This window comes from Vibrio sp. CAU 1672, assembly GCF_029223195.1.
Classification (GTDB): Bacteria; Pseudomonadota; Gammaproteobacteria; order Enterobacterales; family Vibrionaceae; genus Vibrio.
Map to the genome: position 1 here is coordinate 109195 of NZ_JARHUF010000006.1, position 57671 is coordinate 166865.

Genomic DNA, 57671 nt, shown 5'->3' on the forward strand with positions numbered 1-57671 from the left:
GCGGAAGGTTTGCCATTCGGACTCGTTTGAGTGCGCGAGGATCATGCCGTCGAATGGAATGGCCGATAGCCCTTCGGTCCCGTTGTAGTTGCCTTCCTGGGTGGCAGTCAGCAACGGGTGCAGCACTTTGATTGGTGCTTTAAACATCTCGACAAACTCCATCAACCCCTGGTTGGCTTTACACAAAGCACCGGAGTAGCTGTAAGCGTCGGGATCGTCTTGTGAATAGTGTTCAAGCTGGCGAATATCGACTTTACCAACCAGCGATGAAATGTCTTGGTTGTTTTCGTCACCAGGCTCGGTTTTGGCAATACCAATCTGGTCCAGGATTGAAGGGCGTACTTTGAGCACTTTAAATTTGGTGATGTCGCCGCCAAATTCGTGCAGACGTTTGGCTGCCCACGGAGACATGATTGAACGCAGGTAACGTTTGTCGATCCCGTACTCGTTCTTGAGGATGTCACCGTCTTCATTGGCCTTGAACAGACAGAATGGGTGGTCATTTACCGGGCTGCGCACGCCGTTGGCAGACAAGACGTAAATTGGCATTTTTTCCATTAAGGCTTTCAGTTTTTCGGCTAAAGATGATTTACCCCCGCCGACAGGACCTAACAGGTAGAGGATCTGTTTACGTTCTTCCAAACCTTGTGCTGCATGTTTGAGGTAAGACACGATCTGCTCAATCGCATCCTCCATGCCGTAAAAGTCTTTAAAGGTTTTGTAGCGCGAAATGACGCGGTTAGAAAAAATACGGCTGAGCCTTGGGTCTTTGGCTGTATCAATGACTTCCGGCTCGCCAATAGCCATTAGAAGTCGTTCTGCTGCGTTCGCATAAGCACTCTTATCGTCTTTACACAGGGCCAAGAACTCCTGTAACGACATCTCTTCGTCTTTCGCAGCTTCATATCGTGCTTGATAGTGGTCAAAAATACTCATGTCGCATTCCCCTTAATAGTCAGTCTACCGACGAACGTTGATGCAGGTTGGCTTATCCTTTTGATGCCTCGTGTTTTATGAAGTTAGACGTCCTGTTATCGCTATTGGTTCCGGAATCCCTAAAACCACAGCTTTGCTTTATGGACCAAAATCATTTCAGCGCGAGGCGACAGATGAGCCTTTTCCTATCACTCCCTATCTTTAATTAAGCCTAGTCGGGGATTTGCAATTTTGCTTAACAATTATGAATTTATTACAAAAATGACTGCTAAATCACTTTCGAAAGCGAGGAGTATTTGTCGTTTGAATATTCAAATTGCAACTTATGCTCTTTGGCGCAATCCTCAATTTTGAGACAGTTTTTTTCCTATTCCAACCACGGTTTTTATAAAACGTGTTGCATTGTTGTTGTGCCTTTTCCGGTGAACGCCGTGGGGGAATGCGCAATCGTTTTATCAGTAATTAGTCAATATAAGAGGTGGATCATGATTTATTTTTAACCTCGAAATATAATTGGCAAAAATTATTCATAATTCTATATATAACAAAAGTGACTATTCATGCTTAAAAAGTTATCGCTTAAGAATAAGCTGGCCATCTCTGCGAGTGTGGCGATTATTGTCGGGGGCCTTCTGGTTGAAGCTTTGTCATTTCGTGCTTCGCTTGAACGGCTTGATACAGAAGTTGAACAGCGGCTTGAAAGCACGGCTGCATCTTATAATCAGTATGTGGCTGACTGGCTACTGTCTAAAGAGCGCGCGTTAACGTCACTTTCTGAAGAAGTAAAGCCTGATGCGATTGTTACCCATTTAAAACAGGTCAAGCATTCTGCCGGTTTTGATAATGTGTTCCTTGCCTACCCGGATGGTTCGCAGCGCAACGCTAATGGGGTGGTTTTACCGCCGGGCAACGATGACCCAAGAAAGTGGGGCTGGTATCAGAATGCCGTACAAAAACCTGCCAGTGTGTTTCTGGATAACCCGACCGTTGCGGCCGCGACCGGGGCGAACGTGGTTTCTATGGGTAAAGCGATCAACTTACATGGTCAGCAACTGGTGTTGGGCGCTGATGTTGAAATCACTGATATCCTGAACAGTATGGCTCACGTTATCTTGCCGGGTGAGGGGTATATGCTGATCGCCAATGAGCAGGGGAATATATTTGCCCATCAGGATACCCAGCTTCTCAATCAGCCATTGCCTGAACTGGGGCTGCAGCACAAAGATGTTCAAGCTGCAGCCCGCTCCGGAAACGGTGCATACGTGGCAGTCAAAGGCCAGGAGTCGGTGATTTATGCTCAGGCAATTCCCGGTACAGCCTTGACAACCGTGATCGTGATTGACTACGACTCGCTTGTGGATCCTCTGTTCGATGCAGTATGGGGCCAGGTGCTGGTTACCGGGCTTGTGGTTGTCATCTGTACCGTGTTGTTCAATCTGCTGTGTAACCTTCTGTTCCGTCCGTTATACAATGTTTCTAGTGCGTTGGAGCAAATTGCTAACGGCAGCGGCGATTTAACCCAGCGTATTGAGGTTGAGTCGCAGGATGAAGTGGGCAAGCTGGCGCAAAATTTTAATATCTTTGTTGCCAGCTTACAGCAACTTATTGGTCATATCCGTGAGCAGTCGCATTCGCTGACCGGCCACTCAGAGCAGAGTGCAATGGGAGCACAACGGGCAGTAAATGAGATCAATCATCAGCAGCAGGAAATTACCATGGTAGCCACTGCGGTCACGGAGCTGGCGTCCGCGACGCAGGAGATAGCTTCTCATGCTGAACAGACGGCTAAGGCGGCACAAGATTCTGCTGCCAGTACAGATAACGGCCACGAGTTGGTGCTCAACAGCAAACAGTCAATTTCTAAACTGGCCAATGAGCTTGAGAATGCCAGCGATGTTGTTCGTAAGTTGGATCACCATGCGCAAGATATTTCCACCGTGTTGTCGACCATTCAAGGTATCGCTGAGCAAACCAACTTGTTGGCTCTGAATGCCGCGATTGAAGCCGCTCGTGCCGGTGAACAAGGTCGTGGTTTTGCGGTAGTTGCCGATGAAGTACGGGTGCTGTCACAACGAACTCATGCATCTACGGAAGAAATAAAGGCAACCATTGATGTCTTGTTGAACACCACTGCAAACGCGGTTGCGATCATGGAAAGCAGTGCGGGATTAGCGGGGCACTCAGTACGCGATGCGGATAAGGCGTCGATGGCGTTAGAAGAGATTAATGCCGCGGTGGCCCTGATCAGTGATATGGCGACGCAAATTGCTACCGCAGCGGAAGAGCAGACCCACGTTACCGGTGAAGTGACGCAGAACATCACTCTGATCAAAGATGTGGCAGATCAATTGGTGGTCGGTGCTAATGAAAGTTCGGAAAAGTCTTATCAGGTTAAAGCACTGGCGGAAGGACTGAATGCCAAAGTGGCAACCTTTAAATTAACCTAACGTGCTAAAGTCAATCGCAGAAGAACAAAGTGAGGGACCCTGCGGTCCCTCACTTTATTTATGCTAAACAGGCAGCCATTTACGCGCCGAAAACTTGGGTTAGTTCGTTGGCACACAGGTGATACTGGCGAGGGCAATTGCGCCAAGTAATGAGCATACGGCGGTATTTATCCAGCATTGGCATCTGGCTGTTAAAGTGGTGATCGCCTTTGTTAAACTGAGGGTACAGGCCTTCAGAGTCGACAAGAAAACGTACGTAGTGCACTTGTTGTGCTTCACTGGCGATATCAAAGCCGAGGAACTGCAGGCGTCGCTGATCGACTTTGCTGCGCTCTTCGTCACCCAACATGTTGTTGGACTCCTGCATGGCGTGATACATCTCCATAATGTCGATGATTTCACGGCATTCGGATTCACTCAGGCAACCAAAATCTTTGTTCAGTTCCTGCATTTGCAACTCGTAACCACGTTCGACGATGGTTTGCAGGCGCTTATATTTTGCTGCATTACTTGGATCAAGTTGAGACATCAGGTTGTACTGGTTTGATAGGATTAAACGTTGAGCGTTTGACATTTCCATGGAGACCTCACTAATTTGTCTAATACATTTTTAATGTGCTTAGGTTAACGCGTCCGAAACGCATGAAACATGATCTCAACACATATTTAATATGAAAAAATATTGTTGCAGCCACGCTGGACTATGTGAAAAATTGTTGCCGCTATTTCTTGTGATGGTGGTTATAAATGTAGTCACGATCAGAGAAGACGCGTAGCCATTCCGGTTTGAACACCGTCAGTACAGCAATCGACATGCCATTTAACAGCCCTTCAGGAAAAGCAAGTAAGGGAACGAAGATAAAATAGTTATGCTGGATGGTTTCCCAGTCATAATGACCGACCGTCTGGTGGTAAATCGCGTTGTTCAGTAAATGCAGGCTGCCGGTAACGGCACCGTTGATGAAACCGGCGATGAAGATGAAAACAAAAATATTGCGTGGCAGCAGCCGGTAGCTGAGCTGGAAAACGCAGTAGCTGATCCCAATCGGAATCAATGCAGACAGCAGCAGTGAGGTAGGCAGCATCGCCAGTGAGTGGCCATGAATAAGGTGGTTAGCCAGCATCGCAGGCACTGAAATAACCAATGCCATACGCCAACCAAACATCAGGCTTAACGTGGTTAAGGCCAGAAAGTGAATCTGCAGCCCTTCTTTAACTCCTGCCTGAGCTGACCAGAGGGTGCTTAACAGGAAGACAGTCCCAAACAACAGGTGCTGAAAGTCTTTTTCTGACATCAGTTTTGGCCAGACAACCTGGCGAAAGTCCGGCCAGCAAAATGCGACCATTACCCAGACAATGATCAGGAATGCGACAAAGTTAAACCAATCCATGTGTCTTCTTCTTTCCTAAAAAAATACCAGCGTCAGTGCTGGTATTTGTTTCTGTTTTATAACCCAATGATGGTTAGTATTTCACATTTGAGTGATATTGGGAAAGAATCGCCTGAATGTTGTCCATGGTTTCTTTGCTTGGTGGATTAACGCCTTCTAACGGGTAATCCAGTCCCAGCGCTTCCCATTTATGCGCGCCGAGCTTGTGGTACGGCAGCAGTTCAACTTTTTCGACGTTGTCCATATCTTTGATGAACTCGCCCAGCATGTGTGCGGCATCTTCATCATCGGTGTAACCTGGCACAACCACATAGCGGATCCAGGTTTTTTGCCCAATTTTATGCAGGTAGCGGGCAAAGTCTAACGTGCGTTTGTTAGAAACACCGATAAAGTCTTGATGGATTTCATCTTTCATGTGTTTCAGATCGAGCATAACCAGATCCGTTGCTTCCAGTACTTCGTCGATGACCTCGGTATGTTTGCGGATGTGGCCGTTGGTATCGAGACAGGTGTGAATGCCTTCTGCCTGTGCGGCGCGGAAAAAATCACGCACAAATTCTGGCTGTAACATCGCCTCACCGCCTGAACAGGTGATGCCCCCCCCGGACGCGTTCATGAAGTGGCGGTATGATTTTGCTTCATTGATGATTTCTTCTACCGTCACTTCTTTGCCACCGTGCACATCCCAGGTATCGCGATTATGGCAATACATACAACGCATCAGGCAACCCTGCATAAATACGATAAAACGAATACCAGGACCGTCGACGGTACCACATGACTCAAATGAGTGAATACGACCAGTTGTTGACATCTGCTGTTCTCATTGCAAATTAATTCTGATTGTTATTTTATTACAAAAAGCAGGGTTAAAACAGTCTTGGTTGATCTCGCGGCAAGAGGAGCACAACCGGCACAGAAAGACCGGTTGTGGAAAGGGGTGACCTAGAAAAAAGTAAACAGAGACAAGGAGCCAGTTCCGTATACGTCGGTTTGTGACTCTTTATACTCCGGGGTTTTAACCGTAAATGTCATGCTGGCACCAAAGCGTTGGTTGTACCATGTTACCCCAGCGACAGCGCTGGCTTGCCAATGCTCTAACGTTACATCATAAGGTTTGCTAGGTTCTGGGATTCCGGAGCGATCACCTTCAATGGTGAGGTCGTTAAACCGATAGCGTCCCTCAAAACCGGTGAAGACGAACCAGCTTTCTCCATCACGGCCAAGCATGGATGCTGAGAACGGGCTTTCAACACTGATGTTAGCCGCGCCGAGACTATTGGCCAGATTCGTTCCCCAGCGGAACATCACCCCCTGAGAGATATCACTACGGAAGTTGCCGGCATTAATATCATTGATATTGGTGATTTCCCATTGCGTCTCGCGTTCCTCACTACGCATCAACTTGTTGAAGGCGCGGTAGCCCACACTGAAAGCAAAGGTATCGTCAATCTGATAGTCCCATCCCTGAGGGTCGGTAGAGCCGGTGATGCTGTGAACCAGGTTCTGTGCCTTATCGGACAGCGAACTCTCACCGGTTGCCCCCATGGTGAGGTTGTAACGCACCGCTTTATCTGCGGTGAGAGAGAGATAATTGAGTTCGGTATGCAGGAAGCCGGCATAAGGGCGGTCATTGGCGAGTGGTTCTGCTGCCGAGATGTCACTTGGCGTCCACATCTTATGGCCTAAGACAAACTCAAATTTATCAATGTTCGACTGATGCGGGTTGCTTAGGGTAAACCACGACCATTCTGCTTGCGGTATTAGCTGGCCGGTCGCGTAAGTGAAGAAAATGCCATTGGTGTAATCCTGATCGACACCAAAAATCCCGTCGTTATCCAGGGTAAAAGAGAGCGTTGAACTTGTTGATGCCAAAGCAGCAGGCGAGAGCAAAGTTAAAAAGAGTAATGGATTGATTTTCATAATTTTCGCTAACAATTTTTTTTGCATCATACGGCAGTTAGCCCGGAAAATCTCCGGCAGTATCACAAACTTTTATTGATAAAACGAAAAAGGGCTGATGCATTGCTGCATCAGCCCTTGATTGATAATTTCAGTGAAACTTATAGAGATTCAGTGAAAGTACGTGCGATAACGTCTTGTTGCTGCTCTGTAGTCAGAGAGTTGAAGCGAACTGCGTAACCAGAAACACGAATTGTCAACTGAGGGTATTTCTCAGGGTGCTTAACTGCGTCTAGTAGAGTTTCGCGGTTAAGAACGTTCACGTTCAGGTGCTGACCGCCTTCAATGCCAGCTTCGTGGTGGAAGTAACCATCCATCAGGCCTGCAAGGTTAGCACGTTGGCTCTCTTCTTCTTTACCCAGTGCGTTTGGCACGATAGAGAAGGTGTAAGAGATACCGTCTTGTGCGTCAGCGAATGGTAGTTTACCAACAGAAGTCAGTGAAGCTACCGCGCCTTTTTCGTCACGGCCGTGCATTGGGTTTGCACCCGGAGCAAACGGAGCGCCTGCACGACGACCGTCTGGCGTGTTACCTGTTTTCTTACCGTACACAACGTTTGAAGTGATAGTAAGAATAGACTGAGTAGGGATCGCGTCACGGTAAGTCTTAAGCTTACGGATCTTGTTCATGAACGTAGTAACAAGCTCACATGCGATGTCATCAACGCGTGGGTCGTTGTTACCAAATTTAGGGTATTCGCCTTCGATTTCGAAATCAGTTGCGATGCCGTCTTCGTCACGAACTGGTTTAACTGTTGCGTATTTGATTGCTGATAGTGAGTCAGCTGCAACAGACAGACCAGCGATACCACATGCCATGGTACGGCGAACGTCACGATCATGCAGAGCCATCAGAGACGCTTCGTAGCTGTACTTGTCGTGCATGAAGTGGATGCTGTTTAGTGCAGTCACGTATTGCTTCGCTAGCCAGTCCATGAAGTGATCCAGGCGATCCATTACTTTATCGTAATCAAGTACTTCATCAGCCATTGGTGCTTCTTTAGGACCAACTTGCAGTTTCAATTTCTCGTCAACACCGCCGTTGATTGCGTAAAGCATTGTTTTCGCAAGGTTAGCACGTGCGCCGAAGAACTGCATTTGTTTACCTACAACCATTGGCGATACACAACATGCGATTGCGTAGTCGTCAGATTCCAGGTCAGGACGCATTAGGTCGTCGTTTTCGTACTGGATAGAAGAAGTATCGATAGATACTTTCGCACAGAACTTCTTGAAGCCTTCAGGTAGCTGCTCAGACCAAAGTACAGTGATGTTTGGCTCTGGGCTTGGACCCATAGTGTACAGGCTGTTTAGGAAACGGAAGTTAGTACGAGTTACCAGTGTACGACCGTCAAGGCCCATACCACCCATAGATTCTGTAGCCCAGATTGGGTCACCAGAGAATAGCTCATCGTACTCTGGAGTACGTAGGAAGCGAACCATACGTAGTTTCATTACGAAGTGGTCGATCATTTCCTGAGCTTGTTCTTCAGTGATCTTGCCTGCTGCAATATCACGCTCGATAAAGATATCCAGGAACGATGATGTACGACCTAGAGACATTGCTGCGCCGTTTTGAGACTTAACAGCTGCCAGGTAACCGAAGTAAGTCCACTGGATTGCTTCTTGAGCTGTTTCTGCCGGGCGAGAAATGTCGAAACCGTATTTAGCCGCCATTTCTTTGATTTGGCCAAGAGCACGGTGCTGTTCTGCAATTTCTTCACGAAGTTGCATAGTCATTTGAAGATCTTCGCCGTTCTCAAATTTCTCTTGAAGAGAAGTGAACTGTGCGAATTTGTCTTTCATCAGGAAGTCAATACCGTATAGGGCAACGCGACGGTAGTCACCGATGATACGACCACGGCCGTATGCATCTGGAAGACCAGTCAAAACGCCAGATTTACGGCACTTCATGATGTCTGGAGTGTAGATATCGAAAACGCCTTGGTTATGCGTTTTACGGTATTCTGTGTAGATCTTCTTAACTTGTGGATCAAGTTCGCGGTCGTAAGCTTTGCAAGAACCTTCAACCATACGGATACCACCGTTAGGGATGATTGCACGCTTAAGAGGAGCTTCAGTTTGTAGACCTACGATAGTCTCAAGATCTTTTTCGATGTAGCCTGCATCGTGAGCAGTGATGGTAGAGATAACTGAAGTATCGAAATCAACAGGTGCGTGAGTCGCGTTCTCTTGTTTGATACCTTCCATTACCTTAGCCCAAAGCTTGTTTGTCGCTTCAGTACCTTCAGAAACTAGGAAAGATTCGTCGCCTTCATACGGAGCGTAGTTCTTCTGAATGAAATCACGAACGTTTACTTCGTTTTGCCAGTCGCCTGCAGCAAAACCTTCCCAAGCTTTAGCAAATTGCTCTGCCATGACATACCTACCTTTTTAGTAGAAAAAAATACGTACTGCTTCGCCGCTGAGCCAGCTATCCCCACCAGAATTAATGGGGAACAGTACACTCTTATTAATAACAATATTTATAGTCTTACTTAGTGTAGATGGAGCGAGATAAAACTATAAATATTGTTACTGCTCTGGATGACTTTCCAACCGAACACAAAGCAAGAGTAACATAAAAATTTTTTTTAATCCTTAAACTAAATCAATAAAAACTCAAAAATCCGGATAAAAATGGGGTAGCGACTCGCGCTACCCACACAATATTTGAACAATTTGGCTTATAGCCAGGCTTTAATGCCGTATTGCCCTTCTAGCATACCAACTGCCAGCATCGCTACCAGGCAGATGATGAAAACGCCTACTGGGATGATGATCTTGTCAACAAACGAAAGACGTGCTGCACGTTCTTTGTCACCGATAAGGCCGTTGTTGTCCAGGAACATGGTCAGTGCCCAGGCAAGAACCGGGTTAGTTACAACAGAGGCAAAAATACAGATACCCGCAGCTTGTGAGTCGTTGGTTTCTTTAACCATTTGCATACCCGCTTCAACCAGTGGCAGGAATACACCAACCAACAGCGCAATACGCATTACCGGAGGCCATACTGCCACATCCATTGGGAAGCCAAGGATTGCAACCGCCATAACAATCAAGCCGAGCAGGATAGCGCCCGCCGGGATTGGGCGTTTAGCGATAGCTGCCGGGATCATGTATGTACCCCAAGATGAAGTGATGTTACCACCACCAAGTGCCGTACCCACCATCTGACGAACAGAACACATGGTCATAGTGTCATCTACATCCATAAGTACTTTTTCAGTCTTACGTGGGTAGTTCAGTTCCTGGAAGATACGGTGACCCAAGAAGTCCGGCGACCACATCGCAACCGCTAGAATCGCAAATGGTAGCGATGCAATGAAGTGTTGCAGATTAGGCAGACCAAGCATCCAACCTTCTTCAGTGCTGCCCCACCAGTAAACTGGGTTCAGGTTAGGCAGACCCATTTCAGTTTCAAACTTAAGATCAAAACCGGCGCCAAGTGCTAGTGCAATGACCAATCCGGTGATAGCACAAACAGGAATGGCTAGCCAGCGCTTGTTGATTTTTGCCAGGTAAGCGTAAAGAGCAATGTTGATACCTAATACAATTAAACCAACGTAGCCCATGCTGCCTGCTTCAACGCTCGCTGACTGAAGGCCAACTGCCCAGTTCTGAACCGAGCCAATCTGACTCATGGTACCGGTGAAACCGAGGAAAATTAACAAGCCCCCGGCTGTACCCTGGGAGGTTAAGTTTACGAGTTTAGAACCGCCTTTGAAGTAGCTTAGCAACAAGCCGAATACGCCAAGAAGAATGGCAAGAGCAAGAGGGTGGGCGCCGGCAAGAGCGATAGAACCGATAAGCGGAATCATCGGGCCGTGGTTACCTGCAAGGTTGGCTCTAGGGTTAATAAAACCGGATGCAAGAACACAGAAAAGCAGCGCTGGGATCAGCATTTCAACACGGGCAACTTCGATAGCGAATTCTTTGCCAAGGTTTACGTGATCCCAAGCAGCGGTCAGACCATCTGCCCAAGACATCATTACCGCAGAATACATTGCGATGATGCCGATGGTACCGGCAAGTGCTGGGACTAAATCCTCAAGCTCAAAACGGAAATCACGACCTGGTAAGTTCAAGCCAAAACGGCGTGGCTTCATGATTTGAAGTTCGTGGTCTAGGTAGTCTGAACGGCTCTCGAACTCAGAAGCGGGACGATGAAGCTCTTGGTAGCTCTTAGTCTCAATATCTGAATCAGAGTGAGCTTTATTCACTGCGTCTGACATAGATTCCTCATATATTTAAAAGTTATGAATACTCAATTAATTGTGTAATTCCGCTTTCTGCGGCATACCCTATGCTAGCTATTATTAGGTTATTGTTACACGCACATCTTGTGCCTAAGCATAGCTAATAAACCATTGTGCTGAGGCACAATAATTTCCTCTTCTATGTGGCGGAGTCTAACAAGATAGTGGCTGAGGGTGATTGATTTAGATCACTTTAAGAAAAGATGTGAAAGAAAACTACAGAAAGTGTCCGCCATACGGTTAAGGTGGTGATTTTGCGTGTAATTTGATTACACATGATGCATAAAATTAGATTTTTCAAACGACGGTGACATGGTGGTTATCCGTTGTTTTTTATTGCATTCATAACTTTTATGAAAAGCTGGCTCTATTTTTGCTTGTTTAAGGAAATAAGACGTTTTTTTGGCTAACTATTGCCGCTCAATTTTAGGAAGAAAACATGAAACAGCGTAAATTATTGCCTATTGTAGCCGTTATTTCTGGTCTGATGGTGGGGTGTGGCGGCGGCGGCGGCGGTGGCGGCGGTGGTGCTCCGACAAAGACAAGCTTTACCTTCAAGTTTGCGATTCCTGCCGTTATGCAAAAGAGCGAAGCTGCCGCACAGAACTGTACCGTTTATGATCGTAAAAACGATGTAGGCGGCAATGAATCGGTTTTGACCTATAGTGCTGCCACAACACAGCAGGTAACGAATTATATTCTGGGGTATTACTCTGACACTGACGGTAAACGGGTCGGTGACATTATCAAACCGTCGAGTGACAGTTTCAGGTTTTACTTAGAAGATATTCCTGAAGGTGGTTACATTACTTTCCAGGCTGAAGAGTTCAATGGTAAAGAAACCCGCGTGAACTCGTTCTCTAAAGCGTTCCTGAAGGATAAAAGCTTGCGTAATGCGACATTTGCCCTTAACCGTGACTCATTAAACAAATGTTTTACGGGTGGTAACCAACTAGACCACAACTTCAGAAACTTGTCTTATCTGAATGAGGTATCTGGGGGAAGTGATTACCACTATGTTTCCCAGTTCGATACTTTTGTTTCACCTAATCCCAAAATGCTGGCGGGTGATGAATTGCCGGGTGTAAGAGGGGAGCCGACAGTGCTGTTCCAGTATGTCGATGACTCTAACCTGCAATTGCACCAATACGGCGTAGGCTCATGGGCTGGCACCGACATTCAACTGGTCGCGACAAATCTTAAGTCCAATATCCTTACATCATCGGCTTATGATTATGACAAGCTGTCGATTGGCTTTGTGGCGAATAACTACCTTTATGATGCGCTAGAGTTAGGCAAAGGGGTCGCCGATTATGCCCGACCAGCAGACACCAACGGTGAAACCTGGGTTTACATGGCTAATGATGATGCCACGGCAACACGCTGGCAGACATTGCTCACCGGTACAGTGCCAGCAGGTTGGGATATTGATCTGGATACCGATGCTTATCTGAACATTGATAATCTACCCAACACCAAACCAAGCGTGGGAGGCCAGGGTGGCGCTGAAAGCGTTATTGACCTGGCGATGGGGCTAAATGCATCAACTGAAGGCTACAGCCGTACGGCATATTTCTCGGCTTCAGATGTTTACAAAGTCACTCATCGTATTTACACCACCAGTACTAATGATGAAGTCGTGGTGCCGGAACTGTACTACTACAACTTCCCAAGTAGTGCGATTGAAGCGCTAAAAGTTTCTGACTTGAATGATTTTAACCGCACCGCGTTGATCCTGGGGGATGACCATAAGCTAAATGCGCAGATGTTTGTATCATTTTTTGCTAACGGAGATGCCTCAGAGCCAGAGCTGGATGCTGATCTTGATGGTATTTTAAGTTCTGAACTGCAAGGGCGGGAAAACGAAGTGTCGCTGCGTTCTTCAAATGGTTTGGTGGTAACCCGTTTCAACTGATATTCGTTGACAGTTGCTGTAGTTAACATTTGTTTAAATTTGCCTGCCCCTCTCATGAGGGGCTTTTTTATGGCGTGCATTCACTAATTCTAGGATTTAGTTCTGCTAAATGCATATTAATTTGCTTCTTGTGTTTATCTATGCAAATTATTTGGGTTAATAATTTGTTGCATGTTGGCGTGTGGGGTGATAATTTGATTGCAATTTAAGAGGGCGGAGCCCTCCTTTGCAGTGATAAAACACATGGAGTAGAGCGCATGAATGATGTACCCGCGCTGGATATAAAAGATCTGCACAAAACATTCGGGCAAAATGAAGTCCTCAAAGGCATATCGCTTTCTGCACACAAAGGAGATGTGATCTCCATTATCGGCTCTTCCGGCTCAGGTAAGAGTACTTTCCTCAGATGCATCAACTTACTGGAGACCCCCACCGCTGGTGAAATCTGGGTCAATGGTGAGCTTATCCAAATGAAAAATAATCGCGCGGGTGAATCTGTTCCTGCGAACGAGAAGCAGGTTCAGCGGATTCGTTCTCGTCTTGCTATGGTATTTCAGGGCTTCAACTTGTGGTCTCACCTTACGGTACTGGAAAACGTAATTGAAGCACCGGTACACGTGCTCGGGGTGCCAAAAGCGCAAGCGATAGAAAACGCTGAGCTTCTGCTAAAAAAAGTCGGTCTGTACGAACGAAAAGACTACTATCCGGGCCACTTGTCTGGTGGCCAGCAACAGCGCGCCGCTATCGCCCGTGCTTTGGCGGTCGAACCTGAGGTTATGCTGTTCGACGAGCCAACGTCGGCGTTGGATCCCGAGCTGGTTGGGGAAGTCCTTGGCGTCATGCGAGATCTTGCTGAGGAAGGCCGTACCATGCTGGTGGTCACGCACGAAATGGCTTTTGCGCGTGATGTTTCAAATCACGTAATGTTTTTACACCAGGGGCTGGTGGAAGAACAAGGAGATCCAGCTAAGCTGTTTACTGACCCTGATTCTGAGAGATTACAGCAGTTTATTTCATCTATTTATTGATACTACACCCGGTTTTTCCGCGGTCGGCAGGGTATTGCCGCCCGTAGTAAGCACAACAATCAAAAACGACACAAAAAAATAGCAATCACAGGAGTATGGAAATGAAAAAGTGGTTATTGGCGGCAACGCTTGCCGCAACAGCAGTCTCTGGTATGGCTCAAGCAAAGGAATGGAAAACCGTTCGTTTTGGTATTGAAGGCGCATATCCCCCGTTTAGCTGGACAGAAACCGACGGTTCGCTTAAAGGTTTTGATGTCGATATGGCCAATGCATTATGCGAGGAAATGCAGGTGAAGTGCAAAATCGTCGCACAAGATTGGGATGGTATTATTCCTTCGCTTTTAGCGCGTAAGTATGATGCGATCATTGCGGCAATGTCGATCACAGAAGAGCGTAAGAAGAAAGTTGACTTTACCGGCAAATACGCCCTTATCCCAAACAAATTTATTGCCAAAAAAGGGGCAAATTTAGATTTCGATAACCTCAACGGGCAAAAAATTGCGGTACAACGAGCAACCACACACGACAAATATCTGACAGATAATTATGGCGATAAAGTGCAAATCGTTCGTTACGGTTCGTTCGATGAAGCGTATCTGGATCTGGGCAATGGCCGTGTTGCAGCGGTATTAGGTGATGCATCTGCACTAGAAGAAGGAGTGCTCAACAAACCTGGCGGTGACGCTTATGAGTTTGTCGGGCCGTCGTTGACCGATCCGAAATGGTTTGGTGAAGGTTTTGGTATCGCGGTTCGTAAGCAAGACAAAGATTTGACGAAAAAGCTTGATGCAGCAATCCAATCGCTGCGTGAAAAAGGTATTTATCAGGAGATTGCAGGTAAATACTTTAGCTACGATGTTTACGGCGAGTAAGTCGTAATTCAGCGGCCGTTGGCTTGTTCCTAGAAGTAGCCAACGGCCGATTGATGAGTTTAGGGATTAGGAACTCACCTATGCTGGATTTACAAGGATACGAAGCCTCCATTTTCAAAGGGGCGTTGGTGACAATTGAAGTCGCGGTATTGTCACTGCTGCTTGCTGTTATATTGGGCATGCTGGGCGCACTAGCGAAGTTGGCGCCATATAAATGGGCGAGAGCCATTGCGACACTTTATACCACCATTATTCGCGGCATTCCCGATTTAGTATTGATGATGCTGATCTTCTTTGGTGGCCAAATTCTTCTCAATAATAGTCTTTATTCTATCAATGAAACCCTGAATGAGTGGTTTGCAGCTGGCAACCCTGAGCATGAATGGGTTGCTTATCTACCCGATTACATTGACGTCAGTCCGTTTATCGCCGGCGTATTAACGATAGGGTTTATTTTTGGCGCATACATGGCGGAAACTTTTCGTGGTGCCATCATGGCGGTAGACAAAGGGGAGCTTGAAGCTGCAAAAGCGTATGGAATGAACCCGGTACTCTCATTTCGCCGAATATTGTTACCTCAGATGATCCGCCATGCGTTGCCCGGGTTTGGTAATAACTGGCTGGTGTTACTTAAAACTACTGCTTTGGTTTCCATCATTGGTCTGGAAGATATGGTGCGGATGAGTTCACTGGCTGCAGGTTCGACTAAAATGCCATTTACCTTTTACATGGCTGTTGCAATTATCTTTCTGTTTTTCACCAGTGTTTCTACCGGCCTGTTGAAACTGGTTGAGCGCAAGTTCAGTATTCATGCGAGGTAAGAGATGGATTTTTCTTTAATTGTCGAGAGTTTCCCTACTTACCTTGAAGGACTGTGGACTACGGTGTGGCTGGTTGGTTTAGCACTGCTCATTGGTTTATGTGTGGCCATCCCGCTGGCCATCACACGAAACAGTGCAAATTACGTGTTGAGCTTACCGGCCTGGGCCTTTATTTACTTTTTTCGTGGCACGCCGTTGTTAGTCCAGCTCTACCTGATTTACTACGGCATGGATCAGTTTTTTCCGGTTAAAGATACCTTGTGGGAACACGCCTGGTTCTGTGCGTTGGTGGCTTTTGTACTCAATACCTCTGCATATACCGCTGAAATCGTCCGCGGAGCGATCAATGGTTTGCCAAAAGGCGAAGTGGAAGCCGCAAAAGCGTATGGCATGAGTAAGTTTATGACCTATAAACGCATTATTTTGCCAAGTGCGCTACGCCGAGCATTACCGGCGTATTCTAACGAAGTCATCTTCATGTTGCATGGCAGTGCTGTTGCAGGGATCGTAACTATCGTCGACCTAACTGGTGCGGCACGTTTGGTAAACTCTCGTTATTACGCGCCATTTGAGTCTTTCTTAACGGCTGGACTTTTCTATATGTCGCTAACGTTTATCATTCTTTGGTGCTTTAAACGTGCAGAAAAACGCTTCTTGGCGTATCTACGTCCGCTAAGCTAAAGCCGGAATTTAAGTAATGGTACCTCCGGGTACCATTTTATTTTTGATACCTTCATTCATACTTTTCTGCTTTATCAACAAGACTGTTTTGCTCCCTTGTTCGCTTACATTACACTTCGGCAAAACCCTCATTTAACAAGTGAAAGATGAAAAAAATAATTATATCGTTGGGTCTTGCAGTGGTAGCGGCAGGATGCGGTGGCGGAGGAGGAGGAGATTCACAGTCAAATGCTCAAGTCACACCAACTCCAGCTCCAGTTCATCAAGCCTTAACAACGGGCAATGCACTGTTAGTTTCAAACCCAAACGATTTTATTCGAGAAAGTCGTCAGGTTGTTGAAGCGCATAAGAAACAGTCGAATGCGATCAAATCTGCGATTGCGAAAAACCTTTCGGGTCTTTACTGGGATCCGACGCATGATGCCGCAATTTTTTCTCCTACCTATGGATTTAACGACACCATTCTGATGACCAACAAAGCGATGGCAAGTGGTTATACAGACCAAGCTTTGTCGATTGGTATTGCTGGCGAGCAAACTAGCGGTCAACGCTATGCGGTTCTCGGCAGTAACCCATTTCGAACCGCGCAACGTTTTCCTGATTCTTCTAATGCGGCAATGACTCAGTGGTTAAAGAACCTTATTACTTGGTTGTCAGGCGGGACGACTTCAAATGTAGTCATCGCACAAATGGATCAGTCCTATTACTTCCCTGATGAGCAAGCGACGCGTAATTGGTTAAACAGCAATATTTCACCAGATTTGACGTTTAACGAAGCTAACCTCTGTGATGGTTCGAAGCTACTGAGCTGTCTGAAAGCAGATAAGCCAAACCTCTTGATCCTGTCACAGCATTTACAATCAGAAGATACCAACCAACAGGTGTTGGATGCTCTGTCTTATGCTGAGCAAGCTGAAATTCCGGTTTTGTATCTGCATTGGGATGGCGAGCTAACTGATCTTGGCCGAGAGGTTTTGGAAAAATTCCATATTGACTATGTGGGAGACAACTACTGGCGTAGGTTGGGGCTGGTTGATTGGGCACCTGCATCGCTAGTGAACGTCGTGCCGGATTCTGTCATCACACAACAAGCGTTGTTATCTCGTTTCGAAACTCAAAACTTCAATGTAGATTTGTCCCAGTGTGATGACAAATCATGCCCTGAAGCCGCGAACATGGACAGCCAATTTTACGAAGCGGCCAACAGCATTCGTCAGTGGTTGAGAACACTTGATGAGCAGAAAATCTCTTTGTTTGAACAAGATGGTTACCAATACGAAAAGTTGATGGTGTTGTTGGCGGATCACTATCGTCAAACCGTTTCATTTCCAATGGACAAGCAATCTACACAAACGAACGAATTTCTGAAATCGTATTTTGCGGACTACGTGCAGTACAACAGTCGTAACATCAATCCAAAACAACCGAATATGGGCAACTTCAGCCGTAGTGGGTTTGGGGCAGATGTTAAGAGAATCGCTACCACGGTGAATATGGAGTCTAAACGCTACTTCCGTTCAGCGGGTGTGTATGCGCTACCTGGGGAAGCGTTTACAGTAACCCGTAATGACAACAACGATGTGACCACAAAAATCGTCATCAATAGTTTAAGAAGTGGTGCTACTCATGAGTTCAGCAAAGATGGTTATACTCGACCGAAATTGCTGACATCGTTTGCTTATGAAGTTAAAGCGGGTGAAACCATCACACTGACTTCTCCGTACGGCGGTCCTGTACAGGTTCACTTTGATAAAAATGATGTTCCGGTTGAACTCAGCTTTAGCCATGTTGCGCAGCACCCTGTGTGGAGAAGTGAGAAGGACAACGACACCTTTATTCAACAACTAGAAGCCAACTTGTTCGATTGGGCTGAGTTGATCACACCTGGGTTTGAAGTTCACTCCAAGCGCGACAAGATGCTGGAGTCGATCAACGATGAGATGTGGTCGACCCCAGCTGAAATGGCGCTTGTGACAGAAGAGTACGTTCACAACTACCCACATGTGTTGGCGGGTTTCCAAGGTCCGGGCATTGACGAAGTCCCAGAAATCATTCAATACGGCCGAAACCAAGGCTGGGAAATTGCCAATATTGATATGGTTAAACACATGAACGCTGATCAAGCCACCTGTGGCTATGGTTGCTCTGGTAACCCGTACGATGCTTATTGGGCTTTCAGTCCATTGGGGCATGGTGATTTGCATGAGCTTGGCCACGGTTTAGAGAAGGGACGATTCCGATTTGCCGGTTGGGAAGGGCACTCGACAACTAACTACTACTCTTACTACAGTAAGTCTCGTTTCTTCCAAAATACGGGTAAGGAATCAACCTGCCAAAGCTTAGATTTCAAAGGTCAGTTTGAACTGTTGCAAACCAGTCGAACACAAGCCGATCCCAATGCATACATGGCCGCTCAAAACCAAACAGGCTGGAGTTGGGGGGCTCGCGTTTATATTCAAATGATGATGGCGACGCAGCATGAAGGCGTACTTCAAAATGGCTGGCATCTATTGGCGAGATTGCATCTTATTGAACGTGAATTTAACCGTTTGAAAGCAGATGAAACACTTTGGAATAAGAGACAATCAAGCATTGGCTTCTCGATGTACAGTAAAGATGAAGCAAACGGTATTTCAAACAATGATTGGCTGTTAATTGCACTGAGTTACGTTGCTCAGCGAGATATGACCAACTATCTCGACATGTGGGGATTCTCGTTCTCAGAAAAAGCAAAACAACAAGTTGTAGCGTTGAGTCTGACACCAATGCCTCTCACTTACTTTGCAAGCAGCAATACTGGCTACTGTTTGAATGAGTTTGCTCAAACGCCGCTAAGTATTGATGGGCAAACCGCTTGGCCGCTGAACTAGATTAGCTCATACTATATTCAGTAGTATTTAAAAGTCCAAAGCCAGTCCGTTAAGCGGATTGGCTTTTTTGTTGGGACATTTTTTAGCTTTGGGATTTTTACTTTAGGACATAATGATGACGTACCAAACGGTTAAATCAACAAGGGTATGACTTTCACAACCACATATGTTCCGCAGTATTGAACGATACAATCTGGGTAAAAGTGGTCACAAAGCTACCCAAATTGCTCAGTCTTCGGTGCGTTGCAATGGTGGTTGTAAGGGCTGGAGTTAAATGCAAAATAAAGGCTCTAAGTTGGAGTGTTTAGAGCCTTGGTCATCTGGTAGATGGAGTCTTCAGTCGTTCATTGTAAAGAGCTCGGCATCAGACACGGCAACCATATTATAGTTGCTGGTGCTGAAGATTAATGTTGGATCTGGAACTCGCCTAATCGTTTTGTCTGATCTTCTGCCAAGCGAGACAAGTGGTTACTGGCTTCTGCTGTCTGGCTGATACCTGCAACGTTTTGACTAATAATATCGTTAATATTATTGATGTTCTGGGTTATCTCTACGATGGCACGACTCTGCTCGTCAACCGCAGTGGTAACATCGTTATTAACCTGGCTGATATGTTGCAGTGTCTGAGTGATAGACTCCATCTGGTTACTGGTTTGCTCTGCGATCTGACTATTTGCCTGAACTTTGTCCAGGCTATCATTGACGGCATCGACAGCTGCGGATGATTTTTGCTGCAATTGTTCAATGATTGCCTGGATCTGCTGGGTCGAATCTTGTGTTTTAGCTGCCAGCACGCGAACTTCGTCCGCGACAACGGCAAATCCTCGTCCACTTTCGCCAGCTCGAGCGGCCTCAATGGCAGCATTCAGTGCCAGTAAGTTGGTTTGCTCAGAAATGGTATCGATCACGGTTACGACTTCGCTGATCTTAATGCTTTGCTCGTTAAGATCGGTCACTTGATCTGACGTCTGGTGGAGCTGGTTAGCAAGCTCTTGAGTTAGCTGACGTGCATGGTCGGCAATTTCTGAACTTTCTGCCCCTAAGTTCAGTGCTTGCTGGGCACTTTCATCTGCATTTTTCGCATAGCTGTCAACCTGGGTCGCAGCGGCTGACAATTCAGTTACAGCCGAGGTGATCAATTCAACTTGTTGTTGTTGCTCCCTGGCATTAACTTCACTTTGGGTCATTACTGCTGCAAGCTCTGTTGATGAGGCTGCCACTTCATCTCCGACGCCACGCAAAGCTCGGATAGTTTGGCTTAGCTGAGAAATGGCATCATCGAGGCTGGCCCCTAACAGGCCAATTTCGTTTTTACCCTGAATTCCAGTTTGGTTATCGAGTTTACCTTCTGCCAGGTCCTTCACGGCCAAATATAGGGCACGCATTATTTCGCTGATAGCATTGGATAAGTAGATACTGATCACCAGTGCCAGAATAATGGCGATAACAGAGGCTGATAACTGACTGGCGGTTACTGAGTCCAATAGCTTTGAGCTTTTATCAGAAAGCTGTTCGGTTATCTTGATAGAGGTGGTGGCCAGGGTTGTGATTAACTGGGTGTTCTGATTACCCAGGTCGATCATTCGGTTGGCGGTCTGCTTTTTTTGCTTTTGCAGCTGGATGATTTCGCGTAATTGCTGTTCCCAGAGCTTGGCGTTGCTGATCAACTCGCGGGTTTCCGGCCACTGTGCAAAAGGCTTAAGCTGAGCGTTGAGTTTTTGTGCATAGGTGAGAGTCTTTTCCGTGTCAGCCTGGTTCTGCCCTTTCACGCCTACTGCCAAGTGATAAAGCATCAGGCCTGCAGTGTCAGACATTTCTGATAGCTCATTGGTCCATTGATCAACATCCTGCTCATTTCGGTTATCAGCAACCTGTAAGTCAGCCTTAGTAATATCTGTGGTTATCCAGCTGGTGGCTTCATAGAGCTTAATGATGTTCTGGCGATGGGTTCTGAGCTGTTCAGAAGCGCGCACATAGTGCTTGAAGTTACTGATAAAGCTTTCTAACGACTGTTTGACACCGGCCGTCACAGCAACGTTATTGCTTTGTGTCAGGTGATGGTAACTGCGTTGAATTTTTGCTAGGTTATCATTGTTAACACGTACCATTTTATCAACCCGTTCATAAAAACCAAGCGCGTAAATGGATTCCATTCGGCTGACATCCTGCAGGTCCTGAAATTCTTTTAGAGTGCTATTAAAGGTGATGTAATCATTTACTTTTTCGGTGTTGTTTTCTACCTCAGATAAAAGGTTTTGGCTGATTATTGTTGTAATAATGAAACAAAGAATAGCAAAGGCTGATGATAAAGAAAGAAGTATGCGTAACGGGATGTTTTTAATTGTATCTAGCATTATTAAATATGGCGCTCACTGTATTATAAAAATTACTAAATTTGGAGGCTGGTGCTTGTGTTATTTGCATATGCCTAGTTGTTGACGGGCATTAGATTATTGTTGGTGAGATTATATAAATATAATCAGTTTCTTGGTAGTGGTATAAATATTAATATTTATTTAATAAGCTAAACGGATTGTGGGTAATGTTCACTTTGACTTGTAACTTGTATTAATTTGTTTTTGTCTGTTAACTATCCTTCATAAAAATACAGTCTATTATTTAAGTCAGAGATGTAATTGATAGCGGAAAACGATGACGGGAGCTATGGAGTATTTTTGTCTTTAAATACCTATGTCAAACATAGGGAGACGCTTTTCTTTGTTATTTCTGGAGTTAATGAGCTCCATGGTATGCCACTTTCTTTGTGACGGATAAAAGAGGGAGAATAACTTTCTCCCTCTTTTTTATTTGAATGTTGACCAGATAGGCGCATGATCGGAAGGTTTTTCAATACCACGTAATTCATAATCAATCCCGGCCTCAATACATTTGCCTGCCAGTGAGGGGGTGGCCAGTATCACATCAATGCGCAGTCCACGGTTATCGTCGAAACCACGAGAGCGGTAGTCAAACCATGAAAACTGGTCATTTACGCCAGGATGCAGGTTGCGAAAAGTATCTTCAAACCCCCAGTCTAACAGGGTTTGCAGCCACTCACGCTCAATCGGTTGAAATGAGCATTTACCCGTTTTCAGCCAGCGCTTGCGGTTGGGTTCGCCAATACCGATGTCAGAGTCGAGCGGGCTGATGTTGATGTCACCCATTACAATCAGTTGTTCATTACTATTGTGGTGGTCGCCAAGGTAAGTCATCAAATCTTGGTAGAACTGGCGTTTATAAGGAAACTTGGTCTCATGGTTGACATTATCCCCTTGCGGAAAATAGCCATTTAAGATGGTCACCTTGTCACCTTGCTGATCCTCAAATGTGGCCATGATCATGCGTTTTTGGTGGTCGTCATTATCGGTCGGGAACCCCTTGCGAACGCAGATAGGTTCTTGTTTACACAACATCGCAACGCCATAGTGTGCTTTCTGACCATGAAAGTAGACTTTGTAGCCCAATGCTTCGACATCTGCGAGTGGAAAGGCCTCATCATGCACCTTGATTTCCTGTAGCCCAATTATGTCGGGTTGATGTTTTTCGATAAGGGCTTGTAACTGGTGAAGACGGGCACGCAGGCCATTAATATTAAAACTAACGACTTTCATTGTTTGTCCTTATTAAGGGAGACTTTATTTGAATAATAATCAGGGGGATAGTATAGCTTTTTTGCTACTGGCTGTGGAGGCTATGCCTGAGTATTCAACTTGCCTTCCAGATCTTGTTGAACAATCTGCAGAGCCGCGAGTGCGGTACCTGGATCGACTTCATTGCTTTCGAGCAAATAGATCAGGTCAACGGCGAGCTTTACTTCATCCGGGGCTTGATCTAATGGTGGAACTGGATGATCAGACATTACTGGTTTTTTTCCCTATACGTAATTTGGTTTTCTAGTTTTAACACGGCGGCCTCGCAACGTTCCAGCCTTTGTTCGGTAGCCAGCAGTATTTTCTGTGCTTCCGCACGTAGATAACTCGGTGCCGTGTCTAGCGCGTGTTGTTTTTCCAGTACCATTTCTCGCAGGCGACGCGCCCATTCCTGATGCTGAGCCAGTTCTTGATATAAAACGTTGATTGGTTTCCTGAAGTGGCTACTGTGCTTGATTTCACTTTTACGTATTTTCAGCGTAGAAATCTCGCGTTGAATGGCGGTGATTTGAGCGATCAGCCGCTCGGTCAGGTATTCAGCGCGAAGCGAGGTCAACACCTGTTCTTTCTGTTCCCGTAATATCGTATCCAGTGTGCCCCTGGCCTCTTTGACACAGGGGGTAAGCAGGCGAGAGCGGCAGGAAAACAGGCGCTCATCAAACAGCGGGACATGGTGTTCTCCCCGTTGACGATCCAGTTGTGCTGCTTGTTTTTCTGCTTGATCCAGTTTTTCTGAAAGTTGCGTAATATTCATGATAAACCCACAAACCAGGCCTCGTAAGCCAGTTTTATCGCCAACACACTTACAACGGTGACAAACACCGGGCGAATAAATTTCGACCCAAAGCGAATAGCGGAATGCGCACCAACGAAAGCCCCCGCCATCAGGCAAAGGCCCATGGTTAATCCGAGTACCCAGTTTATGTGTCCGAGCCAGGCAAAAGTAAGCAACGAGGTAAAGTTACTGGTAAAGTTCATTGCTTTTGCCAGTCCGGAGGCGAGCAGAATATTCAGCCGGTAGAGTGCCATAGAGCTGACTGTCCAAAATGCACCGGTACCCGGGCCGGCTAAACCATCATAAAATCCAATTGAAAAACCTTGTGCGTACTGTTTTTTATTAAGCTTAGTACATGGCTCAGGGATCGGGCTTTGATGGGTGGCAGGCGGTGCCCGGTGAAATACGGTATAAAGCGCCGCAGCTAAAATAATCAGCGGCAGCACCTTTTCCAGCCATTCGGTACTAATCGAATCGACAAATAGTGTACCCAACGTGGCACCGACAAGCGTTGCGACGAACGCTCTTCCCCAGCATTGTGGCTGGAACAGGCGTTTACGGTAATAAGTTAATGCTGCGGTGGAAGAAGCAAAGCTGGCAGCCAGCTTGTTGGTACCCAGAGCAATATGGGGAGGCAATCCAAGCGAGAGTAGTGCGGGAACGGTAAGCATTCCACCGCCTCCCGCCACAGCATCAATGAATCCAGCAACAAAAGCAACAAGCGCCAACACCAACAGCATGGTTGGCTCAATCATTTCCATAAATAATGGTTCTTCTATTATTCTATTGTTCGTTTAAACGGCGGTAGAGCGTCAATCAGTGCTTGTCCGTAACGTTTTGTTACTAAACGGCGATCTAAGATGACTACTGTACCAGAGTCTCGTTCTTTCCGCAGCAGGCGACCAACACTCTGGATGAGCTTTTTACTTGCGTCGGGAACCGTGATCTGCATAAACGGGTTACCGCCTTTCTTCTCGACATACTCGGCATGGGCCTGCTCGACAGGGGAAGTTGGTACCCCAAACGGGATTTTGGTGATCACCAGGTTTTCCAGTAGTTCACCAGGTAGATCCAGGCCTTCTGAAAAGCTGCCCGTGCCAAACAGCACACTGGTTTTGTGTTTTTCGACCAGCTTTTTATGTTTTTTTAGAATTTCGGCGCGGGAACTGTCCCCCTGTACCTGTAGTGCCCAGCCCCGTTTAACAAAGTCTTTGGCCAGCGCTTTCGCCACCTGGTTCATTTGCCAGTAAGAGGAGAATAATACTAAGTTGGCTTTATTGTCTTGCAAATACTTAGGCAAAATTTCAATAAGATATTCAGTGAACTGTGGGGCCGGTGGCTCGTACTGCATTTGCGGGATGCGCAGCTCGGCCTGATTCTGGTAATCAAAAGGCGACGCTAAGGCGAGAAATTGTGTTCCGGATTCCGGGCGCGCATCCACACCTACCTGATGGCAGAAGTACTGGAACGAGTTTAGTGCGCGAAGGGTGGCAGATACCAACACCGCACCGAGGCAGCGGCTCCAGATCTGCTGATCTAGCTGCCAGCCAATTTCCAGTGGTGAAACGCTGACAATAAAGTCGCCTTCACGATCCGGATGTGTCTCCAGCCAGCGCGCGAGTGGGGCGCCTTTATCTCTGGTTGGTTCTGCCATTAATGACCAAACTTGCGCCAGGTTTTCCAGACGTTGAATGTAAAAACCGAGTTCGGCCAATGCTGGCTCGGCTAATCTGGCGGAAAGTTCCCCATCTTTGACTCGCTCGGCGATTAAATCAGCGATTTTTGCCACACTCTGATTGGCTTTCTTACTCAGTTGTTTCAGCTCTTGCGATTGTGTTTCCAGCCAGGCAGGCAGTTCACCATGCTCAAAGCGATAGATCCCTTCATTAAAATGACTGGGATCGAACTGTTTACACAACTGGTTCAGGGATGGAACAAGCTGCTGTACCGCGTCTTGCAGATCATTTCGAAATCGCGATACGCGTTTTTCATCAGCAAGGGATGAAAATTTGCTGGTAGATTGGTTGAGTTTTTCCAGCCAGGCCGCGGCGCCTTTGAGACTTGCTGAGGCAGAGGCGTGATCGCGCGCGATATGTGGCAGGTGGTGGGCCTCATCAAACACATAAATTGAGTTTTCCGGCTCAGGCAGAATCACCCCTCCGCCCAGATCGGCGTCAGCCATGACCAAGGCGTGGTTGGCGATGATGATGTCATTTTTATCTAACTCCGAGCGTGCTTTTTGAAACGGGCAGCCGCGGTGGGCAGGCAAACTGTTGTTGCAACTATGCTTGTCACTGACAATCAGCTGCCAGATTTGATCATTAATCGGTTTTGGCCAGGAGTCACGATCGCCATCCCACTTGCCCTGTGCCAGAGCCCGATACAAGGTTTCCAGCAGTTCAATATCGGTTTTGTTTGGTTTGGTCTCAAACATGGCTAACTGCCCGCCATCGACGCCGCTGGCGGTCGCGAGTTTTTCAGCGCAGCAATAGCGTTGCCGGCCTTTTGCCAGAATAAAGGAAAACTCACGATCCGAAAGCCGGCGGTACAGAGGCAGGTCTTTATTAACCAGTTGTTCCTGTAATGCAACCGTTGCAGTGGAAATCACAATTTTGCGATTGTTGTGCAGGGCAACAGGAATTGCAGCCATCAGGTAAGACAATGACTTACCAATTCCGGTTCCGGCTTCGGCAACTAGCATTCGGTTTGTTTTGTGGTATTGGCCACAAAGCGTTTTCGCTATTTCAGCCACCAAATAATTTTGCGCTCGCCTAGGGACGAAATTTTCAAGTTGCGCCTGAAGGTTGTGATAACTGTTACGAATCGATTTTTGGATGTTAGTGGTCAGCATGCGGGCCTCAAATGCGTTGGGCGCGAATAGTAGCACACTTCACTGGATGCACAGAAGTTCACAAAATTGAATGCTTTTGAATGAAATAGCGATCTTCTTCACAAAAAAAAATTGAACCTTTCTTGGTTGAAATTAGTTTCACATGCAGAAAGATATAAAACACCAAAAAATAGATCAAAATAATAGCCTGGGTGGTGTTTTGTGTGGTGCGTCTTGGCATTGTTGGTGTTAATTGCTGTTTAACTCGTGTTGATAAATGCCTAAAAAGTAGTGTATTTAGTATAGAACTGCGTCGCAAAAATCGGTCAGAAAGCGTAAGTTGTTGTTTTTGTTGGTTTTTATTTTTTTTGATGTTTGGATTTATAAAATTTGACAGGCAGAATAATCTTTTGCAATCTAATGCCCAGATTATATAGGTGAACTGTTTGATGCCGAAAGCATTGAGAGGCACCGATAAAATAAAAAAAGGGAACCGGGCAAGGATTTCCCGAACTAAGAAAAGGCAGTGGATTAATTATGAAAAAGACTCTATTAGCTCTAGTTGTTGCTGCTACAGCAACTTCTGTTAACGCAGCTGAAGTATTCAAATCTGAAGAAGGTTCTGTAGATTTTTACGGCCAACTTCGTCCAGTTTTAGTATTTTCTGACAAGAACGACCACACAGCAGAGCTAAACACAAGCTCTTCTCGTATGGGTGTAAACGGCGTTTACGTTGTAGACGACAGCCTGAAAGTACTAGGCGAAGTTGAGATCGGTGTTGCTCTGGGTGACAACTACGGCGCAGGCGCTGACTCAAGTGAGCGTACTGATGATACAGTATTTGTACGTCGTCACATCATCGGCTTCGACATGGGCGATATGGGTACACTACGTATCGGTAAAGAAGGTACTTTCGCTGATGACGTATACGGTGCTGATTACTCTTACTTCTTCGGTGGTTCTGCGCTTCTTTACGGACACGCTTGGAACAACTCTTCTCAGTTCAAGTACGCGTTCGAAAACGATCAGTTCTGGCTAAAAGCTGGTTACGCACTGGGCGAGAAAGACCAGAACGAAGAAGTTCGCGAAGTATTCGTAGGTAAGTCTTTCGGCGACCTGTCTATGCACGCAGGTATCCTTTCTTCTGAAAACAAGATCGCTTCTAAAGGTAACAACAAAGAAAACCTATCTTTCGAAGTTACTGGTGAGTACGCTCTAAACGGCCACACTCTAGGTGCGACATACTACTACAACGAAGACGACAACAAAGCTTCTGCAGAAACTGTTGATTCTCACGGTATCTCTCTAGCAGGTATGTTCGCAGTAGCTAACAAAACTACGTTCTACACAGGTTACGAGCTGGTTCTTTCTTCTTCTGACAAAGCTGGCACTGTAGACGGTGACAAGTCTCAAGCTTACGCTGGCGTTGAGTACAAGTTCTCTAAATGGGCTCGCGTATTTGCTGAAGCGGGTTACGTATTCGAAGAAACTACAACAGCAGACGCTAAAGTAGACAGCAAGACTAACTACGGTCTAGGTGCTCGTTTCTACTGGTAATCATTTTCCAGTTTGCTATTGTAAGACCCAGCTATAGGCTGGGTCTTTTATTATTGGAGATATAAAGAGGCATTTTATGCGGTCATCATTACAACTGGCGTTGGCGCTTTCTGCTTTTATCAGTGGTCCCATTCTTGCTGCATCGACGTTGATTATTCCCGAAGATGTCAAGTTGCTTGCGGTCAACATGGAAAAACCTAAAGCCAAAGGTGGTTTGTTTTCTGACAACAAAACACTAGAGCTCCCGGACGGAACTAATCAAATTGTGTTTAAGTACCAGCCGGAGTTCGAAATTGGTGATGATATTAAAACCGCTTATAGTGATGTGGTTATTGCCAGATTTGACGTTAGCAATGAAAAACTTACTTTCGAACTGCCTGAATTTAAGTCTTATCGCCAAGCCCAACTCAATATCTCACCATTAGTATGGCAACTGCTTGACAGTAAAGGTGAGCCTATTGCGTTAGTGGAAGATACACTCGAATCTGATGGCGTTCAGATTGGGCGAAACTTCCCGCAAGAAGCACGCAATTACAATATTGCCGGTGGTATCGCGAGCGTTGCGGTAACGTACGTGACGCTGAATCAGCATCAACAGCCAGTGGCATCCGCAAATCAAACTGAAGAGCCGGTTCGCTCTGTCTCAGAGCCATCACAAGCCGACAGCCAGATGGTTGATTTGCTAAAGACAATGTACAAAAAAGCCGCTCCTGAAGAGCGTGAGGCTTTTAAAGCATGGGTAATGCAGCAACAATAGCTGCAAAGTTAAGGCATCACTTTTCAACCCAAAGCGTATAATGGGCTCTGGATTGATGGTGGTTTAAAGATTGACCAGCTTCCATTCGCCTGGCTGCAGACCATCTAAGGTAAAGTTGCCCATCGAATAGCGGATCAAGCGCAGAGTAGGAAAGCCTATGTGCGCAGTCATTCGTCTTACCTGACGATTTCTGCCTTCAATAATGGTGATGGCCAGCCACGTGGTCGGGATGTTGGCTCTAAAGCGTACCGGAGGTGTGCGTTGCCAAACCTGAGGTTCGGCGATGATTTCTACTGTCGCCGGAAGGGTGGGGCCATCTTTTAACTCTACACCGCGGCGCAGCTGGTCTAAATCTGCTTCGCTTGGTGCACCATCTACCTGTACCCAGTAGGTCTTTGCTGACTTTGATTGTGGTTGTGTTAGCCGGGCCTGTAATACTCCATCGTTGGTCAGCACCATTAAACCTTCACTGTCCCGGTCAAGACGACCTGCTGCATAAACACCTTTCACCGGGATGAAGTCGGCTAAGGTCTGGCGGCTTTCGCCGTCAGTAAACTGGCTGAGCGTGTCGTATGGCTTATTGAAAATCACCACCTTTCTCTCTTCGGGTGATACACGCGGCTTTGACTGCGATATGCGTGGTTTAGATTTGTTGCGTCTGCTCTGTTGTCCCCCGTCACGTTGTGATTTCGCTGAGCGTTTAAAATGGCCATTTTTGGCTGGCGAATGACGACGACCGTCTTGTTGGCCTGAGCGAGATGACATGTTAACTACCTTGCAAATTTGTAAATGAACTGTGGCTTAAAGTTTTAACTTTGCTTGTTGTCGGCTATCATGTGCGCGCCTAAAACCAACAAAATCGCACAGAATAATAGACTAATTTGTCGAATTTGTTTAATGATATAGCCAAGTGGCAGTTTATTGAGGTAACTTGCGCTGACAAATTGCTCAATGCCACTGGGTCAATAATGAGCACTCATGGAAAGAGAAGTTGAATACTTCGCACTAAAAGAAATCGAGTGCACACCGCATGTAACGTTAGTGAGGAGAATGCACTACTAACGGGCTGCAATGCGTTAATACACTCAACTCAGTTATTGAGTTGAACAGAAATATAGGGAAATTTCATGCCTACAGAAAAACCTACCATCATCTACACCATCACTGATGAAGCCCCGGCGCTGGCAACGTATTCTTTATTACCAATCATTCAATCGTTTACCGCTTCTTCTGGTATCAATGTAGAGACACGTGATATTTCGTTAGCAGGGCGGATCCTTGCAAACTTCCCAGAGCACTTAAAAGAAGAACAACGTATTGGGGATGCACTTGCTGAGTTAGGTGAGTTGGCAAAAACGCCGGAAGCGAACATTATTAAGTTGCCAAATATTTCGGCATCGATCCCGCAGTTAAAAGTGGCGATTAAAGAGTTGCAGGCGAAAGGCTTTGATTTGCCAGACTACCCTGAAGAGCCAAGTACATATGAAGAAGATGCCATCAAGGCGACCTACGACAAAATTAAAGGCAGTGCGGTTAACCCGGTTCTTCGTGAAGGTAACTCAGACCGCCGTGCACCTCTTTCGGTAAAAAATTACGCCAAGAAAAACCCACATTCAATGGGAGCCTGGTCTGCTGACTCTAAATCTCACGTTACCAGCATGGCAGAGAAAGACTTCTTTGGCAGTGAAAAGTCAGTGACTATCGATGGTGAGACTGACGTTACAATCGAGTTTGTCGCGACAGATGGTACCGTTAAGCAGCTTAAGGCTCCTTTCCCACTGCTGGACAAAGAAGTGATCGATAGTGCGGTGATGAATAACCGTGCCCTGGTTTCCTTCTTTGAGCAAGAAATTGCAGATGCAAAAGCACAAGACGTGCTGCTTTCTCTGCATATGAAAGCCACCATGATGAAAGTGTCTGATCCGGTTATCTTTGGCCAGGCAGTTAAAGTTTATTATAAAGACGTGTTTGAGAAGTATGGCCGGCTGTTCAATGAGCTGGGTGTTGATGTGAATAATGGTATTGGTGACGTTTACGCTAAGATTGAGGCGTTACCGGCCGAACAAAAAGCTGAAATTGAAAACGCCATTCAGGCTGTATATGAGACCCAGCCACCATTGGCGATGGTGGATTCAGATCGCGGCATTACTAACTTACATGTACCAAGTGACATAATCGTTGATGCATCTATGCCTGCGATGTTGCGTGCATCTGGTCAAATGTGGGGACCAGACGGCAAACAGAAAGACACTAAAGCGATGATCCCAGATCGTAGCTACGCCGGTATTTACCAAGCGGTAATCGATTTCTGCAAAGAACACGGTGCTTTTGACCCGACCACCATGGGTAGTGTGCCGAATGTCGGCTTGATGGCACAAAAAGCCGAAGAGTATGGCTCGCACGATAAGACCTTTGTTATGGATGCTGCTGGTACCGTACGGGTAGTCGATGCGGCAGATAAGGTGCTGCTTGAGCAACCAGTAGAGGCCGGAGATATTTTCCGCATGTGTCAGGTAAAAGATGCGCCTATCCAGGATTGGGTGAAACTTGCGGTGAGCCGCGCACGTGCTACCGGTGTGCCGGCGGTATTCTGGCTGGATGAGAACCGAGCGCATGACGCTGAACTGATTAAGAAGGTCAACACTTATCTTCCCGAACACGATACTGCGGGTTTGGAAATCAAAATCCTGGAACCTGTTGAAGCGTGTAAGTACTCACTAGAGCGTATGAAGGCTGGCCTGGACACCATTTCGGTGACGGGGAATGTACTGCGTGACTACCTGACGGATCTGTTTCCAATCCTTGAGCTGGGTACATCGGCTAAAATGCTATCTATCGTTCCTCTGATGAATGGGGGAGGGTTGTTTGAAACCGGTGCGGGCGGCTCTGCGCCAAAACATGTCCAGCAAGTTGAAAAAGAGAATCACTTACGTTGGGACTCGCTGGGTGAGTTTCTTGCGTTAGCAGCATCACTGGAACACTTAAGCCAGGTTACCAGCAATGCCAAAGCTCAGGTTCTTGCCGATGCTCTGGATAAAGCGACGGGCGAGTTTTTGGATAACAATAAGTCGCCATCGCGTAAAGTTGGTGAACTGGATAACCGGGGCAGTCACTTCTATTTGGCCATGTACTGGGCAAAAGCGTTGGCTGAGCAAACCGCAGATGCTGATTTGGCGGCTGAGTTCATGCCGATCGCTCAAGCTTTAGCGGAAAAAGAAGAGCAGATCATTACTGAACTGAACAGTGCCCAAGGCGCAAAAGGTGAGTTGGGTGGTTACTATGCATTAGACGATGCGCTAACCACCGCGCTGATGCGTCCGAGTGCAACACTTAATGCCATTATTGAACATTGATCGTTGAAGATGAGTACACCTCTGATGGTGTACTCAAGCGCAAAAACAAATAAACCCGCACTAGGCGGGTTTTATTTTGCTCTCAATGCAGCAACACGTGTCTGGTGGCATTGGGCAATAGCGGGTTTGTTAGCAGCGAGCTAACTACTTGGCTTGGTCTTCGACTGGAATGACGCAACTGGCGTGCGACCCTTTCGGACCTTTTTCAACCTCGTATGAGACTTGTTGGCCTGCTTTCAGCGTACGATAACCGTCCATCTGGATTGTTGAGAAGTGGGCAAAGATGTCTCCCTCTTCTTCGTCTGAACAGATAAACCCAAATCCTTTGGCATTGTTAAACCACTTTACTGTACCTGTAGCCATGCTTTTACATCCCTCATGCATTTTTTACTGATGTTGTTACCACTCAAGCTATACCATTAGCTTGAAAACTCATTAGCTGCTGCTAATGCATTATGAGTTGATGCTTCTTCCGCCCGCCACTTCTGTAACGGTTTATGATGGCGATCTGCTGAATTATGCATCAACACATTCCACTGTAGTCAATGAATCAAGACAGTCAACCAAAAAACACCCTAAATGGTTACATAAGTGGTAACAAATCAATTTTGAGATTAATAAATTAGTAAATATAAGCGTAGTAGTTCGGTTTATGCTAGAGATATGTTCTGTTGATATACAACCAGGTAAAAATTGCCACTACTTAAGTAGTGGCAGTTAGGTAATCATTCTAAGTGAATAAAAAGTGAAAGTAACGTAGCAAAATGATCGTTATTTCACATAAATGTGACTTTCAGCCAAATATTAATTGTAGACATACCAACGCCAAATGGACCCAGAATTGAAACAGAAATTCTTAAAATGAAGACGCCTCTTGAGAGATAAAAATCTTTTATTTGCAGCTCTTCAATAGGTGGATTAGTCTCTTAGTTAGGATAGGAAGTTATCGGTCAAAGTTCATCAACGTGCCATATCTGACTACACCAGATGACATGCTTGTGGTAGATTGTTTGTATAGGTAGAGAACATCAACCCTTTGATACGATAACTTTAGATTGCCATGAGTAAAAATTTTGAATGGGTGACTCCAGACTCTGATCTTTTGGAGCGAGAAAGTACAAAAATTCAGCCACCTAAGCTTTACAATGTTGTACTTAATAATGATGACTACACACCTATGGATTTCGTCATAGAGGTTCTTGAGCGATTCTTCTCACACGATATCGATAAAGCGACACAAATTATGCTCAAGGTTCACTATGAAGGAAAGGCAGTATGCGGTACTTACAGTGCTGAAATTGCCGAGACTAAAGTAGCGCAAGTGACTATGTACTCAAGGGAAAATGAGCACCCGCTGCTGTGTACGATGGAGCAAGCGTAACGAAAAGACTTGCTCGAGCAACCCAAGTTGTTCTTTCGGGAGGTACTTATGCTAAATAAAGAACTAGAGTCAAGCCTGAACGGTGCATTTGCTCGTGCACGTAATAAACGCCACGAGTTCATGACTGTTGAACACCTCCTACTTGCATTGTTAGAAAACGATGCAGCTAAGGAAGCCCTTTTAGCCTGCAAAGCAGATTTAGATGCCCTGCGCCACGAGCTCGATATTTTTATCGATCAAACTACTCCGCTTATTCCTGAAAGTGATGAAACTCGCGAAACACAGCCGACATTGAGCTTCCAGCGCGTACTGCAACGCGCGGTATTTCACGTGCAATCTTCCGGAAGAAATGAAGTGAACGGTGCCAATGTGCTGGTTGCTATCTTTAGCGAACAGGAATCACATGCCGCTTATTTGCTGAAGAAAAACGATATTTCTCGTCTGGATATCGTAAACTTTATCTCTCACGGCATTACCAAGGCCTCGGGAGCTAACGAGGATTCATCTTCGTCCGAATCTTTTAATCCCGAGAACAATGAAGAAACTGGTTCCGACGAACGTTTGGAAAGTTTTGCTACCAACCTCAATCAATTGGCCAAAGAAGGTAATATCGACCCCTTGATTGGCCGGGATAAGGAGCTGGAGCGTACTATCCAGGTATTGTGTCGTCGTCGCAAGAATAATCCATTGCTGGTGGGTGAAGCCGGGGTGGGGAAAACAGCCATTGCTGAAGGGCTGGCCTGGCGGATCGTCGAAGGTCAGGTTCCTGAGGTAATTGAAAACAGCGTTATTTACTCACTAGATATCGGCTCATTACTGGCAGGTACCAAGTACCGTGGTGATTTTGAAAAACGTTTCAAAACGATCCTTAAACAGTTGGAAAAAGAAGAAGACGCGATTCTGTTTATTGACGAAATCCATACGATCATTGGTGCGGGTGCGGCTTCTGGTGGCCAGGTGGATGCTGCCAACCTGATCAAACCATTATTAAGCAGTGGTAAGTTACGTTGTATTGGTTCCACAACCTACCAAGAGTACAGCAACATCTTTGAGAAAGAGCGTGCATTATCGCGTCGTTTCCAGAAGATTGATGTGGTCGAACCGTCGTTAGACGATACCACGAAGATCTTAATGGGTTTGAAGCCAAAATATGAAGCCCACCACGAGGTGCGTTATACCAACAAAGCGCTGCGCGCCGCGGTCGAGCTGTCGGCGAAATACATTAATGAACGTCACTTGCCAGACAAGGCCATTGATGTGATCGATGAAGCGGGCGCAAAAAGCCGTCTGGCCCCGGCGAGTCGCCGTAAGAAAACCGTGGGTGTTGCGGATATCGAAGCCATGGTAGCTAAAATGGCGCGTATTCCGGAGAAATCCGTTTCTTCTTCAGATAAAGACATCCTGAAGAATCTGGATAGAAAGATGAAGATGCTGGTGTTTGGCCAGGATAACGCCATCGACGCGCTCTCTGAGGCGATTAAACTGTCACGTGCCGGACTTGGTATCGACAACAAGCCTGTAGGTTCATTTTTGTTCGCCGGGCCTACCGGGGTCGGGAAAACGGAGGTAACGGTTCAGCTGTCTAAGTTACTGGGTATCGAATTGCTGCGTTTTGATATGTCTGAGTACGGTGAGCGTCATTCGGTCAGTCGGCTGATCGGTGCTCCTCCGGGCTACGTTGGTTATGATCAGGGGGGGTTGTTAACCGATGCTGTACTGAAACACCCTCACTCGGTGGTTTTGTTAGATGAGATCGAGAAAGCTCACCCTGACATCTTTAACTTGTTGCTGCAAGTGATGGATAACGGGACGCTGACGGACAATAACGGCCGTAAAGCTGATTTCCGTAACGTTATCCTGGTGATGACCACCAACGCCGGGGTTGCTGAGACTGAGAAGAAATCTATCGGCTTGATCCAGCAGGATAACAGTCACGACGCAATGGCGGAGATCAAAAAGGTATTTACGCCGGAGTTTCGTAATCGCCTGGATAATATCATCTGGTTCAATAGTCTGGATGAAACAGTTATTCATCAGGTGGTTGATAAGTTCATCGTGGAGCTGCAGGTTCAGCTGGATGCGAGAGGCGTATCTATGGAGGTGTCTCAGGATGCGCGCCACTGGCTGGCTCACAAGGGTTACGACAAGGCGATGGGGGCCCGGCCGATGGGGCGTGTTATCCAAGAGCAGCTCAAGAAGCCACTTGCCAATGAATTGTTGTTTGGCTCATTGGTCGACGGTGGTACGGTGAAAGTCACTCTGGTTAACGATGCTCTGCAGTTTGATTATCTGAGTGAACGGGAAACTGCCATTCACTAATCCATTATGTTTTTAAGAGTAAAAGCGTGCGCTCTGTCGCACGTTTTTTTATTCCTTCATAGCACGCTGACTCCGCCATTAATTTCTGATTAATTAGCCCTTAGTTTAATGACGGGGAGAGCGAAGTGGTCAAGTTGATGTTAGCCGGAGTATTGCTGGTACTTGCAGGTTGCGATAATAAACACGTTGTGGTTGAAGAAAGTGCAGCCAGGTTTGCGCCGGTTATTACTCGTATCGAACAAGGTAAAGCCTTAAGCATACACAGCTTACTAGTCTGGCAAGCGGAACGTTTAATCCTTGAGGTTTACCGAGAAGGGGGAGGGCTAGATGGGAGTTATCAAACCGCCAACGTGCCGGTGGGTAAAGACGCCATCCACAATGTCCATTCAGTAACAAAGTCATTTGTCGCTACTTTAATATTTATTGCTATTGATGAGGGGCGAATCGAAAGCCTGGATACCCCGGTTCTGGATTTTTTCCCTGAATACCAGGGCGCTGACAGGCAGCAAAAAATGGCAATCACGATTCGTGATGTGATGAACATGTCTGCCAGTTATGCTTTGGATGAGCTTAGTACGCCGTATGGCGAGGGGAACATATTTTCCCGGCATTACAATGCTAAGGACTTGCAAAAGTTGTTTCTTACCACAGATTTAGCATTTGTTCCGGGGTCGAGGTTCGCGTACAGCGGTCTCTCGACGATAGGGTTATCCAAGATTATCGAAAGTGTTTATGGCAAGTCATTTAACCAAGTGATGAAAACCAAGCTATTTGAACCACTGGGTATTTCTGATTATCAATGGCTGCCGCAGTTAGGAAGTGGTGAAGCGGGGGTTGATTGGGGGTTACGTATTATACATCGAGAGATATGGGAAAATTTGGCTTAATGTGGTTAAACCAAGGCAGCTACAACGGGCATCAGATAGTCAGTGAGCAATGGTTCGACAAACTTAAGGTAAGCCGATTTCCCGGGTATGAGATGGGGTACGGACTGCATTTTTGGCAAATACCTAATGTGCATAACGCGGTCGCCGCGGTAGGGATTGGAGAGCAGTATATTGTGATGATACCAAGTAAAGAAGTGGTGATCGTCACCACGGCTGGTAACTATAAAGCAGCGGGCCACCCGGTATTAGAGGTGGTGAAGCATGTTTCTGAACTGCTTTGAGAGTGTCTGCCAAATAAAAAACGAAGCGGAAACGCTTCGTTTTTTTCTGTCATCGAAAATCTAAGATTAACGAGCGCGGAAGACGATGCGACCTTTTGATAGATCGTATGGAGTCAACTCTACAGTCACTTTATCACCAGTAAGAATACGGATGTAATTCTTACGCATTTTGCCAGAGATATGAGCAGTCACAACGTGACCGTTTTCAAGTTCAACACGGAACATAGTGTTTGGTAGAGTGTCAAGGACAGTACCTTGCATCTCAATTACGTCTTCTTTAGCCATTTAATCCTCTTTAGAAATTAGGCAATTTATAGCGCGCATATTTTGCCGCTAAATAGTAATTATGTAAAGTTGGGCAGTATTCTACCCTTGCCAACGCTGATTTACTAGCCTTTGGTGACGTTGAAAGCGAGTTTTATAGTTCATGGCCGGGCATTCATCAATCTGATAGCCAAGGTATAACCAATGTTTCCCGGCTTTTTGACAAAAGGCAATCTGGTAGAGCACCGCCAATGTGCCCAACGAGAGCGGGTAGTCAGGTTCAAAAAAAGTGTAGAAGGCACTGGCAGATTGAGACATTACGTCGGTAACGGCAATGGCCAGCAGAGTGTTGGACTGATCATAAATATGCAGAAAGGAGCTTTCCAGCCATTTAGCATGGGCGAAACGGGAGAAATCTTGTTCTTTGGGCGGATACATGGTGCCGTGGCGATGGCGCTGACAAATATAGCGGCTGTACAAGTCAAACCACTCAGGATCCATCGCTGACTTAAACTCCCAGCTTAGGTGTTTAGCTTTAGCCATCAGTCGCTTCTGGCTTTTTGACGCGACAAAGTGCTCAACGGCAACCCGTATCGGTTGACAGGCTGAGCAGTGCTCGCAATGGGGTTTGTAAATAGTATCGCCACTGCGGCGAAAACCATTGGCTAACAGTACTTCGTAGCTGTTGGCATTATGCAGTGAAGCATCAAGCGCAACGGCTACACGCTCTTGACGCTCTGGCAGGTAACTGCACGGGTGATTATTGGTCAGCCCAATGCGAATATGCTGTAGGTCCGTACTCATGATTCAGGGTCCTGCAAAAATTGGGGATCAAACGTGCCTACGTCCGTGGACTGTTCTTTTAAAGATAGCAGCTTTTGTAAGAAGTCATCACGCTCAAGCTCAAATGCTCCCAGTGAGCGTAAGTGGGGGTTCATTACTTGACAGTCGATCAAGCGCCCGCCGCGATCTGCAAAGTGACGGCAGAAATACCACAGCGCAATTTTGGAGGCATTGTCACGCAGGCTGAACATCGATTCACCACAGAAAACCTGGCCAACACCGATACCATAAAGCCCGCCAACCAACAGGTTATCGTGCCATACTTCTACTGAGTGGCAATGCCCCGCGGCGGCCAGTTGGGTGTAGGCTGCTTGCATCTCTGCATTCAGCCAGGTTTCTTCTGCCGGGCGCAGAGCGCTGCACATATGTATCACTTGCGCTGTAGCCTGATTGATGCTGACCCGATATTCCTGTTTGCGCTGAAACTTTTTGAGACTTTTGGCTGGCTGGAAGGTCAAAGGGTCAAAGACGGCTCGCGGGGAGGGGCTCCACCATAAAATGGGTTCACCGGGCCCGTACCAGGGAAAAATCCCTTGTTGGTACCCGGCCAGGATCCGTTGTGGATTGAGGTCGCCGCCAAAGGCCAGCAGACCATTAGGCTCGGGTAAAGCGTCATACGGTGAAGGAAAGGCAAACGTATCGTCGAGTTCAGTTAAATAAAGTGTCATACAACAAGCATTCACCAAGGAGAACAAGCATGAAAAGATGGGCATGGATCATACTGTTTTTGCCACTTTTAGCCAATGCAGCGTATGAAAGAAATGTCGCAAAACCGGTAAATCAAGTGGTGTATGGTAAGGTGGATACCGTTCGTTACATCACTCACCAGGAAGTAGTGCAGTCACGTGGTAATGGCTGGAAAACGCTGTTGGGAGCCACAATTGGTGGTCTGGTTGGCAATCAATTTGGTGGTGGTAGTGGTAAAGAAGTGGCGACGGCGGTTGGAGCATTAGCGGGAGCGGCAGCCGCGCAACACCAAAACAACTATCAATACACGGTGGAATACCAGTTAGTTGAACTGCTGATTAAAGTAGATGGTGATAAGTTAATCAATGTGATTCAGGATGTCGATCGCAACATGCTTTTCAGCCGGGGGGATGATGTGCGTATTCTGTATTTCGATGATGGTGTTCGTGTGGATATTGTTTACTGAGTGGAGAATGACACGTCAGTCATTGACTAATTATTCATTAATCTGCGTGGATTAATTCTGGTTTTGTGGTTGGTTTTTGGTTAGTCTGATTTCACGAAGAATTGCTTTGCTCTGAACCATCGATAAAGTAAGAGCGAAAAAGGACTACTAACTTTAAATGGAAAGCCTAACGTTACAACCAATCAAAAAAATTCAAGGGGAAGTGAATCTTCCCGGTTCGAAAAGTGTTTCTAACCGTGCGTTGCTGCTGGCCGCGCTGGCCAAGGGCACCACGCGCCTTACTAACCTTCTTGATAGTGACGATATTCGTCATATGCTCAATGCGCTGACTCAGCTAGGGGTTCGCTACCAGTTGTCGGCTGATAAAACCGAATGTACGGTTGAAGGCCTGGGCCGCCCATTCTCTGTGGCGGAACCGGTTGAACTGTTTCTCGGCAATGCCGGTACCGCTATGCGTCCACTCGCCGCTGCACTATGTCTTGGTCAGGGAGAATATCTTCTGACCGGTGAACCACGCATGAAAGAGCGTCCAATAGGTCATCTGGTGACGGCACTGCAGCAAGCCGGCGCAGAGATTGAATATCTGGAAAATGACAACTATCCGCCGCTCAAAATTCGTGGCACGGGTTTAAAAGCCGGTGTGGTGACTATTGATGGTTCGATTTCCAGCCAGTTTTTAACCGCGTTTCTTATGTCGGCACCTCTGGCGCAAGGTGAGGTTCGCATTCAGATCGATGGCGAACTGGTGTCTAAGCCGTACATCGATATTACCTTACACATCATGAAGCAGTTTGGCGTTGAGGTTATTAACCTTGAATATCAAGAGTTTGTAATTCCAGCGGGCCAACAGTACCAGGCGCCGGGTGACTTTTTGGTTGAAGGTGACGCTTCATCGGCCTCTTATTTCCTGGCGGCTGCGGCGATCAAAGGCGGCGAGGTCAAGGTTACCGGTATCGGTAAACACAGCATTCAGGGTGATATCCAGTTTGCAGATGCCCTCGAGAAAATGGGTGCCGAGATCGAATGGGGTGACGATTATGTAATTGCCCGGGCGGGACAGTTAAAAGGCATCGATATGGACTACAACCATATTCCAGATGCGGCAATGACTATTGCTACCACTGCGCTGTTCGCCGAAGGCCCTAGCACGATTCGTAACGTTTATAATTGGCGGGTAAAAGAAACTGACCGCTTGGCGGCAATGGCGACAGAACTACGTAAAGTTGGTGCTGAGGTTGAAGAAGGCGAAGATTACATCATCGTTAATCCTGTTGCTCAGCTGAAACATGCTGCAATAGATACATACGATGACCATCGTATGGCAATGTGCTTTTCGCTGGTAGCGCTGAGTGATACGCCGGTTACGATCAATGATCCTAAGTGTACTTCTAAGACATTTCCGGACTATTTTGACCGATTAGCGTCGTTGAGCGTTTAGGCCACTGATACAAAAAGCCTTGATGGCAAATAAACCATCAAGGCTTTTTAGTTTGGTCAACAGGTTACTGTTGTAACGTGAACTCTTTGGATAAGTGGTGAGCCAGGTATTTAAACATGTTAAACACAGCTGTGGTCTGGGCTGTTGGCAAACCATTGCTATCTAAAAAATACTCACCCTTGAAGACCAGTACGTCGTCTTTTTCTTCCACGCTTGTGGCTCGCATGCCTTCAATATAATCGTCATGCTCTTGGATGATTTGGTTTGCAATTAACAGCAAATCAAACTCTTTAATTGGTTTTTTGTCGGACATGAGTTTCTCGCCAATGCTTGCTTAGATAGTCGGGGAGTATACTCACAAATATCCTGTAGCGGTATGCTGAAATCAAAAATCTCGCCGATAAGGATGAAAAGAGCACAATGTTTGGCCTGAAAACCATGCGACCTTTCATTAGGCGACCTGAGTGAGTAGCAAATGCAGCAACCGTGCTCATTTTGTGATGCGAGACAAAAATTAGCGTATTAGGGTAGCGGTGATAAAGTTTGCCTGCTTAGTATATGCGGATCAAGAGCCGTTTCCAAACCTTCACGTGTAAGTATATAGACGATGAATTGTCAACCAATCGGATCTGAATTTTAAAAAAGCAGTTGATCTTCTTTTCATCTCGCACAATAGTAAAAAAAGAAGCAATGAAATAGTACAGTATGCGGGGCACTTCATTTGAAGTTTGCACCCGCATTATTATGAAGGACGTTAGAGTCAGTTATGGGTAAATCGCTCGTTATAGTGGAGTCTCCAGCCAAGGCTAAGACAATAAACAAGTACCTTGGTAAAGATTTCGTGGTGAAGTCTAGTGTCGGTCACGTGCGTGATCTGCCTACGGCCGGTCAAAGTACTGGTGAGAAAGCCCCTGCGGTATCAACGAAAGGTATGAGCGCTGAAGAGAAAGCGCGCATCAAAAAAGAGAAAGATCGCAAAGCACTAATCAAAAAAATGGGGATTAACCCATATCATGACTGGCAAGCGAATTATCAAATCCTTCCTGGCAAAGAGAAGGTGGTCAATGAGCTGCAAAAATTAGCCAAAGACGCCGACTGCGTTTATCTCGCAACCGATTTGGACCGCGAGGGAGAAGCAATCGCATGGCACCTTCGTGAGATCATCGGTGGCGATGAAGAGCGATACAAACGTGTGGTCTTTAATGAGATCACTAAAAACGCCATCCAGCAAGCCTTCCAGACGCCAGGCGAGCTGAATATGGATGGTGTGAACGCCCAGCAGGCACGTCGTTTTATGGACCGTGTGGTGGGCTTTATGGTTTCCCCATTGCTGTGGAAAAAAGTGGCTCGTGGCCTTTCTGCCGGCCGTGTACAGTCGGTCGCGGTTAAGTTGCTGGTTGAGCGTGAGCGGGAAATTAATGCTTTCGTTCCTGAAGAGTTCTGGGATATTCACGCCAATACACAAACCAAAGACAGCAAAGCATTTAAGCTGTTGGTGGCGCAGAAAGAAGGCAAGGCGTTTAAACCGGTTAATGAAGCACAGACCCAAGCGGCTTTATCGGTGTTGGAAAAAGCCGAATACGAAGTTTGTAAACGCGAAGATCGCCCGACCAAGAGCAAACCGTCTGCACCTTATATCACGTCTACGCTCCAGCAGGCGGCAAGTACCCGTCTTGGATATGGCGTGAAGAAAACCATGATGCTTGCCCAGCGCTTGTATGAAGCGGGTTACATTACCTACATGCGTACCGATTCGACCAACTTAAGCAGCGAAGCCGTCGATGCGGTCCGCAGTTTTATTGGTACTGAGTTTGGCGACAAATACCTTCCGGCTAAGCCACTGACTTACGGCAGTAAAGAGGGGGCGCAAGAAGCACACGAAGCGATCCGACCTTCTGATGTGGCGGTTAAAGCGGATGATCTGCAGGGGGTGGACGCGGATGCGCACAAGCTGTATGCCCTGATTTGGAATCAGTTTGTCGCTTGTCAGATGACTCCGGCAGAGTATGACTCGACCACCATCAGTGTGAAAGCGGATGATTACACACTGAAAGCAAAAGGGCGCATCCTCAAGTTTGATGGCTGGACTCGCGTACAGCGTCCGATGGGTAAAAACGAAGATACGATCCTGCCAGAAGTGCAACTGGGCGAAAAACTGAACCTGGAGTCGCTTGATCCGAAGCAACACTTTACTAAACCGCCTGCACGTTACACCGAAGCGGCCTTGGTGAAAGAGTTGGAGAAGCGTGGTATTGGTCGCCCGTCGACATATGCGTCGATCATCTCTACCATTCAGGATCGTGGCTACGTAAAAGTAGACCAGCGCCGGTTCTATGCAGAAAAAATGGGTGAGATCGTTACTGACCGTCTGGACGACAGCTTTAACGATCTGATGAACTACGACTTTACTGCCCGTATGGAGCAGAAGCTTGACCAAATCGCAGAAGGTGAAGTGAAGTGGAAAGATGTTCTGGATAACTTCTTCGCAGACTTTACTGGTGATTTAGAGAAAGCCGAGCAGGACGAAAGCGAAGGCGGCATGAAGCTGAATCACATTGTGATGACAGACATCGAATGTCCTACCTGTGGTCGTCCTATGGGCATCCGTACTGCGTCAACCGGGGTATTCCTGGGCTGTTCTGGTTACGCTCTGCCACCGAAAGAGCGTTGTAAGACCACTATTAACCTTGGTGACGAAGAAGGCATTATCAATGTTCTGGAAGAAGACGTAGAAACCGCCGCACTGCGAGCGAAGAAACGTTGTCCTATCTGTGAAACGGCGATGGATGCGTATTTGATCGATGATAAGCGCAAGATGCACGTGTGTGGTAATAACCCGAATTGTGACGGTTACCTGGTTGAATACGGTGAGTTTAAGGTCAAAGGCTATGATGGCCCGGTTGTCGAGTGCGATAAGTGTGGCGCAGACATGGTGCTCAAGACCGGTCGTTTTGGCAAATATATGGGCTGCACCAATGAGGAGTGTAAAAACACACGTAAAATCCTCAAAAACGGTGAAGTCGCGCCTCCGAAAGAAGATCCGGTGCATTTCCCTGAGCTGCCGTGTGAAAACTCTGATGCTTACTTTGTGTTACGCGATGGTGCTTCCGGTTTGTTCATGGCGGCAAGTAACTTCCCGAAATCACGTGAAACGCGTGCGCCATTGGTGTCTGAACTGGCGCGTTTTGAAGAGCGCCTGCCAGAGAAGTTTAAGTACTTAGCCACGGCACCCCAGCAAGACCCGGATGGACGTCCAACGGTGGTTCGTTTCAGCCGCAAGTCTAAGGAAAACTACGTACGTTCAGAAGAAAATGGTAAACCAAGTGGTTGGACCGCGCTGTATGTTGACGGTAAATGGGAAATTACCGATAAGCGTAAAAAACCTAAAGCATAATTTTACTTTCACCAAAGGCAGCGGAAACGCTGCCTTTTTTGTATGCTCTCCCGGGGCAGACCTCCGCGTAAGCCTGCTCACGTGCCACATACCGATACTGCCTGGGTCGGCATGTCATCTGAGTGTCACGCTCTTTTCATCTCTTTTCGCTAATTTGGGTTGCTTGATACTGTTGTTGGCAACCGGTGTGTAAATTGTTTTCATTGTGTAAAAGATTGCATTTGGTAGTGTGATCTGGATATCGTCTTGGGTAAGTAACATTTGTATGCCACACAGATTGGCTTATTTGAAATTGTAATTTAATTCCAGTTCGATAACTTAAGACAAAAGACGTGCAACGGCATGCTTAATTTGCACCACAAATAATAACCCAATAGGTGCATTGCATCCATGGATCGCACGGTAGCTTTTCCCGTTCCGATTTCCTCGAAAGGGGGGAAATCGTGAACGGATTGATATAGGTATTCGCTTGCCCCCAGATCAATTCTTACAAACAAGCGAATATGAAGTTCCAAGCTATAACGATATGGAGAACAACGAATGGCTGGTGTTTTAGGAATGATTCTTGCAGGTGGAGAAGGTTCACGTTTGAGACCTTTAACTGAATCTCGTAGCAAACCTTCAGTTCCGTTCGGTGGTAGTTACCGACTAATAGACTTCGCTCTGAACAACTTTGTAAATGCCGACTTGATGCGCATTTATGTCCTGACTCAATTTAAATCACAGTCTTTATTTCATCACATGAAGAAAGGCTGGAATATCAATGGCATTACCGATCGTTTTATCGACCCTATACCAGCGCAAATGCGTACTGGTAAAAGGTGGTATGAAGGGACGGCAGACGCTATCTACCAGAACTTACGCTTTATGGAGCTGGCAGAGCCTGATCAGGTGTGTATTTTTGGCTCGGATCATATTTATAAAATGGATATCAAGCAGATGCTCGATTTCCACAAAGAAAAACAAGCGTCTTTGACCGTATCAGCCCTGCGTATGCCACTGAGTGAAGCGTCGCAGTTTGGTGTGATTGAGGTTGACAGTGAAGGCCGCATGGTTGGTTTTGAGGAAAAACCAGCCAATCCGAAGTCGATTCCCGGTGACCCTGAGCATGCTCTGGTTTCTATGGGGAACTACGTCTTTGAAGCCCCGGTTCTGTTTGCAGAACTGATTGAAGATGCGGATAACGAGGCATCCTCACATGATTTTGGTAAGGACATCATTCCTAAGATGTTCCCACGCGGTGACGTATTTGTTTATGACTTCAGTACCAACCGCATTACTGGTGAAAAAGAAGAAGTGTATTGGCGCGATGTAGGAACCATCGGTGCCTACTGGGAAGCGCATATGGATCTGCTGGAGAAAGACGCTCCGTTCTCTCTCTACAACCGTAAATGGCCATTGCATACGTACTATCCGCCATTGCCACCGGCAACATTTACTGATTCCGATAATGGCCGGGTGCAGATCATTGACAGCCTGGTATGTAACGGCAGCTATGTTCGTGGTTCTCGTATTGAAAAGTCAGTCTTGGGCTTCCGCAGTAATATCGCCTCTGCTTGTGATATCAGTGAGTCTATCCTGCTCGGCGACGTGAAAGTGGGCGAAGGTTGTGTATTGCGCCGGGTCATCGTGGATAAAGACGCCGATATCGCACCTGGAACCCAGATTGGGGTGAATCTCCAGGAAGATAAGAAGCACTTCCACGTCTCGGAGGAGGGGATTGTTGTGATTCCAAAAGGAGCGCGTGTTGGCTACTAACAACTTGTCAGTTCTGTTTGTAGCCTCTGAAGCGGAAGGGTTAATCAAAAGTGGTGGCTTGGCGGATGTCGCCAAGGCACTGCCTGAAGCGCTTCTGAATCTGCAACAAGATGTACGAATTACGATCCCAGCTTATGCTGGGATTTCACAGCTAAAGACCGCAAAAATGGTGTTGGAAACCCAGCTTGATGCATGGCCCCACACCGCCTATAAAGTCTGGCGCACGGAGCTGGAAAAGGTTCCGGTGTATTTGATCGACTGCGCCCATTACTTTGATCGCCCATCAATGTATGCGGAAAACAACCAAGCTTATGAAGACAACGGGGAGCGCTTTGCGTTTTTCAGTGCTGCGTGCCTGGATATGTTGCCAAAACTTAGCTTTCAGCCTGATATAGTGCATGCTAACGACTGGCATACCGGTTTAGTACCGTTTCTTCTTAAGCACCGTTATGCGGCTCACCCGTTTTTTGCCAATACCCGTAGTGTGCTCTCTATTCATAATGCAGTGTTTAAAGGGGTATTCCACTACGATGACGTGCAGTGCTTACCCGAGTTTCACTGCCGGAATGTCCCTGATGCTGCGGTGAGTGCCACCCACATAACCATGCTCAAAGCGGGTGTTATGAATGCGGATAAAATTAACGCAGTTAGCCCGACTTACGCCGATGAGCTGCAGACAGAGTTGGGCAGCCATGGTATGTCTTGGGAATTCCTGCAACGCAGCAATGACTTGGTCGGTATTCTGAATGGGTGTGACTATAGTGCCTGGCATCCGGAAACGGATCCTCATATACCGGCTAATTTTAGTGCTACCCAGGAAAGCATGCTCGAAGGTAAAACGGTGTGTAAAAATGCACTGCAAGAAAAGCTTGGGTTAAACGTCAGCAATGTTGCGATGTTTGGCATGGTGTGCCGTTTAACCCAGCAGAAAGGGGTGCATTATCTGTTGCCTGCGCTGGATGAGTTCTTAAAGCACGATGTTCAACTGGTTGTGGTGGGGACCGGCGACCCGGTCTTGGCGGCGCAGTTGCATGATGTTGCCACGCGCCATGCAGATAAGTTTGTTTTCGTTGAAGCTTATGATAACCAACTGGCGCATATGGTCGAGGCTGGGGCGGACTTCTTTTTGATGCCTTCTGAGTTTGAGCCGTGTGGTTTGAACCAGATCTACAGTATGGCTTACGGGACATTACCGATTGTTCGTGGTGTCGGTGGTTTAAAAGATAGTGTGTTGGATTACGATACCAACCGGGACGAGGCGACAGGATTCGTTTTCTATCAACCTACCTCTCAGGCCTTACTTGTGCTGATGTTGCGGGCTTTGTTGCTTTATGCGCAAAATCCGCAAGAAGTCAGAAGAGTGCAATTACATGCGATGCAGCAAGATTTCTGCTGGAACAAAGCTGCGCTTGAGTATCTGCAACTCTACCGAAGTGCACTAAGCAAAAACCATTAGAAATTGTTACCAAAGGTGCCAAATGCGGCACCTTTGTTACCTTGCTTTTGGCTACTGTGGTAGGATTGCCTTTCCTGTTCACAACGATCGTTTGACATACTGATACATGACTCAGTCTTTACTATTCCATAAAACTTACCTACACCCGACCAGTAATGAGTGGGTGGTGTTTGTCCATGGTGCGGGTGGCAGCTCGTCGATATGGTTTAAGCAGATCAAAGCCTATAAGCAACATTTCAATCTGTTATTAATTGATTTGCGTGGTCATGGCAAGTCTAATCAGCTGTTCAAAGATTTGATTACCAGTCGCTACACGTTTACCGCAGTAACCCAAGATATTCTCAAAGTGCTCGATCATCTCAAGATCCAATCGGCCCATTTTGTGGGGATGTCGCTGGGGACGATTATTGTCCGCAACCTGGCTGAGATGGCCTCAGAACGGGTGCGTTCTATGGTCCTTGGTGGGGCTGTGACACGATTAAACACCCGTTCACAAATACTGGTTAAATTGGGCAATATGGTTAAGCACGTTTTGCCTTATATGTGGTTGTACAGCTTATTTGCTTACATCGTTATGCCACAAAAAAATCAGAAAGAGTCGCGCCACCTGTTTATCCGCGAAGCCAAAAAATTGTGTCAGAAGGAATTTAAGCGCTGGTTTATTTTAGCCGCTGATGTGAATCCGCTAATGAAGTGTTTTAAAGACAAAGAGCTGCCGATCCCGACTTTGTATTTGATGGGAGATCGGGATTATATGTTCATTAAGCCAGTCAAAGAAATGGTCGCGGTGCACAAGCAGAGCGTGTTGCGAGAAATTCCCGATTGTGGCCATGTATGTAATGTGGAGCGGCCGGAAGACTTCAATCAATACTCTATTGCTTTTATTAAACAACAGAGTGTCATGTTTTAAATTAGGTATGGCACTGTAGGAGTCAGCGGGATTCCTTAATTTGATAACCACACTGCCAGCATGCGCCGAATTGCCCTTCGTTGTTCTCGTTGCAGTTAGGGCATATCCAGTCTTTGAACAAAATACCCGCCGTTTGATTGTGATACTCGGTGATGATTGCCATCGCTTGCTGTTGTTGCTCGGGCTGAAACAGCCATACATAAGGGTCTGTCTCGTCACCGAATGGAACCTCTCCTTTCAAGCCAAACAGGCCTTCTCCACGCACTTCACAGGCGATATTTTCCGTCTTTAACAGCCCACATAAGATATGCGCTTCGGCTGGATTTTCGGCGATATAAATCTTCATTAAGTTTTGCCTTTACTTGCCGTTTGTTTCGGGCGCAACTTGCGCATCGCCCATTTGGCGATCACCGGAAATAGGCCAAGCAATATGAATGATGCCAACACTGCCGGAGAAACGATGCCTGACAGGCTATCAATGCTCGCCAACTGGGTACCGGCGTTCAGGTAAACGGCTGTACCTGGCAACATACCGATCTGGCTGATCAGATAAAACCGGGCCGCCGTCATTGGGGTTAGTCCCATCAGTAAGTTGATTAAGAAAAACGGGAAAACAGGGATCAAGCGTAGCGAGAACAGGTAAAATGCGCCGTCTTTTTCAACACCGTTATTGAGTGTTGCCAGTTTAGTGCCAAACTGATTTTGCCCCCATTCTCTGAGCAGATAGCGACTGCTTAAAAATGCTAAGGTTGCGCCAATTGAACTGGCAAAGGAAACGAGAACTAAGCTTGTCCAGAAGCCGAATAGAGCAGCACCAAGCAAGGTGACCACGGTCGCGCCGGGGACAGAAAAAGCCGTAACGATAATATAGGCAATAAAGTAGCTGGCGAGGGCAAAAATGAAGTTTTGCTCGATGAAGCCAGTAAGTGCTGCCTGTTGTGCTTTGGCATTTTCCAACGTGAGGTCTTGACCAAAGTTGATCCAAAGTAGCACGATGGAAACTAGTAGTATCACCCCAAAAATCAGTCTCTTATTCATAGTCTTCAATCTAATCTACGGTAGTTAAATGATAAGACAGATTGAAGCAGAAATAAATTTCATTTAAAAAGCCGCAACATTAATGCTGCGGCTTAAAGTTGATGAATGTATGTCTGGGTTCAGGGAACTGAGTTAAGCCAGATTATTCATTAGTTCTTCCCGGCGGGACTGGGGGATCACACTCCAGTGTGTGCCTCGGATTGCGCCTTCCAGTGCCCATAAAAGCTCAATGTTTACCGATGCGTTGGTCTCACGAATGGCTTTGTAAGCGCTTAACGCACCTTGTTGCTCTAATTGAGAGACTGAATCTATCCCGGCTTTTTTAAGCATACGCTCTGTGGCCAGGCGTAGATTAGGTAAGTCTTTTAACCGATTAGGTTTTGCATTAGCCTGCTGTGCTTTTTCTTGCCTGGCAACTTCCAACGAGTGGAGAGCAACTTCGACTAAGCGCTGAGGAGATTCCCAAAGGTCTGCAGAAACGGCGTAGTATTTGGTTACTACAGGAAATCCGCGTTTTTTGTAAACATAAGGTTTGAAACCTTGAGCTTCGAAGTCTGAAGAAGCTTTCTGGTCTGCTCGAATATGAAGTTGGTTGTTTACTACAAGAGCGAACATTGTTTCATCGGCAAACAGGCCAAATCCGCCAAACATTGAGCGTGATTTAATTGGCCCAAGTTGCTCAAATAACTTCATTGAGTCTTTGAGTATTGGTTTATCCATGCTGTGTGATCTCGGTGTAATTAAAATTACGCCACCAAATGTCAGGTCCGAGAGATTAGCAAATGCATGTAAAAATAACGTCAGTGAAGACGTTATTGAAGGGAAAACTTATATGCATATTTGCCATCGGTAACCCCGCTACCTTTTATCTTACGATAGGTAAGGCCGGAAGCTTTGCGTCCCACCCTTTCGGATGGTTTGCCCTGTGCGTGACCCAGAGAGAATACTGCGTAAGTTGAATGAATATCACACTTCAGATTAAAATTTGTGATTTAGATCACACTAATTGCGCTGCTGAAGTGCAGGTTTATTCATATTCTGATGGCTCTTAGTTGATAGCAATCAGATGGGCAAAAAATAACTTAACAATCGTGCTTAACGGTTCGTTATTGATGTGCTTACTTGTTGTTTACATTTTACGGTAGCCATATGGCCTTAAACTATCTGTTGCTACAACCGAAAACAAAAAAAGCGCCCTGTTAAGGGCGCTATGTGTCAGTGATTTATATCTTAATTGATTTTCTTGACCGTATTACGGATGACGAGCTCTGGCTGCATTTCGAACACGCGTTTTTCGTGTTCTTTGTCTTTGATACGTTCAAGCAGGATTTCAAACGCGTTTTTACCAACACGCCGTTTTGGTTGGTGAATGGTGGTCAGCGGTGGTGAGAAATACTCCGCCAATTCAATATTATCGTAACCAATCACAGACATATCGTCAGGCACTTTGATGCCGTTTTGTTGTAATCGGCTCATCAAGCCCAGCGCCATGGTGTCGTTAAAGCAGAATACTGCTGTAGGGCGGTGTGCCATGGCGGTGATTTTATCTGCTGCCAGTACAGCGGTATCACACTCGAAATTGCCTTCCAGGATCCAATCTTCATTGACCTTCAGTCCGGCTTCCTTCATTGCGCGGCGGAAACCCGCAATGCGTTCTTTACAGGCGGCTTTTTCAAAATGACCACTGAGGCAGGCGATGTCGGTATGCCCGTTATCGATTAGATATTTGGTCGCGATGTAGCCGCCTTCTTCTGAGTTATCGATTATTTTATCCGCTTGTGAGCTCTCCGGACCCCAATCCATCACTACTTTAGGAATGTCCGCATGGCGATCGAGCATTTCTTTCAACTCTTCTGTCAAGTCTGAGCACATGACCAAGATACCGTCAACGCGTTTTTCGGCCAGCATACGAATGTAGTCGCGTTGCTTTTCGTAGATGCCACCGGTGTTACACAAGATCAGAGTATAACCCTGACGATAACAGTAGCTTTCAACGCCATCAATGACTTCAGAGAAGAACAGGTTAGTCGATTGTGTCACCAGCATGCCAATCGTGCGGGTTGAATTGCACTTCAAGCTACGGGCAACGGCACTTGGCGCGTAATTTAGTTCATCAACCGCTTTCATCACTTTTTCTTGCGTTGCTTCCGCAACAAAACGCGTTTTGTTAATTACGTGCGAGACCGTTGTTGTAGAAACGCCGGCTAAGCGTGCAACGTCTTTTATCGTGGCCATATTAATGTCCTGTATCAAGCTACATCATACCCACTAAAGGAGTTCTTCCGCATGGTTTTGGGCCTGTTTACGCAGCAGCCGTCTCAGGAGGCTGTTGGCAGGCGTATGCAGATGACGTTGGTAAGTAGGTAACGTTTTGTAGCACAAATGGCAGATGAAGAGGATTCCATGACAGTCAATTAATGGGAAACCTTCAGAAGCCGTGTTATAAACACAAAAACCGCCATATTTCAGCGGTTTTCATTAGAATCATATTTTATCGTTTGCGTTCACAGTCTAGACCGAGGCGCATCCTCTGGCAATATTTTCTGCGCGAGTTTGTGCTTGGGTGGTCACATTTTGGCGTTAAAGAGCGAAAAGCACTTAGCCTGAGTGTCAACAAACAAGGAATAGGGCGAGTAAATGGTCGTCGCCCTAAGAATAATTAGTGATTATTCCCCAATCAGGTATTGGCTGTCCAGTTTACAAAATGCAATTAATAGTTGCGCGACGCTGGCGTAAAAGCCGAACTCATCGAACTGTTGGCATTTTGCCGCAAAAGGAGGTAACCAGCTGAGCAGCTGATGTTGAATAAAGTCATGTTGCTTGCTGAACGCATCTTCCATATGTTTCTCTTGTTCAAGCTCATTTGAGCGGATAATCATATTGCCAAGAAAATCTAGTTCTACCGCCAGGTGATCTGCTGGTTCGTTGAGGTGTTCGTCAACCCGTACCCCGAAGGCTGTCATCAGCTTTTCCATTTCTGCTGCGGGTTTATCATTGAGCAAGCCGCTTTCGCCAATGTACATTGAGGCATAGGGCAGAGCGCCGTGTTTATCTGTTTTTAAAAACAGATCACAGAAGTCAGCTGCAAGTTCAAGTTGGGCATCCGGGCGGTCTTGCAGGCGATTGAGTGCATCGACAAAATTATCGACGCTAGGCTTTAGCGCTTCGTTTTCGGCTAAACCGGTTAAAAAGCTTCGAATTTCCACGCTGTGATACGTTTCGAGCTCTTTTTCGGTCAGCTCTTTAGCAAATAGGCTAGAGAGCCACCAGTAAATCTCGGCACGTTTTTCATTAAAAGCTTTTATTTCTTGCATTTTATTGCTCCTGAATGGTTCTCCCTTAAGTGTAAACAAATAAAATGAATAGCAGTAACTATAATTATGACGCTTTGTTGGTAGTTATGCGTGTTTGTGAACAGCAATTCCGTAGCTTGTCTTGAATCAATAAACGCGCAAAATCTTGCTTTCTCGCGCATCTATTACTAGATATGTTACTAGTTATGAATAGAATGGGTTGTTGGAATGAAAAGAATGATAAGACAGAAGTGGTGTAAATGAGCTATCACGTATTAGTCGTAGAAGATGATGTTGTAACGCGCAGCAAGCTTGTAGGTTATTTCCAAAACGAGGGTTACATTGTTAGCGAGGCAGAAAGCGGATCTGTGATGAGAGACGTTTTGCTGAGTGAAGATGTTGATTTAGTTATGCTGGATATTAACCTGCCGGGTGAAGACGGTTTGATGCTGACGCGTGAATTACGCAGCCAATCAGATATTGGTATCATATTAGTGACAGGACGCACGGATAGCATCGATAAAATTGTTGGCCTTGAAATGGGCGCCGATGATTATGTAACTAAGCCTTTTGAGTTAAGGGAACTGCTGGTCCGGGTTAAGAACTTACTGTGGCGTATTTCACTGGCACGCGCCGGAACTCACAAATCGGTAAACGCTAACGAAGATGAACACATTGTCCGTTTTGGTGAGTGGACATTTGATATCCAGCGCCGTGCGCTGAGTAAGAATGGTGAACCGGTTAAGCTGACCAAAGCTGAATATGAGCTTTTGGTTGCGTTATCCTCATACCCGAATCAGGTGCTTAGCCGTGAACGTATTCTCAATATGATTAGCCATCGGGTGGAAGCGCCGAATGACCGTACTATCGATGTATTGATCCGTCGTATGCGGGCGAAAATGGAGTTTGATCCGAAAAACCCACAGATTTTCGTTACCGTGCATGGCGAGGGGTATATGTTTGCCGGGGACTAAGTCTGGTAAGTGTCCTGCTTGAAGGCAGTGTTTCCTTTGTGGGCGCAGAGTTTTAAGTGGGCGCACAATAATAAACAGCATAAAAAAGGAGAGGCATGCCTCTCCTTTTTTAGTTCTGTTCGGTTTGCGTCATATCGGCAACAGGTGTTTGGCCTACGTTATCGCGCAAGCGCTGCCATAACAATCCGAGCGTTTCATGCCAGAATCGCTCGGTTTGCTCTAAGTACTGCGCCTTCGGAGCGAACTTTTGCCAAGGTTGCTTAATGGCATCAACCGCAAGAAAGTTGGTCGGTGCCGGGATTGGTTGGATGCCCGCAGCGTTAAACTCGTACATTGCACGTTTCATGTGGCTGGCAGAGGTGACCAAGACAATGTCTTTCTGTTGTACAAATGCAGCGGCCTGCCTGGCTTCTTCCCAAGTGTCTTTGGCGTCTTCCAGCAGGATTATTTCTGATTTGGCCACGCCTAGTGATAACGCCACATTGGCCATCATACGAGCCTGGCTGATCTCGGAACCACCGGCGTAGCCGGACAGGATCAGCTTGGCACCCGGGTACATACGCAAAATACGAGTGCCCTCCGCCAGACGCATCAGTGCTGTGCGACTAAGTTGTGAAGTCGGGGGAATGTCGTTGTCGACGACATGCCCATGCCCCAGCACCATGACGTAGTCAACGGAGCTGGATGTCGGCAGAAACGCTTTATATTCACGCTCCAGCGGCATGAGCAAACTGGTTGAGATTGGTTGAAACGATGCTAAAAAGATAGCCACAAAAGAGAACAGCACCACGAAGCAACCGGTTTTACGTTTGGTCGTAAAACTGATGAGTGCGAGGCCCACTAAGCCAATCAGCAACAAGGCCGGTAAGGGCATAAGTAAGGCAGATAGTACTTTTTTCAGCTCAAACATACATAAATAGTCCGAAAAAACATCAATTGAGAATAAAAATGAGGGTGACCCTCTTTATTCCTGCTTTCCTTGTGCCAGAATAGCGGCACAATCCGTTATGATAACTCAAGCAGAAGTGACAGAAGACCGTAATTTCGACGATATCGCCCACAAATTTGCAAAAAATATCTATGGCTCCGACAAAGGGGAGATCCGGCAAATTATTGTATGGGAAGATTTTCTACAGATTCTAAGTGAACTGGATGCGGAGCATCAAGTGCTGAATGTTCTGGATGCAGGGGGGGGCTTGGCACAACTGTCGCAAAAGCTTGCTAAGCTCGGACATCATATCGCGTTATGTGATCTATCTTCGGAAATGCTTCAGCTAGCGAAGCAGGATATTGAAAAAAACGGTTTGCTTGAGCAGTATCGCCTGATTCATTCACCGGTCCAATCCATTGGTGAGCACATGGAAAGCAAGGTGGACCTGGTGATGTTCCATGCGGTGATGGAGTGGCTGGTTGAACCGAAGACCGCGCTCGAAACGGTTTTAGAGCAAGTGAGGCCCGGGGGCATGGCATCGGTAATGTTTTATAACCACCATGGTCTGGTTTATAAAAACGTGGTGTGTGGCAACATTCCCCATGTTCTGGACGGTATGCCTCACCGTAAAAGATTTAAACTACAGCCACAGAAAGGTCTAAAACCCGAAGAGGTCTATCAATGGATAGAAGATTCTGGTTTTAGTATTTGTGGTAAATCTGGTATTCGTTCATTCAGTGATTACATAGGTAATATGCAATACATGGGCGATTACGAGTTTGAAGATGTGTTGGCGCTAGAAAAACAACTTTGTCGACAAGAGCCATACCTCTCATTAGGCCGCTATATCCACGTGTGGGCTAAAAAGAACGATAAACAGGAATAACAATGAGTGAGATGACTCTCAATGCTGCAGAGCAACCGATCGATGAGTTGGTTGGCTGGGTAAAGCAGCACGATTTCTCGTTGAACCTGACCACTGAGCGACTGGCGTTTCTCATCGCCATCGCTGTACTGAGTAATGAAAGGTTCGATGAAGAACTGGGTGAAGGTGAATTGCACGATGCATTTGCCATCGTCACTCGACTTTTTGAAGAGACCGGTGAAGCTTCGGCTTTCCGTGCCAACAATGCCATCAATGAGATGGTCAAGCAGCGCCTTATTAGCCGCTTTGTCAGTGAGATCACGGACGGAGCGAGCATTTACCGCCTGTCACCTTTAGCGATAGGCATCACTGACTATTACGTGCGTCATCGTGAGTTTTCGAAACTGCGTCTTTCTATCCAGCTGTCGATGGTGGCGGATGAAATGGCAAAAGCGATTGAAGCGGCACAGAAAGGTGGCACACCTGGCCACTGGAAGAAAAACGTTTATGGTGTCCTGAAATACTCGGTAGGCGAAATCTTCGACCAAATAGACCTCAACCAACGGGTGATGGATGAGCAGCAGCAGTCTGTGAAACAGCAGATTGCTGACCTGCTTAACAAAGACTGGCGTGAAGCGATCAACAACTGTGAAGCGCTACTGTCAGAAACTTCCAGCACGCTGCGTGAACTTCAAGATACGCTGCAGGCAGCCAGTGATGAACTGCAAACTCAGATCCTCGATATCCAGGAGATTGTCTACGGCGATCCTGAGCTTGAGTTTATAGAGGAAGCGTTGTTCGGCCTGCAGATGAAACTCGACCGGATCACCAGCTGGGGCCAGCAAGCGATTGACCTTTGGATTGGTTACGACCGACACGTACACAAGTTCATCCGTACCGCAATCGATATGGATAAGAACCGCGCGTTTAGCTCGCGTTTGCGTCAATCCGTCAAAGATTACTTTGATACGCCTTGGTATCTGACTTATGCAGATGCAGAAAGGCTTTCTGACCTTCGTGATGAAGCCTTGGTACTGCGTGATGACGAGGTAACAGGCCAAGTTCCGATGGAAGTGGAATACGAAGAGTTTCAACAAGTCAATGATGAACTGGCTGAGCGTATTGGTGGCATGCTGAAAGCGCATAAAGACCAAGGCCTGCCAATTGACTTGAGCGTGGTGCTGCGAGACTACCTTGCACAGCACCCTCATACTCATCACTTCGATTTAGCCCGAATCGTTATTGATCAAGCTGTTCGTCTTGGCTATTCAGAGTCAGACTACCAAGCTATTCAGCCAGACTGGCAAGCGATTAACGATTTTGGGGCAAAGGTACAAGCAAATGTCATCGACAGATACTAATGAATACATGCCAGAAAATCTGGTAAAAGCACTTTCTAACCCTCTGTTCCCAGCGCTTGATAGCATGCTGCGTGCAGGGCGTCATATCTCAAGTGAAGATCTGGATAACCACGCGCTGTTATCCGATTTTGAAGTAGAGCTCTCTTCGTTTTACCAGCGTTACAACACCGAATTGGTGAAAGCGCCGGAAGGCTTCTTCTATCTTCGTCCACGTTCAACCTCTTTGATTGGCCGTAGTGTCCTTTCAGAACTCGATATGCTGGTGGGTAAGGTTCTGTGTTTCCTTTACCTCAGTCCAGAGCGTTTAGCCCATGAAGGTATTTTCACCAACCAAGAGCTTTATGAAGAGTTGCTTGCATTGGCTGATGAAGCCAAGTTGATGAAATTAGTGACCAACCGTGCAACGGGTTCTGATCTGGATAAAGAAAAGTTGTTTGAAAAAGTACGCACGTCACTTCGTCGCCTGCGCCGTCTAGGCATGATCATCAATATCGGTGAAACCGGTAAGTTCAGCATCAGTGAAGCGGTATTCCGCTTTGGTGCTGATGTGCGTGTAGGCGATGACATGCGTGAAGCGCAGCTGCGTCTGATCCGTGACGGTGAAGCCGTAGTGCACACCAAAGAGCCAAGCCAAGGCAGCTTGTTGTCTGAAGAACAAGAAGACCAAGCCCAAGAAGAAACAACCGAAGAGGGTGAAGCATGAGCATGATTGAACGCGGTAAATATCAATCGCTGACCATGGTCAACTGGAACGGCTTCTTTGCCCGTACGTTTGACATCGATGGTCTGGTAACCACGCTATCAGGTGGTAACGGTGCAGGTAAATCAACCACCATGGCGGCATTTATCACCGCATTGATTCCTGATCAGACCCTACTGCACTTCCGTAACACCACGGAAGCGGGCAGCAGCCAATCGTCTCGCGATAAAGGTCTGTACGGTAAGCTACAGCCGGGCGCGTGTTACGCCGCGCTAGACGTAGTGAACTCACGTAACCAACGTCTATTGTTTGCGGTAAAACT

Annotated in this window: 50 protein-coding genes and 1 riboswitch (2 of these 51 only partly in view); of the genes, 25 read left to right on the forward strand and 25 right to left on the reverse strand. The window is 46.6% G+C overall.

Going from position 1 to position 57671, the window contains the following annotated elements; all coding sequences use genetic code 11:
• Positions 1-936, reverse strand: the start of a protein-coding gene (locus P2G85_RS07965) for a PrkA family serine protein kinase (RefSeq protein ID WP_275863562.1). It extends 999 nt beyond the left edge of the window; the window shows 936 of its 1935 coding nt (coding positions 1-936); the start codon lies at positions 934-936; the stop codon falls past the left edge of the window.
• 560 nt (positions 937-1496) lie between these two features.
• Between P2G85_RS07965 and P2G85_RS07970 the strand changes: the two genes are divergently transcribed.
• Positions 1497-3383 carry a methyl-accepting chemotaxis protein gene (locus P2G85_RS07970; RefSeq protein ID WP_275863563.1) on the forward strand — a complete coding sequence of 629 codons (1887 nt, stop codon included), beginning with the start codon at positions 1497-1499 and terminating at the stop codon, positions 3381-3383.
• A gap of 79 nt (positions 3384-3462) precedes the next feature.
• Here P2G85_RS07970 and P2G85_RS07975 read toward each other — a convergent pair whose 3' ends face one another.
• The 6 genes from P2G85_RS07975 to P2G85_RS08000 all read right to left on the reverse strand — a co-directional run bounded on the left by P2G85_RS07975 (position 3463) and on the right by P2G85_RS08000 (position 10970).
• Entirely contained in the window at positions 3463-3963 is a 501-nt protein-coding gene (locus P2G85_RS07975) for a YfbU family protein (protein WP_275863564.1), read from the reverse strand.
• Between the two features lie 142 nt (positions 3964-4105).
• Positions 4106-4774: an energy-coupling factor ABC transporter permease gene (locus P2G85_RS07980; protein ID WP_275863565.1), complete on the reverse strand. Its 669-nt coding sequence runs from the start codon at positions 4772-4774 to the stop codon at positions 4106-4108.
• Positions 4775-4847: 73 nt separating this feature from the next.
• Positions 4848-5588, reverse strand: coding sequence for a pyruvate formate lyase 1-activating protein (gene pflA / locus P2G85_RS07985; RefSeq protein WP_275863566.1), 741 nt, complete (start codon positions 5586-5588; stop codon positions 4848-4850).
• A gap of 131 nt (positions 5589-5719) precedes the next feature.
• Positions 5720-6697 carry a lipid A deacylase LpxR family protein gene (locus P2G85_RS07990; RefSeq protein ID WP_275863567.1) on the reverse strand — a complete coding sequence of 326 codons (978 nt, stop codon included), beginning with the start codon at positions 6695-6697 and terminating at the stop codon, positions 5720-5722.
• Between the two features lie 140 nt (positions 6698-6837).
• The gene (pflB, locus tag P2G85_RS07995) at positions 6838-9114 is read right to left on the reverse strand and encodes a formate C-acetyltransferase (protein ID WP_275863568.1); all 2277 of its coding nucleotides are present in this window, start codon (positions 9112-9114) and stop codon (positions 6838-6840) included.
• Positions 9115-9422: 308 nt separating this feature from the next.
• Positions 9423-10970, reverse strand: coding sequence for a DUF3360 family protein (locus tag P2G85_RS08000; RefSeq protein WP_275863569.1), 1548 nt, complete (start codon positions 10968-10970; stop codon positions 9423-9425).
• A gap of 463 nt (positions 10971-11433) precedes the next feature.
• Between P2G85_RS08000 and P2G85_RS08005 the strand changes: the two genes are divergently transcribed.
• The 6 genes from P2G85_RS08005 (at position 11434) to P2G85_RS08030 (ending at position 19181) form a co-directional block, all read left to right on the forward strand.
• The gene (locus P2G85_RS08005) at positions 11434-12909 is read left to right on the forward strand and encodes a 54K polar flagellar sheath protein A (RefSeq protein WP_275863570.1); all 1476 of its coding nucleotides are present in this window, start codon (positions 11434-11436) and stop codon (positions 12907-12909) included.
• Between the two features lie 257 nt (positions 12910-13166).
• The gene (locus P2G85_RS08010) at positions 13167-13937 is read left to right on the forward strand and encodes an ABC transporter ATP-binding protein (RefSeq protein ID WP_275863571.1); all 771 of its coding nucleotides are present in this window, start codon (positions 13167-13169) and stop codon (positions 13935-13937) included.
• Between the two features lie 101 nt (positions 13938-14038).
• Positions 14039-14809 (forward strand): ABC transporter substrate-binding protein, encoded by a 771-nt coding sequence (locus tag P2G85_RS08015; RefSeq protein WP_275863572.1) that lies wholly within the window; start codon positions 14039-14041, stop codon positions 14807-14809.
• Between the two features lie 80 nt (positions 14810-14889).
• Positions 14890-15630 (forward strand): ABC transporter permease, encoded by a 741-nt coding sequence (locus P2G85_RS08020; RefSeq protein WP_275863573.1) that lies wholly within the window; start codon positions 14890-14892, stop codon positions 15628-15630.
• A gap of 3 nt (positions 15631-15633) precedes the next feature.
• Positions 15634-16311 (forward strand): ABC transporter permease, encoded by a 678-nt coding sequence (locus tag P2G85_RS08025; protein WP_275863574.1) that lies wholly within the window; start codon positions 15634-15636, stop codon positions 16309-16311.
• Positions 16312-16457: 146 nt separating this feature from the next.
• Positions 16458-19181: an ImpA family metalloprotease gene (locus P2G85_RS08030; protein ID WP_275863575.1), complete on the forward strand. Its 2724-nt coding sequence runs from the start codon at positions 16458-16460 to the stop codon at positions 19179-19181.
• 404 nt (positions 19182-19585) lie between these two features.
• Here the strand turns inward: P2G85_RS08030 and P2G85_RS08035 are convergent, their stop codons facing one another.
• The 6 genes from P2G85_RS08035 to dinG all read right to left on the reverse strand — a co-directional run bounded on the left by P2G85_RS08035 (position 19586) and on the right by dinG (position 26457).
• Complete coding sequence (locus P2G85_RS08035; protein ID WP_275863576.1) at positions 19586-21334, reverse strand: methyl-accepting chemotaxis protein; 1749 nt, start codon at positions 21332-21334, stop codon at positions 19586-19588.
• A gap of 651 nt (positions 21335-21985) precedes the next feature.
• A complete protein-coding gene (gene xthA, locus P2G85_RS08040; protein WP_275863577.1) occupies positions 21986-22792 on the reverse strand; it encodes an exodeoxyribonuclease III in 807 nt (268 codons plus the stop codon).
• Positions 22793-22872: 80 nt separating this feature from the next.
• Entirely contained in the window at positions 22873-23040 is a 168-nt protein-coding gene (gene rsmS, locus P2G85_RS08045) for a pleiotropic regulatory protein RsmS (protein WP_275863578.1), read from the reverse strand.
• Complete coding sequence (locus tag P2G85_RS08050; RefSeq protein WP_275863579.1) at positions 23040-23585, reverse strand: primosomal replication protein; 546 nt, start codon at positions 23583-23585, stop codon at positions 23040-23042. Before P2G85_RS08050 ends, rsmS begins: the two co-directional genes overlap by 1 nt.
• Positions 23582-24367 carry a TSUP family transporter gene (locus P2G85_RS08055; protein WP_275863580.1) on the reverse strand — a complete coding sequence of 262 codons (786 nt, stop codon included), beginning with the start codon at positions 24365-24367 and terminating at the stop codon, positions 23582-23584. The genes P2G85_RS08050 and P2G85_RS08055 overlap by 4 nt, the downstream gene beginning before the upstream one ends.
• 17 nt (positions 24368-24384) lie before the next feature.
• Positions 24385-26457 (reverse strand): ATP-dependent DNA helicase DinG, encoded by a 2073-nt coding sequence (gene dinG, locus P2G85_RS08060; protein WP_275863581.1) that lies wholly within the window; start codon positions 26455-26457, stop codon positions 24385-24387.
• A 516-nt stretch (positions 26458-26973) separates the two neighbouring features.
• Here dinG and P2G85_RS08065 point away from each other — a divergent pair.
• The gene (locus tag P2G85_RS08065) at positions 26974-27993 is read left to right on the forward strand and encodes a porin (RefSeq protein ID WP_275863582.1); all 1020 of its coding nucleotides are present in this window, start codon (positions 26974-26976) and stop codon (positions 27991-27993) included.
• A 76-nt stretch (positions 27994-28069) separates the two neighbouring features.
• Entirely contained in the window at positions 28070-28750 is a 681-nt protein-coding gene (locus P2G85_RS08070; protein ID WP_275863583.1) for a DUF2057 family protein, read from the forward strand.
• A 63-nt stretch (positions 28751-28813) separates the two neighbouring features.
• On the opposite strand, the gene P2G85_RS08075 is transcribed toward P2G85_RS08070, so the two are convergent.
• Entirely contained in the window at positions 28814-29515 is a 702-nt protein-coding gene (locus P2G85_RS08075; protein ID WP_275863584.1) for a pseudouridine synthase, read from the reverse strand.
• 362 nt (positions 29516-29877) lie between these two features.
• On the opposite strand from P2G85_RS08075, the gene P2G85_RS08080 reads away from it, so the two are divergent.
• Positions 29878-32103, forward strand: a complete 2226-nt coding sequence (locus P2G85_RS08080) for an NADP-dependent isocitrate dehydrogenase (protein WP_275863585.1) — start codon at positions 29878-29880, stop codon at positions 32101-32103.
• A gap of 144 nt (positions 32104-32247) precedes the next feature.
• Here the strand turns inward: P2G85_RS08080 and cspD are convergent, their stop codons facing one another.
• On the reverse strand, positions 32248-32466 hold the full coding sequence (gene cspD, locus P2G85_RS08085; RefSeq protein ID WP_275863586.1) for a cold shock domain-containing protein CspD: 219 nt from the start codon (positions 32464-32466) through the stop codon (positions 32248-32250).
• A 697-nt stretch (positions 32467-33163) separates the two neighbouring features.
• On the opposite strand from cspD, the gene clpS reads away from it, so the two are divergent.
• The 4 genes from clpS to P2G85_RS08105 all read left to right on the forward strand — a co-directional run bounded on the left by clpS (position 33164) and on the right by P2G85_RS08105 (position 36971).
• Positions 33164-33484 (forward strand): ATP-dependent Clp protease adapter ClpS, encoded by a 321-nt coding sequence (clpS, locus tag P2G85_RS08090; protein WP_275863587.1) that lies wholly within the window; start codon positions 33164-33166, stop codon positions 33482-33484.
• A 48-nt stretch (positions 33485-33532) separates the two neighbouring features.
• Positions 33533-35803, forward strand: coding sequence for an ATP-dependent Clp protease ATP-binding subunit ClpA (clpA, locus tag P2G85_RS08095; RefSeq protein ID WP_275863588.1), 2271 nt, complete (start codon positions 33533-33535; stop codon positions 35801-35803).
• Between the two features lie 137 nt (positions 35804-35940).
• Entirely contained in the window at positions 35941-36690 is a 750-nt protein-coding gene (locus tag P2G85_RS08100) for a serine hydrolase (protein WP_275863589.1), read from the forward strand.
• Complete coding sequence (locus tag P2G85_RS08105) at positions 36690-36971, forward strand: hypothetical protein (RefSeq protein ID WP_275863590.1); 282 nt, start codon at positions 36690-36692, stop codon at positions 36969-36971. The genes P2G85_RS08100 and P2G85_RS08105 overlap by 1 nt, the downstream gene beginning before the upstream one ends.
• A gap of 66 nt (positions 36972-37037) precedes the next feature.
• On the opposite strand, the gene infA is transcribed toward P2G85_RS08105, so the two are convergent.
• The 3 genes from infA to aat all read right to left on the reverse strand — a co-directional run bounded on the left by infA (position 37038) and on the right by aat (position 38746).
• The gene (gene infA / locus P2G85_RS08110) at positions 37038-37256 is read right to left on the reverse strand and encodes a translation initiation factor IF-1 (protein WP_005493784.1); all 219 of its coding nucleotides are present in this window, start codon (positions 37254-37256) and stop codon (positions 37038-37040) included.
• An 81-nt stretch (positions 37257-37337) separates the two neighbouring features.
• Positions 37338-38039, reverse strand: coding sequence for an arginyltransferase (locus tag P2G85_RS08115; protein ID WP_275863591.1), 702 nt, complete (start codon positions 38037-38039; stop codon positions 37338-37340).
• Positions 38036-38746, reverse strand: coding sequence for a leucyl/phenylalanyl-tRNA--protein transferase (aat, locus tag P2G85_RS08120; RefSeq protein ID WP_275863592.1), 711 nt, complete (start codon positions 38744-38746; stop codon positions 38036-38038). Before aat ends, P2G85_RS08115 begins: the two co-directional genes overlap by 4 nt.
• A gap of 29 nt (positions 38747-38775) precedes the next feature.
• Here aat and P2G85_RS08125 point away from each other — a divergent pair, with 29 nt between their 5' ends.
• Both P2G85_RS08125 and aroA read left to right on the forward strand, forming a co-directional pair.
• Positions 38776-39231, forward strand: a complete 456-nt coding sequence (locus P2G85_RS08125) for a glycine zipper 2TM domain-containing protein (RefSeq protein WP_275863593.1) — start codon at positions 38776-38778, stop codon at positions 39229-39231.
• Positions 39232-39388: 157 nt separating this feature from the next.
• Positions 39389-40669: a 3-phosphoshikimate 1-carboxyvinyltransferase gene (aroA, locus tag P2G85_RS08130; protein WP_275863594.1), complete on the forward strand. Its 1281-nt coding sequence runs from the start codon at positions 39389-39391 to the stop codon at positions 40667-40669.
• Positions 40670-40733: 64 nt separating this feature from the next.
• On the opposite strand, the gene P2G85_RS08135 is transcribed toward aroA, so the two are convergent.
• Positions 40734-40982 (reverse strand): YciN family protein, encoded by a 249-nt coding sequence (locus P2G85_RS08135; RefSeq protein WP_275863595.1) that lies wholly within the window; start codon positions 40980-40982, stop codon positions 40734-40736.
• Between the two features lie 453 nt (positions 40983-41435).
• On the opposite strand from P2G85_RS08135, the gene topA reads away from it, so the two are divergent.
• The 4 genes from topA to P2G85_RS08155 all read left to right on the forward strand — a co-directional run bounded on the left by topA (position 41436) and on the right by P2G85_RS08155 (position 48187).
• Positions 41436-44063, forward strand: a complete 2628-nt coding sequence (gene topA, locus P2G85_RS08140; protein ID WP_275863596.1) for a type I DNA topoisomerase — start codon at positions 41436-41438, stop codon at positions 44061-44063.
• 540 nt (positions 44064-44603) lie between these two features.
• A complete protein-coding gene (gene glgC / locus P2G85_RS08145) occupies positions 44604-45821 on the forward strand; it encodes a glucose-1-phosphate adenylyltransferase (protein WP_275863597.1) in 1218 nt (405 codons plus the stop codon).
• Positions 45811-47277 carry a glycogen synthase GlgA gene (glgA, locus tag P2G85_RS08150; RefSeq protein WP_275863598.1) on the forward strand — a complete coding sequence of 489 codons (1467 nt, stop codon included), beginning with the start codon at positions 45811-45813 and terminating at the stop codon, positions 47275-47277. Before glgC ends, glgA begins: the two co-directional genes overlap by 11 nt.
• Before the next feature lie 106 nt (positions 47278-47383).
• Positions 47384-48187: an alpha/beta hydrolase gene (locus tag P2G85_RS08155; RefSeq protein ID WP_275863599.1), complete on the forward strand. Its 804-nt coding sequence runs from the start codon at positions 47384-47386 to the stop codon at positions 48185-48187.
• A 22-nt stretch (positions 48188-48209) separates the two neighbouring features.
• Here the strand turns inward: P2G85_RS08155 and P2G85_RS08160 are convergent, their stop codons facing one another.
• From P2G85_RS08160 to torD, 5 genes are all read right to left on the reverse strand, one after another.
• Complete coding sequence (locus P2G85_RS08160; protein ID WP_275863600.1) at positions 48210-48533, reverse strand: DUF2007 domain-containing protein; 324 nt, start codon at positions 48531-48533, stop codon at positions 48210-48212.
• Positions 48533-49225 carry a TVP38/TMEM64 family protein gene (locus P2G85_RS08165; RefSeq protein WP_275863601.1) on the reverse strand — a complete coding sequence of 231 codons (693 nt, stop codon included), beginning with the start codon at positions 49223-49225 and terminating at the stop codon, positions 48533-48535. The genes P2G85_RS08160 and P2G85_RS08165 overlap by 1 nt, the downstream gene beginning before the upstream one ends.
• Before the next feature lie 132 nt (positions 49226-49357).
• Entirely contained in the window at positions 49358-49945 is a 588-nt protein-coding gene (locus P2G85_RS08170; RefSeq protein ID WP_275863602.1) for a TfoX/Sxy family DNA transformation protein, read from the reverse strand.
• Between the two features lie 125 nt (positions 49946-50070).
• Positions 50071-50158, reverse strand: a riboswitch (cyclic di-GMP riboswitch).
• 297 nt (positions 50159-50455) lie between these two features.
• Positions 50456-51460, reverse strand: a complete 1005-nt coding sequence (purR, locus tag P2G85_RS08175) for an HTH-type transcriptional repressor PurR (protein ID WP_275863603.1) — start codon at positions 51458-51460, stop codon at positions 50456-50458.
• A 431-nt stretch (positions 51461-51891) separates the two neighbouring features.
• On the reverse strand, positions 51892-52539 hold the full coding sequence (gene torD, locus P2G85_RS08180; RefSeq protein WP_275863604.1) for a molecular chaperone TorD: 648 nt from the start codon (positions 52537-52539) through the stop codon (positions 51892-51894).
• Positions 52540-52778: 239 nt separating this feature from the next.
• Between torD and torR the strand changes: the two genes are divergently transcribed.
• Entirely contained in the window at positions 52779-53492 is a 714-nt protein-coding gene (gene torR / locus P2G85_RS08185; protein ID WP_275863605.1) for a two-component system response regulator TorR, read from the forward strand.
• 109 nt (positions 53493-53601) lie between these two features.
• Here torR and elyC read toward each other — a convergent pair whose 3' ends face one another.
• Positions 53602-54402: an envelope biogenesis factor ElyC gene (gene elyC / locus P2G85_RS08190; protein WP_275863606.1), complete on the reverse strand. Its 801-nt coding sequence runs from the start codon at positions 54400-54402 to the stop codon at positions 53602-53604.
• 115 nt (positions 54403-54517) lie between these two features.
• On the opposite strand from elyC, the gene cmoM reads away from it, so the two are divergent.
• The 4 genes in view from cmoM to mukB are tightly spaced (at most 2 nt apart) and all read left to right on the forward strand, a layout consistent with a single transcriptional unit that may run on beyond the window.
• Entirely contained in the window at positions 54518-55309 is a 792-nt protein-coding gene (gene cmoM, locus P2G85_RS08195; RefSeq protein ID WP_275863646.1) for a tRNA uridine 5-oxyacetic acid(34) methyltransferase CmoM, read from the forward strand.
• 2 nt (positions 55310-55311) lie between these two features.
• Positions 55312-56649 (forward strand): chromosome partition protein MukF, encoded by a 1338-nt coding sequence (gene mukF / locus P2G85_RS08200; RefSeq protein ID WP_275863607.1) that lies wholly within the window; start codon positions 55312-55314, stop codon positions 56647-56649.
• Entirely contained in the window at positions 56630-57352 is a 723-nt protein-coding gene (gene mukE / locus P2G85_RS08205; protein ID WP_275863608.1) for a chromosome partition protein MukE, read from the forward strand. Before mukF ends, mukE begins: the two co-directional genes overlap by 20 nt.
• Positions 57353-57354: 2 nt before the next feature.
• Positions 57355-57671 carry the beginning of a chromosome partition protein MukB gene (gene mukB, locus P2G85_RS08210; protein WP_275863647.1) on the forward strand. 4147 nt of this gene lie beyond the right edge of the window, so 317 of the gene's 4464 nt are visible here — the first part of the coding sequence; the start codon lies at positions 57355-57357; its stop codon lies off the right edge, out of view.

Coding starts and splice junctions, on each gene's coding strand:
- P2G85_RS07970 (WP_275863563.1), top strand. CDS start 1,497: ATGCTTAAAAAGTTATCGCTTAAGAATAAGCTGGCCATCTCTGCGAGT.
- P2G85_RS08170 (WP_275863602.1), bottom strand. CDS start 49,945: ATGGATAAACCAATACTCAAAGACTCAATGAAGTTATTTGAGCAACTT.
- aat (WP_275863592.1), bottom strand. CDS start 38,746: ATGACACTTTATTTAACTGAACTCGACGATACGTTTGCCTTTCCTTCA.
- P2G85_RS08160 (WP_275863600.1), bottom strand. CDS start 48,533: ATGAAGATTTATATCGCCGAAAATCCAGCCGAAGCGCATATCTTATGT.
- P2G85_RS08025 (WP_275863574.1), top strand. CDS start 15,634: ATGGATTTTTCTTTAATTGTCGAGAGTTTCCCTACTTACCTTGAAGGA.
- aroA (WP_275863594.1), top strand. CDS start 39,389: ATGGAAAGCCTAACGTTACAACCAATCAAAAAAATTCAAGGGGAAGTG.
- elyC (WP_275863606.1), bottom strand. CDS start 54,402: ATGTTTGAGCTGAAAAAAGTACTATCTGCCTTACTTATGCCCTTACCG.
- torD (WP_275863604.1), bottom strand. CDS start 52,539: ATGCAAGAAATAAAAGCTTTTAATGAAAAACGTGCCGAGATTTACTGG.
- mukE (WP_275863608.1), top strand. CDS start 56,630: ATGTCATCGACAGATACTAATGAATACATGCCAGAAAATCTGGTAAAA.
- P2G85_RS08000 (WP_275863569.1), bottom strand. CDS start 10,970: ATGTCAGACGCAGTGAATAAAGCTCACTCTGATTCAGATATTGAGACT.
- pflB (WP_275863568.1), bottom strand. CDS start 9,114: ATGGCAGAGCAATTTGCTAAAGCTTGGGAAGGTTTTGCTGCAGGCGAC.
- dinG (WP_275863581.1), bottom strand. CDS start 26,457: ATGCTGACCACTAACATCCAAAAATCGATTCGTAACAGTTATCACAAC.
- P2G85_RS07980 (WP_275863565.1), bottom strand. CDS start 4,774: ATGGATTGGTTTAACTTTGTCGCATTCCTGATCATTGTCTGGGTAATG.
- P2G85_RS08165 (WP_275863601.1), bottom strand. CDS start 49,225: ATGAATAAGAGACTGATTTTTGGGGTGATACTACTAGTTTCCATCGTG.
- infA (WP_005493784.1), bottom strand. CDS start 37,256: ATGGCTAAAGAAGACGTAATTGAGATGCAAGGTACTGTCCTTGACACT.
- P2G85_RS08155 (WP_275863599.1), top strand. CDS start 47,384: ATGACTCAGTCTTTACTATTCCATAAAACTTACCTACACCCGACCAGT.
- P2G85_RS08070 (WP_275863583.1), top strand. CDS start 28,070: ATGCGGTCATCATTACAACTGGCGTTGGCGCTTTCTGCTTTTATCAGT.
- P2G85_RS08105 (WP_275863590.1), top strand. CDS start 36,690: ATGTGGTTAAACCAAGGCAGCTACAACGGGCATCAGATAGTCAGTGAG.
- P2G85_RS08010 (WP_275863571.1), top strand. CDS start 13,167: ATGAATGATGTACCCGCGCTGGATATAAAAGATCTGCACAAAACATTC.
- P2G85_RS08035 (WP_275863576.1), bottom strand. CDS start 21,334: ATGGAATCCATTTACGCGCTTGGTTTTTATGAACGGGTTGATAAAATG.
- P2G85_RS07975 (WP_275863564.1), bottom strand. CDS start 3,963: ATGGAAATGTCAAACGCTCAACGTTTAATCCTATCAAACCAGTACAAC.
- purR (WP_275863603.1), bottom strand. CDS start 51,460: ATGGCCACGATAAAAGACGTTGCACGCTTAGCCGGCGTTTCTACAACA.
- glgC (WP_275863597.1), top strand. CDS start 44,604: ATGGCTGGTGTTTTAGGAATGATTCTTGCAGGTGGAGAAGGTTCACGT.
- P2G85_RS08020 (WP_275863573.1), top strand. CDS start 14,890: ATGCTGGATTTACAAGGATACGAAGCCTCCATTTTCAAAGGGGCGTTG.
- P2G85_RS08055 (WP_275863580.1), bottom strand. CDS start 24,367: ATGGAAATGATTGAGCCAACCATGCTGTTGGTGTTGGCGCTTGTTGCT.
- topA (WP_275863596.1), top strand. CDS start 41,436: ATGGGTAAATCGCTCGTTATAGTGGAGTCTCCAGCCAAGGCTAAGACA.
- P2G85_RS08075 (WP_275863584.1), bottom strand. CDS start 29,515: ATGTCATCTCGCTCAGGCCAACAAGACGGTCGTCGTCATTCGCCAGCC.
- clpS (WP_275863587.1), top strand. CDS start 33,164: ATGAGTAAAAATTTTGAATGGGTGACTCCAGACTCTGATCTTTTGGAG.
- P2G85_RS08050 (WP_275863579.1), bottom strand. CDS start 23,585: ATGAATATTACGCAACTTTCAGAAAAACTGGATCAAGCAGAAAAACAA.
- P2G85_RS07990 (WP_275863567.1), bottom strand. CDS start 6,697: ATGAAAATCAATCCATTACTCTTTTTAACTTTGCTCTCGCCTGCTGCT.
- P2G85_RS08065 (WP_275863582.1), top strand. CDS start 26,974: ATGAAAAAGACTCTATTAGCTCTAGTTGTTGCTGCTACAGCAACTTCT.
- P2G85_RS08015 (WP_275863572.1), top strand. CDS start 14,039: ATGAAAAAGTGGTTATTGGCGGCAACGCTTGCCGCAACAGCAGTCTCT.
- clpA (WP_275863588.1), top strand. CDS start 33,533: ATGCTAAATAAAGAACTAGAGTCAAGCCTGAACGGTGCATTTGCTCGT.
- xthA (WP_275863577.1), bottom strand. CDS start 22,792: ATGAAAGTCGTTAGTTTTAATATTAATGGCCTGCGTGCCCGTCTTCAC.
- P2G85_RS08135 (WP_275863595.1), bottom strand. CDS start 40,982: ATGTCCGACAAAAAACCAATTAAAGAGTTTGATTTGCTGTTAATTGCA.
- pflA (WP_275863566.1), bottom strand. CDS start 5,588: ATGTCAACAACTGGTCGTATTCACTCATTTGAGTCATGTGGTACCGTC.
- P2G85_RS08005 (WP_275863570.1), top strand. CDS start 11,434: ATGAAACAGCGTAAATTATTGCCTATTGTAGCCGTTATTTCTGGTCTG.
- P2G85_RS08100 (WP_275863589.1), top strand. CDS start 35,941: ATGTTAGCCGGAGTATTGCTGGTACTTGCAGGTTGCGATAATAAACAC.
- P2G85_RS08080 (WP_275863585.1), top strand. CDS start 29,878: ATGCCTACAGAAAAACCTACCATCATCTACACCATCACTGATGAAGCC.
- torR (WP_275863605.1), top strand. CDS start 52,779: ATGAGCTATCACGTATTAGTCGTAGAAGATGATGTTGTAACGCGCAGC.
- cspD (WP_275863586.1), bottom strand. CDS start 32,466: ATGGCTACAGGTACAGTAAAGTGGTTTAACAATGCCAAAGGATTTGGG.
- mukF (WP_275863607.1), top strand. CDS start 55,312: ATGAGTGAGATGACTCTCAATGCTGCAGAGCAACCGATCGATGAGTTG.
- P2G85_RS08125 (WP_275863593.1), top strand. CDS start 38,776: ATGAAAAGATGGGCATGGATCATACTGTTTTTGCCACTTTTAGCCAAT.
- P2G85_RS08115 (WP_275863591.1), bottom strand. CDS start 38,039: ATGAGTACGGACCTACAGCATATTCGCATTGGGCTGACCAATAATCAC.
- rsmS (WP_275863578.1), bottom strand. CDS start 23,040: ATGTCTGATCATCCAGTTCCACCATTAGATCAAGCCCCGGATGAAGTA.
- P2G85_RS08030 (WP_275863575.1), top strand. CDS start 16,458: ATGAAAAAAATAATTATATCGTTGGGTCTTGCAGTGGTAGCGGCAGGA.